This window comes from Pseudomonas phytophila (assembly GCF_025643095.1).
Lineage (GTDB): Bacteria > Pseudomonadota > Gammaproteobacteria > Pseudomonadales > Pseudomonadaceae > Aquipseudomonas > Aquipseudomonas quasicaspiana.
In genome coordinates, this window is record NZ_CP081201.1 from 4360821 (window position 1) to 4417462 (window position 56642).

The following is a 56642-nucleotide window of genomic DNA, read 5'->3' on the forward strand; positions in this document are numbered from 1 at the left end:
TCTCGATGGGTGGGCGGAAGGCAAGCCAACGCTGGAGCGCTTCGCAAAACTCAATGCGCTGCTGGGACAGGAAACCTACTCCGTCGCCGACAAGACAGCCATGGTGAAATTGCTGGCCGAACTCGGGCTCAGCCGATCAGACCGCGGCCCATTCGTGATGCTTCGGCAAAACCGCGGCAACCTGGTCAAACGGCCCCGTAACAGTGAGATGACAATCGTCGCCAATGGCCGTGCGGACTGGACCGGTTCGCTTGAACTGATTCAGGCCCCGGTTGACGAAGAAGCCATGCGTAATACCGCCAGAGTGATGATTGATCTGCAGGCAGACGTACTGGCAGTGGTCGAAGCGGAAAGCAGGCCAGCCCTTCGTGACTTCAATGCAGAAATCATCAGCGGGCTCGGCGGCGATGTGTTCAGCCATGTCATGTTGATCGACGGCAACGACGAGCGCGGCATTGATGTCGGAGTCACGACCAAGGCAGGATTCCCCATCGGCCTCATGCGTAGTCACGTTGACGACAGCGATGACGGAGGCCAGCTGATTTTTTCCAGGGATTGCCCGGAGTTTTACCTGTCCATGCCATCCGGCGCGCGACTTGTGTTGCTCGTCAATCACCTGAAAAGCAAAGGCTACGGCAGCCTCACCGACTCGGCGAAAAGACGGCTTGCCCAGGCCACCAGAGTGAAGGAAATCTACAACTCGCTCATCGAGCAAGGCGAACAGTATGTCGCCGTGGTGGGCGACTTCAATGACACGCCAGACAGCGACGCGTTGAAACCGCTGCTCCAGGACTCGACCCTGAAGGACGCATTTACCCATGAGCATTTCAACGACGGCGGCTATCCCGGAACGTACGGCTCGTGCAACGCCTCCAACAAAATCGATTACCTGCTGCTGTCTCCGGAACTGTTCAAAAAAGTCAGCGCTGGCGGGGTTTTCCGCAAGGGCATGTGGCCAGGCTCCAGGCCTGTACGCTGGGAAACGTACCCCGAACTGACCCGCAAAGAGAATGCGGGTTCTGACCATGCGGCGGTCTGGGTTGATCTGGATATTTAATTCGAGGAGCAACGAGGCAATACCTGATCAATCAACTTTCGAGATTCAAACGCTCCGACATCTTGACCAGCGTCGCCAGGGAATCCGCGCCCATTTTCCGCATCAACGCGCCACGCCGAACTTTCACGGTTATTTCGCTGACCCCCAGTCGTGCAGCCACTTGCTTGTTGAGCAGCCCCTGAACCACCAGTTCCATGACCTCTCGCTCGCCGTCATTCAGATTGGCGTGGCACTGCTTCAACTGATCAGTCCGGGCCGCCGCTTCACGGGTTTGCTTGTCCTGACTCAAACCCTGGCTGATGGCGTCGAGCAGATCCTGCTCACGGAACGGCTTGGTCAGAAATTCGATGGCGCCCGCCTTCATGGCTTTTACCGACATGGGGATATCGCCATGCCCGGTGATAAAAATCACCGGCAGTGAAATACACAGTCGCGCCATTTCTCGCTGGAAATCCAGCCCGCTCATCCCCGGCATACGCACATCCAGCACCAGACAAGCGGGCACATCGGGCAATGTGGCGTCCATGAATTCGCGAGCGGAACCGAACGTCATGCACCCCAGACCGACCGACGCCATGAGGTCTTCCAGAGACTCACGCACCGAGCGGTCGTCATCGACGATGTAAACCATGTCGGCAGCGCTTTCAACGGTAATCTCAGGCATCGGGTTCTCGGGCAATAACGGGCAGCGTGAAGTGAAAAGTAGCGCCAAACGGTGAATGGGTCGAGGCCCAGATCCGGCCATCATGGGCTTCGATAATGGAACGGCTGATGGGCAAACCCATTCCCATGCCTTCTGGTCGGGTCGTGTAGAAGGCGTCGAACACCCGCTCACAATCGCGCGGCAACAGGCCGTTGCCTTGATCGGTAATCGAGAAGCGCAGTTGCTGGGGCGATTCAAGCACCACATTGCATTCCAGCGTTCGCCGCTCGGGACTTACCTGACGCATCGCATCAACCGCATTCATGGCCAGATTGAGGATGACTTGCTGAATCTGCACCTCGTCAGCCAACACGGGAGGCAAGCCTTCTTCGACTTGCACGTGCAGCGCGATCTCCTGCTCAGCCAACTCCCCGGCGATCAACCGCAGAGCCCCTTTGACGGTATCTTCGACGTTCAACCACTGCTTGGTCGGCGCCTGATGCTTCGCCAGGCTGCGCAGCCGGGCGATGATTTCACTGGCGCGATGTGTGTCTTCGATGATGCGCTCCACCGCCTGCCGGGCTTTCGGCAGGTTGGGAGGATCCGCAGCGATCCAGCGCAGACAGGCGCTACCGCTGGTGGCTGTGGCCGCCAGTGGCTGGTTCAACTCATGGGCAATAGAGGCGGCAAGCTCGCCCAGTACATTGACCCGGGCGACATGCTCCAGGTGCGCGCGGGTCTCGTGTACGGCGCGAATTGCCGCCGACAGACGCAACGCCAGCCAGGTCGTGCAGGCAATGGCCGCGAGGCTGATCAGCACATTGACCAGTCCCGACTCCGTATCGCCAAAGCGCGTGAACCGGTAACTCAGAATCGTCAGTACCATACAGACGAGGGACACCCCCGCCACCGCCCGCGCGGGCAGAAACCTGGCGGCGATCAGCACCACGATGACTTGAAAGACCCCGACCGCAATTTCAAGATCGGTGACCGTATCAATTGCAGCAATCCCCAACGCCAACGCGAACAACAGGACCAAACGAAGCGTTAATCGAGTCCGTCTCACTGGATCACCATCGCGCATTACCCCATCAGGATTGCAGACGCAGAGTGTATAGCGGCCCCCGTCGCCTGTTCACTGAAAACTTCAACCCACTCAGGACGGGTTGTCCAGACTGAACTGGTCAGCCCCGTCGTCATAGGCGAAAAGCTCGGCATAGCGTCCCCACTGGGTCACGCAGTCCAGCGTAACGGCCGCATCGCTTTCGGACATGAAATCTTCCAGCTCATCACGAAAGCGTCTGGCTGGTGCCGTGCGCCCCGGACGATCATCCAGTACCCGACGGATATGGCTGACCAGCGGCACATACCTGAGCAGGTGCTGGGCAAACAACTGTTTGCGCTCATCCACATCCGACTGGGCGTAACGTCGGCCCGCGGGCAGCAGCGTGATATCACCTTCGCGCATTTCGGCAAATCGCATCAGTTGCAGCACTTCTGCCAGAGAAAAAAGATCACCCGACGTGGAGCGCAATGCCGTGGCCAGTTCACGCAGATCGGCCTGCCCGCCATAGGGAGCATTGTCCACCGCCTCGATCAGACCCGCCAACGCGTTGGTGGACGTCAGCGGCAAGACCATGCCGATGCCGTTGCCTGCAAACAGGCTCTCGCGTTGCGCATGCACGGTAGTGCCGCCCGCCATGTGCACGTAAATGCTTTCGACCAGCGCCTGAAAAGCTGGGTCTGTACGGTTGCGCGGCTGGGCGAGATCAACCTTTACCTCGCACATGATCCGCCCCGGATTGGAGGACAGAATCAGGATGCGATCACACATCAAGACCGCTTCTTCAATGTTGTGGGTGACCATCAGGATCGACTTGATCGGCATCCGGCCCTCGCTCCAGAGGTCGAGCAAATCCGTGCGCAGTGTTTCAGCGGTCAACACGTCCAGAGCGGAAAACGGCTCATCCATCAACAGAATATCGGGGTTGACCACCAGCGCGCGGGCCAGGCCGACACGCTGGCGCATGCCCCCGGACAGCTCTTTGGGGTAGGCACTTTCAAACCCGTCGAGGCCGATCATATCGATGGTCGCCAAGGCCCGCCTACGCCGCTCTGGCCCTGCCACGCTCAATGCCTCCAGGCCGATTTCAACGTTCTGAAGGACGGTCAGCCAAGGGAACAAGGCAAAGCTCTGGAACACCATCCGCACCGAGGTCGAAACACCCGGCGTATTTGCCGGGAACGCCACCACACCGGTGGTGGGCGACACCAGCCCGGCGATGGAGCGCAACAGTGTGGATTTCCCGGACCCGGACCGCCCCAGCAGCCCGATGACCTCGCCGTCGTTGAGACGCATGGCGACATCATCCAGCACCACGCGCTTGGTGCCCCCGGCAGTGCCGTAAACATGACCAAGTCCCTGCACGTCCACCAGACAACGTTTGTCGACTACTTCCATTGGAATACCCTCAATCAATTCGAAGCCGACGTTCGGCAAAACGGTACAGCGGACGCCACAGCAGGCTGTTGAAACCGACCACAAACACGGACATCACAACGATACCCAGCGCCACCCGCTGGAAATCCCCCGCCGTCGTTGCCTGAGCAATGAAAGAACCCAGCCCCGACGCATACAGATGATCGCTGCCCCACGACACCGCCTCGGCGACGATGCTGGCGTTCCAGGAGCCACCGGCAGCCGTCAAAGCGCCGGTCACGTAATAGGGAAAAACCCCCGGCAGCACGACCTTGCGCCACCATTGCCAACCCCGCACACGGAACACCCGTGACGCTTCGAGCAAGTCAGTTGGCAAGGCACTGGCACCGGCGATCACGTTAAAAAGGATGTACCACTGGGTACCCAGGATCATCAGCGGCGACAGCCATACATCCGGGTTCAGCTTCAGGGCGACAATCGTGACCACGGCAAACGGGAACAGAATGTTTGCCGGGAACGCAGCCAGTAATTGCGCGACAGGCTGCAAACGCTCTGCCCAACGCGGATTCAGGCCGATCCAGACACCGACGGGCACCCACACAAGACTGGCCAGGACGATAAGTACCGCCACACGCGCCAGGGTGGCGAGCCCCAGACCAAACACATTGACCACCTCCTCCACGCCCAGCGTGGTGCCGATAAAGCACGCCAACTGATAGATGCCGGTCATGCACGCACTCACGACCAACGCTATCCACGCGAGATCGAGGTAACGGTGCAACCGGGCATTGATCGTGAAGCCAATTTGCGCCAGTCGGGGCATCCGCACTGCTGGAATCCAGTCACTCACGCTGCGCAGGGATGCAAACAAAAGCGGCACAAGTCGTGTGGACCTGAACAGGTCGTAGACCCGTGATCGCGGACGTTTATGTGAAGCGGTCTGTTCAAATCGAAACTTGTCCGCCCACGCCACGATCGGCCGGAAAAACAACACGTCATACAGAACGATCACCCCGACCATGGCCAGCACCGCCCAACTGATTGCGGCGATATCCTTCTGCTGAATCGCGAGCGCCAGCCATGAACCGATACCCGGCAAATTGACGGTGCTGTCCCCGACCGTGATGGACTCGGAGGCCACGACGAAAAACCAGCCGCCTGACATGGAAATCATCATGTTCCACACCAGCCCCGGCATCCCGAACGGCAGCTCGACCTTGATGAACCGCTGCCACGGCGAGAACGAAAACTGCCGACTGACATCGTAAAGGTCGTTAGGCACGGTCCTCAGGGATTGGTAAAAGCCGAAGGTCATGTTCCAGACCTGACTGGTAAAAATGGCAAACACCGCCGCGCACTCCAGCCCCCACTGGCGGCCCGGAAAAATGCTCATGAAGAACACAACCGTAAACGTCAGGAAACCCAGCACCGGCACCGACTGAAGAATATCCAGCGCCGGTAAAATAACCATCGCGGCCCTGCGGCTTTTAGCGGCTAGTGTGGCGATAACAATCGAAAACACAAACGACACAAACAACGCGGCAAACATGCGCAATGTGGTAAGCAAGGTATACGAGGGCAAGTGCGCCAGATCGAGTGAAACAGGCGCAGAATCAAGGACGCTGAGTGGCTGATTCATTTGTCCGGCACTGTAAAAAACAAACAGCGCCAACAAAGCGATCGCGGCGACCAGCATGCCCTCGGCGAGCAAGGATGCAGCGTGAGGTTGTGCCGGTTTGTTTACCGGGCTTCTCAGGGATAAAGGCAGGGAGAAACGCATAAAATAGCCTCTGTCGTGCGGCCCATACGTCTGGCATCCACCTTGTCAGATGAAGCAAACGCATGAAGCACCTCGATCCAGTCATCAGGTTTGCTTTACTGGGGTAAAGCATAAGGACTGACGTTGATCGGATCGACAGAAACAAAGGACGTTAAAGTATACGTTGGTATATCAGGTGCGCGTGCTGACGACTCATGTATTGTTAGCTGCGTAATTGCATGGGCCTGACCAGTGATCGAGTTGCCAGGCTAATACATTTGAGGCAACCTGAGTGAAAGAATCAGCACTGCCAAAGGCATGCAACACTTTCACTACAGCAGTGAAAACCACTTATCGAATTAGATTAATACCCGTTATAAAGGAGTCGAAACATGACAGACGATACTCAAGAAGTTAAATCGATTATTTTATGCGAACAATATCAATCAATAGTAAATTCTATTAAAAAAGCCACGAATATAAAAACACATGAAGACTACAACGATATCCTGGCATCAATGGACTCAAAAAGATTTGCGCTATCAGGCTTGTCCTATGGTGAGGTAATGGAAAGCTTAAAAGACGAGCTCTCCTTATTGACATACTCAATTAACAAATTCAAAAACATACAAAAAGATATTGAACAGGACGGGTATGAGCCAAGCACGCTCATCAAGTCCCATGGCTATGCACAAGGATTTCTCCTGGCCAACCTCATGGAGTTTGAAATCGCTAAGCGAGGGCATAAAGAGCTTGAGCAATACCTTAAAGCCTCTCGCATTCCCGGCTGGAAAAATTATGCTAAAGAAGTCTTGAGCTTCATGCCTTGAGAAGCTTTTGCAGCTGAATGGCTTAATCATACTGATCCCAGCCATGCCCCATAAATCCTGAGCATGACCGATCAGCCTCTTAAAACCATTGAAGGCATTCAGCATCTGGCCCTGTCACGGGGTAGATGGTGTCTGTCCAAACTCTACAGGCAACTCAACCGGCTTGCGATTAGTAATCCCGAACGGAATATGAACCGACGGTGCCACGGCACTGGCGGACTTAAGGTGCCCGGATTGGTCATCGAAGAAGATATGCGGCTTCAAAACGGCGAGCACCTTGCCCTTCTCGATTCCGCCCAGAAAAAACGCGTCGTTGACCATCACGCCCCAGCTCTTCAGGGTATTCAGCGCGCGCTCATGTGATGGGGCGCTTCGGGCGGTAACGATGGAAACCCTGATCCGGTTTTCATAGTCAGGGTTGAGCTTTTTGTGCTCCTCCTCAACAGACTGGATCCTCGCCATCCGGACCATGAACTCTTTCAGAGGGCCTGGGTTGTGCGGCTCCATGGCGTTTTTCACTTCATGGGCATGGAATTCCACCAGACCGGACGATTGCATGACGGTCTCGGCTTCATCCCCCGCCAGCACCCCGTCAAAGTCGAAGGCGATGCGCAGCGTCTTGTCGTCTTCATCGTCATCAAACTGCGAATCCAGCACCTGCCCAGCCGGATGCCCGGCCTTGATCGCAGCCTCGACGTCAGCCTTGTTGCCCGACAGAAACAACGCAATGTTCAAGGCCGGAATGTATTCGTACGGCGACCGGCCCTGCATGAAAATAGCGCGGGTCATGCCCAGGCCGTAATGCTCAATGGTCTTCATCACCCGCAACCCTGTGTCCGGGTCATTTCGGGATAACAGCACCACTTCGACCAGTGGATCGGACGGGTCTTCACACAAGTCATTTAGCGACAGCAAACGTTTGATGAAAGGATAAGCGATCCCTTTGGGTAACGGATTGTTCAGGTTTTTCTCCTGAAACTTCCGGTACTCCTCCTCCCCCTGGCTGCGAAACACCGCGTCCGAGTCCAGCAGATCAAATACCGCGCTGGAGGCGACACCGATGACTAAACGATTTTCCAGCTCGTAGGGCATTGGGGGGCTCTTGGTTAATTAAGTGGGGGCGATGGCGAGATAGTTGAGGGCAGTGTACCGGATGATATGCCTGCTCTACGATCCGTCGTCGAGGATGCGATTGAGCAGGACTTAATCCCGGCTGCTGCAACGTGACATATCGGCCAAGCTCATTTCAATGGCTTGCCTCGTGTAGTTCATGCAGCTACCGCGTCGAAATATTCAGGCATTGGGCTGCTGATTGATGGAATCAAAATACGAAACTGTGTCCGAGTTCTTTCTCCATCCACTCTAGGAAGCGCCTGACCCGAGGAAAGCTGGAGTGAGCCTTTGGAAAAACCAGATGATGGGCGGCTACCGGTGAACTCAACGCTTCAGGCGCAACCTCAACCAACGTACCGTTGGCGATGTACTTTTGGGCCAGAAGCGCGCTTTCCAGCGCGAAACCCAAGCCGTGGCTCGCCGCTTCAAGGGTCATGTACGAGCGATCAAAACTGAGCGCATAAGGCTTCTCCGGGCGTGCCAAACCGTGCTGCGCGAACCACTCTGGCCAGCGAAGCAACGTTGCTTCAGAAAGGATCAGATCCTCGGCAAGAAGATCAACTGCTTTGCTGACAGGGCAGCGCGCGAGCAGCTTGGGCGAGGCCAGCACCATGAAACTCTCGTTGCGTACCGTGCGAACTTCGTAACTGGGCCAGTTTGGCAGACCGTGGCGAATATCAACGTCAATCTTGTCCTGACTGAAATGCAGCGACTCATAGGAGCAGGACAAATTTATTTGTATGTCGGGATTGCTCATTCGGAACGCTTCCAGACGTGGCATCAGCCAGAGCAGACCAAAGCTGGGCGACGAATGCAGTCGCAGGCAATCCAGGCTGACGTCACTTGCCGCGCGCTCGGTCGCGACTTCCAGGCTCTGCAGCAACCCTGAGATATCTTTCAGATACTGCTCGCCCACGGGAGTCAGCGTCACACCCCGTGCGGCCCGAACGAACAGCTGTCGTCCAATCATGACCTCCAGTTTTGCCAACTGGTGGCTAACCGCTGAAGGCGTGAGATCCAGCACTTCCGCCGCCCGGGCGAGATTGCCAAAGCGCGCGGTCTGCTCGAAGGCTTGAATCGCTCTCAGCGGTGGCAGATGAGATAAAGGTGGGGCGATCTGGCGCATCAACGTTTCGCCTATTGTTTTTAGTGGTCGTGGAGAAGCAGCATTCAACCATTAGTTATTTCGGATGACGAGAGGTGAATTTTATTCACCTAGCAGTGACTTTTACGTTATTGCTCGGCACACCTGCCAGGAACACTCTGAATCATCGATCACAAGATCGAACCATAAAAACAATCAGAGGTATCCCTCATGCTTCTTCAAGGCAAAGTCGCAATCATCACCGGCGCAGCATCAGAACGCGGCATTGGTCGCGCAACGGCTATCACCTTCGCTAAACATGGCGCACAGGTCGTCATTCTGGACCTTGATGAGTCGGCAGCACGTGATGCAGCCGCTGCGCTCGGTGACGGCCACTTGGGCCTGGCCGCAAACGTAGCTGACGAACATCAGGTTAAGCAGGCAGTGGCCAAGGTTCTGGAACGCTTTGGTCGAATCGACGTGCTCGTTAATAACGCAGGTATCACGCAGCCCATCAAGACACTCGATATACGCCCCTCCGATTACGACAAGGTGCTCGACGTCAGCCTGCGTGGCACGCTCCTGATGTCTCAAGCGGTCATCCCGACCATGCGCGCTCAGTCTTCGGGCAGCATTGTCTGCATGTCATCCGTTTCGGCGCAGCGCGGAGGCGGAATCTTTGGTGGTCCGCACTACAGCGCCGCCAAGGCCGGTGTACTCGGACTGGGCAAAGCGATGGCCCGTGAGTTCGGGCCAGACCAGATCCGCATCAACTCGATCGCGCCCGGACTCATTCATACCGATATCACGGGCGGACTGATGCAGGACGAACGCCGTCACGCCATCATTGATGGCATCCCGCTGGGTCGTCTTGGCGCAGCTCAGGACGTTGCCAACGCAGCGCTGTTTCTGGCCAGCGACCTGTCGTCCTACCTCACGGGTATCACGCTGGATGTCAACGGCGGCATGCTGATTCACTGAGTCGGTAGCGGCCCACCATGTTCTCGATCGACGATACGCCCTGCTTTGCGCCGGGCGGTCTATAACAACAAGAGATCAGACAATCATGATCACCACCATGACGCTCGAAGCGGCTTCGACCGCGCGTTCCAACGCTTATCGCAAAACCGCCTGGCGACTGATGCCCTTCCTGATGCTGTGCTACCTGTGCGCTTATCTGGATCGAGTCAACGTTGGCTTTGCAAAGCTTCAGATGATGAACGACCTGGCGTTCAGCGAGGCCGTCTACGGACTCGGTGCGGGTATGTTTTTTATTGGTTACTTCCTCTGCGAAGTGCCCAGCAACCTGATCCTTCATAGAGTGGGTGCACGTCGCTGGATCGCGCGCATCATGATCTCGTGGGGAATTATCTCCGCCCTGTTCGCTTTCGTCGAAACGGCCTGGCAGTTCTACACGTTGCGCTTTTTGCTGGGTATTGCAGAGGCGGGTCTGGCCCCGGGACTTCTGCTCTACCTCACTTATTGGTTCCCCTCGTACCGCCGCGCAAAAATGACTGTGCTGTGGTTCATTGCCATTCCGCTTTCGGGAATGATCGGCGGGCCTCTGTCAGGTTTGATCATGGCAAAGTTCGCCGGCTTTCATGGCTGGGCTGGCTGGCAGTGGATGTTTGTCATCGAGGCGATCCCCACCGTCATCGTAGGCCTGTTCGTACTCGGGTATCTGAAGGACGGTGTTCATCAGGCCACATGGCTGACCGATGATGAGAAAGCGCTCATCAACAAGGAGCTTGAGGAGGACAACAGCCGCAAAGTCACCCACGGCTCTGTTAAGGAGTTTCTGCACGATCGCAGGCTCTGGTTGCTGGCGTGCATCTACTTCTGTGTCGTGATGGGGCAGTACGCAATTACTTTCTGGCTACCGACCCTCATCAGAAATGCGGGGGTTGCTGACCCGCTACACATCGGCCTGGTCACCAGCCTGCCCTACATGTGCGCCATCGTGGTGATGCTTTTGATGGGCCGCAGCGGGGATAAACACCGTGAGCGCCGCTGGCACCTCGTCGGCCCCATGATTGCGGGTGCGCTAGGCCTTACCCTTGCAGCATTGATGGGTGGAAACCTGGTTTTTTCGGTGCTGAGCCTATGCCTCGCAGCGGCCGGCGTTCTGTCCGCGTCCTCACTTTTCTGGATGTTACCCACCACATTGCTGGGCGGTGTGTCGGCTGCGGCAGGCATCGCTGGCATCAACAGCTTCGCCAACCTCGCAGGCTTCTGCTCGCCCTACCTGATCGGCTGGATCACCACGACAACCGGCTCAAGCGCCATTGGCATGTACCTCATCACCGGCGTGCTGTGCATCGGTGCCTGTCTGGTGCTGCGCATCCCGGCCGCTCTGGTCAATCGTTGAGTCAACGGAGTATTACCATGACTGCTAATCCATCACTCGCACCGGCCACAACGCTGGTGCAGCGAGCTCATAACATCCGCCGCCATGCTCTGCGCATGGGGCAAGTCCAGGGCCAGGGCTACGTCGGCCAGGCATTGGGTGCTGCTGATCTGCTGGCCGTGTCCTACTTTCATGCGATGAACTACAAGCCTCACGATCCAGAATGGGAGCAGCGTGATCGCTTTTATCTGTCCATCGGTCACTATGCGATCGCGTTGTACGCAGCCCTCATTGAAGCTGAAATCATCCCGCTGGACGAACTTGAAACCTATGGCTCGGATGACAGCCGATTGCCGATGTCCGGCATGGCAACTTACACCCCCGGCATGGAAATCACTGGCGGTTCACTGGGTCAAGGCCTGGGTATCGCGGTAGGTGCCTGCCTTGGATTGAAGCGCAAACAATCAGCATCGTTTGTTTACAACCTGCTGTCCGATGGCGAGCTGAATGAAGGCTCAACGTGGGAGGCAGTGATGTCTGCCTCCCACTGGAAGCTCGACAACCTTATTGCCATCGTCGACGTCAACAACCAGCAGGCTGACGGTCACTCCAGCGAAATCCTTGCCTTCGAACCCATTGTTGATCGCTGGCAGGCGTTCGGCTGGTTCACGCAGCGTGTGGACGGCAATGATCTGGATGCATTGGTCAAAGCCTTCGACGCGGCGCGAGCCCACACTGCCGCGCAACCCAGAGTCATCATTTGCGACACGAAAATGGGTAAAGGGGTTTCGTTTCTGGAAACCCGCGAGAAGACCCACTTTATCCGTGTGGATGAGCATGAATGGGACGTCGCCCTGAATAACCTTGAAGAAGGTAAAACAGCATGAGTATTGCCAATAATAATGCTGCCCAGACTCCGGCAGTCGCGAAGAAGAAACTCACGACCTCAGCGATGATTGCATCCATCGCCTCCGAGGGTCAGGCAACCCGATCTGCACCCTTCGGGCATGCCTTGGCGGCACTTGCCGACCAGCGTCCGGATATCGTCGGTCTCTCCGCCGACCTGTCCAAATACACCGATCTGCATATCTTCGCCAAGGCGCACCCGGATCGCTTCTACCAGATGGGCATGGCAGAACAACTGCTGATGAGCGCCGCAGCCGGCATGGCCCGTGAAGGCTTCGTTCCCTTCGCCACAACCTATGCGGTATTCGCCTCACGCCGTGCTTATGACTTCATCTGCATGGCCATCGCGGAAGAAAATCTCAATGTCAAAATCGTCTGCGGCCTGCCAGGCCTGACAACGGGTTACGGCCCCAGCCACCAGGCAACAGATGATTTGGCGATTTTTCGCGCGATGCCCAATCTGATGATCGTCGACCCCTGCGATGCTCTTGAGATCGAGCAGGCAGTCCCGGCCATTGCAGCCCACCAAGGGCCGGTCTACATGAGACTACTGCGCGGTAACGTGCCGCTGGTTCTGGATGAATACGGATATAAGTTCGAAATCGGCAAGGCCAAGACGTTGCGCACTGGTAACGACGTTCTGATCATTTCGACTGGACTGATGACCATGCGCGCTCTTGAAGCCGCCAAAGAGCTCCAGGCTGACGGCGTTGACGTTGCAGTTCTGCACGTTCCGACTATAAAACCTCTGGATGAGCAAACCATTCTTGCCGAGGCGAGAAAGCCCGGCAGACTTGTGGTAACAGCAGAAAACCACTCAATCATCGGTGGTTTGGGAGAAGCGGTAGCAACGGTGCTGCTGCGCAACGGCGTAACCCCCACGTTCAGGCAAATTGCGCTGCCCGACGCCTTCCTCGACGCGGGCGCGCTTCCGACGCTTCACGACCGATACGGCATTTCCACACACGCTGTTTGCACACAAATCAAAGGCTGGCTGTAAACGCTTCATCCCGGGGGCGCGCTGCGTCCCCGACTTGAAAAGGAGCTGAACAGTGGACACCGCCAGACTGCTGGACCCCTCGTATGAGTTCTTCCTGGATGAGCCCTCCAGTGAATGGACGCTGGACTCCCTTCCCGCCATCAGAAACCGCGTCTCTAGTGGATACAAACCAACGTCCACTGCTCGTTGCGACCAACGTTGGGCGACTGACACAGAGGGTTTACGCATTCGTTTATGCATCTACCGCCCCGACGCCACCGTGGCGAATGAAAAAATACTCCCGACAATCCTGTATATCCATGGAGGCGGATTTGTCCTGGGCCGTCCGGAGATGGCGGACGACTATTTGGCCAACCTTGCGAACACGTTGAAAACAGTGGTGGTAGCACCTGACTACCGGCTTGCTCCCGAGCACTCATTTCCCGCCCCGCTTGAGGATTGCTACACCGCGCTGAAATGGCTGTTCAGCGAGGCATCATCCTTAGGGGTGAGCGAAAGCAGACTCGTCATCATGGGCCATAGCGCAGGGGGTGGACTCGCCGCAGCTTTAGCCTTGCTAATGCGTGATAGAGGTCAGTATCAAGCTGCAGGCCTGATGATGATCTACCCGATGCTCGACCACCGAACCGGCTCTTCGGCAGCGCCGTCGGATAATCCAACAACCGGGACACTGAGCTGGTCACGGGAAGCAAACCGGTTCTGCTGGGATTGCATGCAAGGCTCATACACGCGTGATGACGATCAAGCGCATCTGTTTTCCCCCTCTCTCGCGTCAGATCTGCAAGGACTGCCCCCAAGTTTCATAAGCGTGGGGTCTCTGGACTTATTCCTGGAGGAGGACGTGGCCTTTGCGCTTGCGCTTTCGCGATCCGGCGTCCAGACGGAAATGCATGTCTACCCGGGTGTCCCGCATATGTTCGATCAATACCCTGGAGCGATCACCCGGCAGTGCGAACGTGATGTAGAAGCAGCACTGAGGAAAATGCTGGCGCTTTGAGCGAACCGGATTGCCTGGATCAAGCTCCTGGAGCAAAACGGTATCGTTACGAGCCGCCGCTCAAACCCCCTCCCGCAACACCGCCAACCTGTTCAGTACATTCAGCACGTAACCATCCCGGATTACCGCGCCATGGTGCCCATCACAGAAACGCTCTCCCCTGATGCACAGCGTCAGCATCGTCTGGATATCTCCCAGGCTCGCCCGAGCGATGTAGGCTTCGTCCTTGAGCATGATTGCGGCACCGTGCTTCATGTATTCGATATCTGTCCAGCATTCTTTGTCCAGCACCCGGTAGAAGTCCTTGACGACATCGAAGTACGCGGGCCAACGATCCTCAAGCACATGGGTTTTTATCGCCACTCCGCGGGGATAGAGCCTGGGTCGCCAGGCCAGCAGTTCGTCCATGTCGGCGGCCTGAGGTACGGGCTCGCTGGGCGCGCGCGGCGCTGGGGCGGCACTCTCCGAAGTGGCGCGGTGCAATTCGGCTTTATGGAGGTGTGACGCTACGTATAGCTCAAACGCCTGGACCTGACCGGAGGTATAGGGATTTTTACCGTAGGACTGAACATCTTTGCTGTAGTGGAGAAAAGCTTCCGATTGCGGCCCCTCTGCAAACAGCGAAGCGATGGCCGCGCTTTGCAGCAGCCAGTAAATATCCTCCGAGCCCTCTCGCCCCTTCATGCTGGAGAGATCGAGAACACTCGAAAACAACTTCCCCGCCAATTGGCGACCTGCCTCACGAAACTCCCAACTCAAATCATGGGGTTCAGCTTGTTCAGCCTGGGCGATCCAGGCTTCGTAGCGACTGATCAGGGTGGTGTCATCCAGCGAAATCGGCGGGCAGGCGGGCGGAGTGAGTGACCGTGGTTTTGGCTCCTCATAGACCGGCAGCCAACTGAGGTTTTGGGCGACACGCGACAGCGGCTCACCTTCGTTGCGGGTCGGGGAATTCGAAGCAACCTTGGGCTTGACAGGGCTTTGCTGGGGCTCAACGGGGCTTTGTTTGTGGCCGAAGTACGCTTTCAAACGATCCAGAAGTTTCATCTATGAAATCCCACGTCAGTACAGATCCTGCACTTTAAGATTTTTGGCATCAGGTCAGTATCTGAGATACCTGCGATGTTCGGCCCGCCAGCAAATCCGATAATTGATGAGTTAGCAGCGGGATAATATTGAAAAGATTGTCCAGCGTGTCATGACGTGGAGCGAAGGTAACAGACAACTATTTTTTCATAGCCAAGGCCATAACTTGCAGGCTTCATTGAACAGTGCCATAGCGAGTGAAAAAAAAGTCAGGATCAGAATCACCATGGATATGCCGCGCCCTGTGTAAATATAACTCCACGGAACAATGTGTCGGAGCTCTTCACTGGGCAGTTTTTTCAGATAGCGATGACGGACAACAAAAAAAACCACACTGATGACTGGATAGATCAATATCACATTAAAGATCATATCCTTCCCGCCGAGGAGCACCAATAGAAAAGGGGTCACCAGATAGGCGCAACCTACCCAGAAATCCATCTTTTTCAGAACCCTGCGTGCGTTGTCGCCTGGGCATGGCTTTGCCTTTCTTGGCCTTCTCGGTTTCCCGAGTTTTTCTGTTGTCATGTAAATACTCCTTTGCCTCCCACTCAGCCTCAACCCGCGATACGGTGTAGTACAGTATCCCCCGGTCAGCCATCGGAAAACCAGAAAGGCCGGGGATGAATTTTCGTCATCGGCGTGATGACGAGTGCTACGCAAAACCGTATAGCTGACCGACGACCCGGAGCTGGCCAATGCTTTGGGAACTGCCTGCTACATCAGCATGCAGATCGCCCGGGGCCTGAAAATCCAGTTACCCAATGGGACGCCACCTGAAAGCTTTCCCCGCAATTAACCACCTGCTCTGGAGACAGCCGCATGCCTGGTGATGACCTGCAACGCCTTTATAACAAAGCCTGGCTATACGCCTCTCACGCCCACTTTGGGCAGAAAATGACAGGCTCGGACCTGCCCTATACAACCCACGTGGCGATGGTTGCCAATGAACTGATTTTTGCCGCCCGGGAGTCCTCGGTCGGCGATCTGGCAATTGCCTTACCCGCTGCGTTGCTACATGACGTGCTGGAGGACACCCCCACTACGCAGGAAGCGCTGACAGACGCCTTTGGTCCAGAGGTGTATTCGACTGTCGCGAGCCTGAGTAAAAACCTGATTGTACCGTTCTCCGAAGAGCGCTACTTCCAGGGTATCGCCAGCCATTCTCGTGAAGCTGCTTCGATAAAACTGTGCGACAGAATCACCAACCTGCAGTCGGCACCCGCCACATGGGCCAAGGCCAAACGCGCTTCATATCTCGTCGAGTCCGAACAGATTCTGGCAGCGCTCGGACATGCGAGTGACTACCTCAGGCAGCGGCTCACTGACACCATGGCGCGCTATGAACAGCTTTACGTTAGTGAATTCACAGACTGAGATCATCGGGATCAACTCAGGTTTCTCTGACACCACGCTGTCGCGAAGCAAACACAGACCTGTAGGAGCGCGCTTGCCCGCGATTTTGTCTGTCAGTCGATAAGTATATCGCCTGTGCTGACGCGATCGCGGGCAAGCGCGCTCCTACAGATCCTGTGTTTGCTGCGCGACAGTGCGGTGTCAGGGACACTGTGCGACCTCCTACAGATAAACTCATTCTTTCGTTTGAAGAGCGCGCACGACCACCTACAGAAAAGCATTTAAATCCAGTTAGTTATTTTTTTGATGAGAGCGGCATGGGATTCAACGCGCTCTTTCCAGGCCGTTTACTGACTGAGCTCTTCCTTAAGACCCTGAGCCCATTCAGTCAAGGACTGGTATGCAACACTCCGGTCGTCCCAATCGTGCCAATAATGGATGAGCTCTCCAGTACCTGAAGGCGACGCATCCACAACAACATAGTCCCCCGAGTCATTGGTCAGGAACGGTACCCAATATCGCTCCCATGGCTCACAGAACTCTTCCTCCGGGTCGAGAAAAAATTTCAATGCATCCATTATTTCACTGGCGGCGAGCAAGCGTCGGTTGTCACTTTCGCGCAGCTCCGCATTCCACTCCTGGCCGTCATGCCAGAGCAACAACTGACGTAGGCCCAATGGCAAAGGCGCACCCAGCAATTGTTCTATCTGCTGGATTGAAGTCTCGCTTGCTGGAGGTAGAAGTGTCGCAAGGCTATCGGGGGGCAGCAGTTGCTCGATAGTGGTGAGGCATTCGGTAAAGGCTTGAGGTGTAGTCGGCATGACTCTTTTCCTTTCGATTAACGATGAGACGCGGCCAGAGAAGTGTGGAATTGACGTGATGAGCCATCAGCGGCCTGAGGGCTTGCTCAGCGAAATCAGCCAATTCAGCAGCCTGCTGGTCCACCAACGGCGGCGAGCCTCCCGAATTTGATCGATGTTTTCAAAGGTCAACTCCGAAGCACGCTTCTCCTTGGCTTTAATAGCCTTCAACATACGAATCGAGTTTCGGCTGACGTAGATTAGATAGAAGACACTCAGTGTTAGCACGTAAATTCCAACTACCCCATCGCTGACATGCCACGCCATCTTCATCGCAAGTGCCGATACAGCCACTATAGACGCCAGAAGGTTCCCCGCGAACTGGCTGTACTGCCCTCCTGCCACCAGTACTCTATTATCTCTGACCTCGTAACCGGCCCTGCGGTTTGGAGAACGGGTAAAATAGAAAAAACCGACTTCGACTGCGAAAAGCAAGACAGGCACCATGGCCAAAGAGATAGAATCGACGAAAGACTGTTCATAGTCGCTCCGACCCACCATATAAAAACCGCCTGCAATCATGAGGGTAAACGAAGCAAGAGACCACTTCTGAAAATGCGAGAGAAACGCAACATAACTCTCATTTATATAAATCAGATACAGGGTACGTAACAGCAGCACCAGCAAAGCAATGCCCACAACCCAGAAATACTCGGAGCTGAAAAAAAATATCGAACTGAACAGCGCTGTCAGGGCCCATATACTAGAAAGGCCCTTCTTCATTTCTTCTGGATCCATGACAACTTTCTCCACCGTTCTCAGATTAACGGTATTGAAACATGTAATTCAGGCTCAACGTCGTGAGGCCTTGCTCAGCGAAATCAGCCAATTCAGCAGCCTGCTCATCCACCAGCGACGGCGAGCCTCCCGAATTTCATCGATGTTTTCAAAGGTCAACTCCGAAGCACGCTTCTCCTTGGCTTTAATAGCCTTCAACATACGAATCGAGTTTCGGGAGATGTAGAGTAAATAAAAGACACTCAGTGTCAGCACGTAAACTGCAACGAAACCATCGCTGACCTGCCACACTATCTTAATCCCAAAAGCCGACACCAGCGCTATAGATGCGAGCACGTTCCCTACGAACTGGCTGTACTGTCCACGTTCCACCAGCACTCTATTATCTCTGACCTCGTAACCGGCCCTGCCGTTTGGAGAGCGGGTAAAGTAGAAAAACCCGACTTCGACTGCAAAGAGCAAGACAGGCACCATGGCCAAAGAGATGGAGTCAATGAAAGATTGTTCATAGTCGCCCCGCCCCACCATATACAAACAGCCTGAAATCATTATGGTAAACGATGCAAGCGAGCACTTCTGAAAGTGCGAGAGAAAAGCAACATAACTCTCGTTTATATAGATCAAATACAGGGTACGTAACAGCAGTACCAGCAGAGCAATACCCACAACCCAGAAATACCCGGAGCCGACAAAAAATATCGAACTGAACAGCGCTGTCAGGCCCCATATACTATAAAGGCCCGTCTTCATGCCTTCTGCATCCATAAGCACTTCCTCCACCCTCCCAGGCTAATGGCATTGAAACATCTGATTCGGGCTCAACGTTTTGAGGTCTTGCTCAGCGAAATCAGCCAATTCAGCAGCCTGCTCATCCACCAGCGACGGCGAGCCTCCCTGATTTCATCGATGTTTTCAAAGGTCAATTCCGAGGCGCGCTTCTCCTTGACCCTGATAGTTTTCAATACCCGAAACCAGTGTCGGCGGATATAGATTAAATAAAGGGTCAACAGTGTTAGCACGTAAACCACAAATGCCATCTCGCTGAGCTGCCACGCCATCATCATTGCAATACCCGACACCAGCACTATCGATGCCAGAAGGTTCCCCGCAAAGTGGCTGAACGGTTGGTCTATCACCACCACTTTATTGCCCCTGACCTCGTAACCGGCTTTGCCCTTTGGAGGGCGGGTAAAGTAGAAAAACAATACCTCAACCGTAAAAAGCAGCACAGGCACCAGCGCTAAAGAGATAGAGTCAATGAAGGATTGTTCATAATCGCTCCGTGCCACCAAATACAAACAACCTGAAATCATGATGGAAAACGACACAACAAAGCCCACGTGATAATGGGTGAACACAGCGACAAAACTCTCACTTATATGTATCAAGTAGATGGTACGTGCCAGCAGCACCAACAAAACCCCACCCAAAACCCAGAAATACCCGGTACCTGCAAACATGAATGCGCTGAACATTGCTGTCAGGCCGAAGACACCATAAAGGCTCTTCCTCAGGTTTTCCGGGCCCATGTCCATCAACACTTCCTCCGTCGTCATCAGGTGACGATCTTAAAACAATCTGATTCAGGCCAGGGTATGCACGCTCAACCTGAAAACGGAAGCAGTGGCCATTGCCACCGCTTCCGATACCGATACCGATACCGATCAAGCCAGAACGGGCTCTACCTGGTCGCGGTTTCCGGTTTCAGCGCCAAGCAGCACGTGCAGCGTATTGAGGAACAAGTCATGACTCAGAATGCCGGTGCATATCGTCGACAGCACGACTTTTCCATTCTCGTCTTTGATGACGACTTTCTCGGTCCAATTGCTCAGGTCAATCGTGCGCAAGGTTGACATGGGTACCTTGCTTCCCTGTACTTCAAGAAAATCTCTGGTGACGGTAATCGGCGAGGTCTTGATGTTCAGGAAGTTGCCAGACACACGCTTGCTCCAGACTTGCCCGGAGCTTATGTAGTTGAAGGTCACCGCACGCCCCGACTCGAGCGTGTCCATCACTTCAGGAAAACGAGCCCGTACGTGCAACTCACGCACCAACTGTTCAAAGTCATGAAAGCCTTTCAAGGTTTCAATGACCCGATGAAAAGGCTCGCTTGCATTACGACGGTAGGCGACGTTGGTGATCATGCCGGTCATCACGGTCTGGCCGGAACCAAAGAGGTAGAGGTCCTCGATATCGGCAAACGCAGTGTACTCCCGCTCGCCCTTGATCAAACGAGCGATGCCGTGCTCAAACACTTCGTAAACCGGCTCACGCAGTTTTTTATGCCATACGTAAATGGCAAACGTGCAAAGCCCGAAAATAGCCAACCCTGCGCTCGTTAAATTGATCAGCATCTGCGGGCTTGAGAAATTGAGTGTCATACCACGGCTGACGGTGGTTACCGGACCATTGTTGCCAGGCGGCAGGATCGTGCCCAGATACAACACGAATGCAGCCAACCCCAGCAATACGACACCGAAAACCAGGCTAAATACCAAAAACCCTTTGCCATGGCGAAAGGTAGCGATCAATTCGCCAGTTTCTGGAGACTGAGAGGATTGCTGCATAATTCTGCTTCCCTGTATGGAGTTTGAAGAGCAAAGCTGCCCAGGCAACCTGCCACATACGTGGCGCTCATGAGAGTTTCAAATGGACCTGAACATTGCCTCAGCAATATCTGTCGGCGGTTGGAACATGGCTAAACGATATCGTTCACCAACCGGTGTTGGTTTTTTAATTCAGAAGGGTTTTCGTGGACCATGGTTTCTCGTACTTTCGAGTCAAAACCGCTCTCGCCGCCGGAGGCACTGGCTTGAGCGCCTGAGCAAGTGGTTTAATACCTTACTAGCCAGCCCCGCCAAAGCTATCCAACCTTGGCGCGAGTTACGGATATTGAGCTAACTGCCAGTGAGACCCTGTTTAAGAAAGATAAGGAGAATAAGCATTAACGACCTGAAAGAAAGATATCTGAGCTTCTATGAAGCCGACACCTCCTCTGCCGAGGATATAAGAGGGGTAGAAAATTCCCTGAGCGTGCGTTTGCCTGACGACTTTAAAGAAATCGCAACCTTTTATACAGGTGGTTTTTTGGGGGGTATCAGTCATCACGCGATGTTTAGCGCGACTAATCCATTGAACATTGTCACCGAGACGTTGCGCCTCAGGAAGTCGATCAATCTGAGCATGGAATACATTGTGTTGGCCGAGCCTGCTGAAAGCCTCATCGTCATGAATGTCTCCAAATCTCCAGCGGTGATATGGTGCGATGCCAATGACACTGAGCATTTGGGCACAGGCGAACTTTCAACACCTCCCGACTGCTGGGAAAACTATGCCAGCTTTTTTTCCTATCTGCTGGAACGGGAAGCGTCCGAAGATTATTAATCTCCAGACAAGATCAACCGGGAGACAAAATGTCTATTTTAGCTATCGTTATTGACGAACCTACTGTCAGGCCCGCCACGCTCATCAAACTTCATAAATTCTTGATGCTACCATTACAGAAGGTTAATAGCCTTTGCGGTGGTGGTCATCCTGTTCTGGAAATTGAGCTCTTTGACGGTGACCTCCAAGAGACTTCAACATTCGTCCGCGGTGTATTGAAAATAATTTCCGAAGAGAAAATCTCGGTAAAATTCTATGAGATCCCTTACGGGGAAAGGTATGCAGACAACAGAAACCTGGAAAAACGCGAGGTGACGGCAGACCTGGTCAATAGTATTCTAGCCGCCGCAGATGAAGAATTTGAGCGACAGCAAAACAGCCAATCCTGACCTGAGGATAAGACAATGATAGACTTCACACTGTTTAGCGTGCCCCTTTTATATAGCAGAAACAAAAACCTGCAATACAAAGAAAATACAATCCAGATGTCGACTGCCCTTTTAAAGTTTCTGCATGATGAGGGGGTAATAAGCACGCCTCCTTTCACAGAAAATGGCGACCTTAAAATGGATTTTTTAGTTCGTAAATCCGACGTCACTGAAGAAGGCGTCGAGCTCTTTAAAAACGTCATCCCTAAATGGTGGCAAAAAATAGACCGTGGACTTGATCGCTCAGATGTTAGTTTTCTCAAGCGAGAGCTGGATAAACTAAGAGCCTCAGAGAGCCGCTAAAAACTCTTTATGGATTTTCAAATCTGATTGAATACAGCCTTAATTGAGGTGTCCCCATATGCCAAAAGAGTTTTCCATTTTTACAGACACCGCAACCCTTTCAATATTTGATCTTGGCGCTATCAAGCATAGAGTCTCAGATGCTCCTGACTGGTGGAGCATTTTGGAGGATGAGATTCTTGAGATCAACAAAGGTAATATCGCTTTTCTGGGTTTAGGCGATGACGGTGGCTACACCATTAAAATAATGGACAGCATTGAAAATGCAGCAGACACATTGAACCTGCACTTCCCGTCGGGCAAAGTTTTTATCGGGGCTGGAGAGGACACGTCTGGAGGAGATCTTGAACCTGATGGTTCTGACGTTATCCAAGGAGAAACGTTAGACTTCGCCCCAGGCCACTACAGCATGGGCTTCGCCAGGGCGGGCAATACCATAGAACTCTGTTTCACCCTGACATCAGAAAAACACAATGCTATAAAAGAGCCTATACGGCTATAAACTGTGAAAGTGCAAGATCTGATACAAAGCGTCACCGCTCACTCAACCTGACAACCCATGCATTCAGCAATGTACCAGCGGAGTACTTATGTCTTCAGACCAGGATTTTGTTCAGGCGATCTATGACGACCTGTTCAAATACAACTTTAACCAATACCAAGTGGCTTTGAACAGCCCGCCGGATAACGGCACGGATCTCTATGCAAGGGCAAGAAACGCTCTGTCTTCACTGAATGACGCGCAAAGATCCGACGTTATAAACTTTTTGAAAGTCGTGATATCTGATAGTGCCAGCGTTATTTTAGGGACACTGGACGGCGTACATTTCCCCGACAACCTGGAGGGAGATTTTCTACTTTCTTGCGATGGCAAAGAAATCCAGGGTGATCTGATGGATGCTTTCATTGGAAAAGCACAAGACGATGGCGTTTATGAATAACATCCCGGTCCAGTGACTCGCCAGGAATACCGAATGCGATCCCGAGAACTCGTCACTCGGGCTTTCAGTCTGGCGATCCCTCTGCGATGATAAACGGAACTACAATCTGGAAGTGGGTAAGCATATGGTCACTTTTGTTTTTTTCGCAGTCGCTCTGGCTGGTTTGGCTTATCTGGCTGTCGTGATGTTCCGGGTCGTCAACGCGGATACCAAAGGCGGCATCTCAAATGTACTCACCGCGGGTACGTTATTTAAAATGTCGCTTTCATTCATGGTCTTGTGTCTGGCGTCGGGCGCTATTTATTTGGGCGGAAGCGCCAGCGGCATCAGCGGGGGCGGAGGCAACGCGGACAATCGATCAATGCTTGATACAGCCTCACAGATCAGTGAATTTTGTTTGTATGCAAGTCTGGCACTCGCTGTCATCGCACTGATCAGCTATGCCCTTAAGAAGAATGTTCTATAGGTACGTAGGTCCATGGGGTCGCCGCAAGCAAGTCAATCCCTGCGTCTCCCGTCACTCCTGTTAAATATAAATCGATTGCAAGCGCTTCAGCATTCGAACTGGATACATGCACCTGTACCCGCCCCCGATACTAAAAGACCGACAAAAAATGAGGGAGTCACCATGAGAAAAAAGCTGGCGTGTATTTCAATGGTTCTGATCTCTGTATTTCTCCCGGCAGCAGCCCAGGCCGAGACGAATGACAAGTGGGTCGCTGCGTGGCTGGGTGCAGTTCAAGGGCCTTATCCGACGGGCAATCCCTCTGCGCAGCCGGACCTGAGTCTCGCCTTCCCCGTACCTGAGCAAGGTGCGCAGGATCAGACATTCCGCTTGATGGTGCGACCGGACATCTGGGGGACGCACATGCGGGTACGTCTGTCCAACGTGCTGGGCACCCGCCCCGTCACCTTTGATGGTGTTTACGCCGGACTACAGCAAGGCAGTTCCGCCGTATTGAAGGGCACTAATCAGCCGGTTTCTTTCGCTGGGAAGCCGAGCGTTGATATTCCCGCCGGATCATCGGCCTGGAGTGACCCCATCGCATTGCCATTTGTGAAGCCTGATGACGTCCCACTACTCAATGGGCGCAGGCTTGCAGTGAGTTTTCATATCAAGGGCCAGAGCGGGCCGATGACATGGCACGCCAAAGCGCTCAATACCTCTTATGTCAGCGAGCCGGGAGCAGGTTCTGTCGGCCAATCCGAAAGCGAAACAGCTTTCCCGTTCAGTACGACTTCTACCTACTTCCTGGATGCCGTTGACATGATGGCGCCAGCCGATACCAAGGTCGTTGTTGCCTTTGGAGACTCCATCACTGACGGCACAGGTACAACGCTGAACGGCGATGACCGGTGGTCAGACGTCCTTTCGAGAAAACTTCACGCTGTTCATGGCGACAAGGTATCGGTTGTCAATGCGGGTATTGGCGGCAATCAGGTTATTGGCCCGGCCAGCTACTCTGCGCAGACGCCCTTCTCAGGCGGCCCCTCTGCGCAAATGCGCGTCGAAAGAGACGTGATAGGTGTGTCCGGCGTTACCAGCGTTATCTGGATGGAGGGCATCAATGACTTCAGCAAAAATGGCAATGCCTCCGCCGAAGCTGTGAAGGCAGGAATGAAGGATTTTGTGGGCCGAATCAAGTCGCAGCTTCCAGATGTCAGAGTTATTGGAGGCACGCTCACTACAGCCCTCGGCAGTACCAGCGCGGCACACGGTCACGCGGAACAAAACGCCAAGCGGCAAGAGTTAAATCAGTTCATCCGCACGTCGGGTTTGTTTGATGCTGTCGCGGACTTCGATGCAGCGACGCTCGACCCCGAGACGGGTGGCATGAAAAAGGAATACGTGGCGGACAGCACAGTGGGCGGGACCGGCGACAAATTGCATCCTAATAGAGCCGGGTATCAAGCGATGGCTGAAAAAGTAGATATTTCGCAGTTATTCAAGCCTGAGGCGAATTGAGTCTTCAACTTTCGGCGACACGCCCCCATGCATGCAAACTGCTGGATTGAAATGCATTGTCTGTAGGAGCTGCCGAAGGCTGCGATGCATTTCTCCCGAGACACCGCCATCGCAGCCTTCGGCAGTTCCTACAGCCCCTATGTTTGCCGCGAGACAGCGTGGTATCAGGGACACTGGGGCGACTCTCATCTTCCTGGCACCGGAGCCAAAAGCGAAAGTGTCCACCTGTTCAAGTGGACGCCCTCACCTTTTGAGCAGTCTTTCTTGCGCAGGGACCACGAAGCTTATCGTCTCAGCGGTGATCGAACTCGATCAGAACCTTGCCGATATGCTTTGCAGCCGCAAAGTAGGCATACGCTTCGGGCGCTTCGTCGAACTTGAACGTCTTGGCGACTACGGTTTGAATGCCGTTCACTTCGATGGCGCGCAGAAGATCTTCGAACATTTTCCTGTTGCCGTTGGCGATGCCCCGGATTGTCACGTTTTTCAGGATGAGCGAGACATAGTCAGGTATTGGCGACTGCTGTCCAGGGCTTACACCTATCACGGCAATACGCCCGTTCACCGCCGCTGCCGCGATGGATTGGCCCAACGTGTCCTGACCGCCCGTCTCGATGATAATGTCGGCACCTGCGTTCCCGGTAAGCTGCATCAATTGTGCTGCCCAGTCAGTATGAGTGCGGTAATTGATGGTGATGTCCGCTCCGAGCTGGCGAACAAACTCCAGCTTCTCATCGCTTGAAGAGGTCATCGCCACGCGCGCGCCCAGGACCTTGGCGATTTTCAATGCTGCCAACGCCACTCCGCCCGTGCCCAGGCAAAGAACCAGTTCGCCCGGCTTGACCTTGAATACCTCAACCAACGCGTTCCATGCGGTCAGCCCGGCGGACGCGAGTGCGGCGACGTCTTTGTCCATCAACGCTTCCGGGACATGGATCAACGCAGCTGCCGGAAGCACAACTTGTTCAGCAAGCCAGCCGTCATGGCTGACACCGACATCATGGCTGAAAACGTCAGCGCGAAACTGCCCTTCCAGCCAGTTGGGAAAATGACCGCAGATGACTCGGTCACCTGGTTTGAATTCTTCAACGCCTTCGCCAACGGCAATGACTTCTCCCACGCCTTCGGACACAGGGATACGATCAGGCGCCTGCATGGGGCCGTACACACCCCGCAGAATCTGGACGTCTCGACTGATGAGGCTCACAAGGCGGGGAGCGATGACAACCTCGCCTGCCCCGGCCGACAATTCCGGGCGGGTAGTCGCGGTCAGCGAGTCCAGACCATTCTGAGCACCTATCTGAAAAGCTTTCATTGGGTAATTTCCTGTTTCGTGAATAAGAACGTGTAAATGTGTCGATTGCAGCTGACAAGATCACGGCCGTGAAGCCGCCATGAGCGTGATGCCCTGATTGGCTGCCTCGCTTGAAGCCATACCCTTACCATCACTTGATTAATCAACTGAGTCAGAGGCTGTCTGCAACGTCGAGGCGATGAGGTCGCGTAGCCATATATGAGCAGGATCACGGTGCAGTCGTTCGGGCCACAACATGAGCATTTCAAAACCCGGAATGGCGAGTGGCGGCGCCTGGACGTGAAGTGCCGGGTCATCTCGCACCAGCCTTTCAGGCACCACTGCAACCAGGTCGCTGTGCATCAATGCCGAGACGAGCGAGTTGAAAGTGGACACTGACAATACAACGCGTCGTTCCAGACCTTTAGCGGCCAGTGCCTGGTCAGTACTCCCGACGAACCCGGCGCCATTGGGTGACATAACGGCATGTTCGAGCCCGCAGAATGCTTTGAGCGATAGCCTGGTTGCCAAAGCAGGATGATCGCGCCGTCCTGCCAGCACATAGCGTTCCTGAAACAAAGACCGCTGACGCAGCTTTGGCGGCGCGTCATCGCGCGTGTGCAGCGCCAGATCGATCTGGCCGTTCTCCATATCATTGGCAAGGGTGGCGGGATTTTTGTTCAACAGTGCCAGGCGTGTATTAGGGGCAAGGCGCCTGAGCAGTGCCAACGACGGCCAGACTAAAGCAGTCGCGGTGTAATCACTGGCAGCGACCTTCCACGTCTGACTAGACAGTGCTGGCTCAAAAGTGGCACCAGGATTCAGCGCGCCTTCCAAAGCTATCAGCGCTTCACGCAGTGGCCCGCGCAATTCACGGGCACGCTCGGTAGGCGACATCCCTCGGGGACCGGGCAGCAACAATGGGTCGTCGAGGATTTCCCGCAGTCGACCCAGTTGCAGGCTGACGGTCGGTTGAGCGAGATTGAGCAATCGCGCTGCGCGTGTGACGTTTTGTTCAGACAACAGCGCATCCAGCGTGACCAGCAAATTAAGATCCAGACGACGCAAGGTATTGTGCATGTAAATACCATATGTTTCGGAAATTCATTTCTATCATACCGGGTTCGTCAGTACTGTGAGGCCACCATCCATTCGGAGTTCCTCATGAAGCTACTGCTGATCTACGCCCATCCTGAACCTCGTTCCCTCAATGGGTCGCTCAGGGATTTCGCGATCACTCACCTGGAAACCGAAGGTCACGAGGTCAAGGTCTCGGATCTGTACGCGATGAGTTGGAAAGCGCCTCTTGATACGGACGATGCCCCGGGCTATGACGACGAAAGACCTTTCAACCCGGCAATAGAATCGCAGCGCGTATTCGCCGCGGGCACCCAACCGCTAGATATTGAGGAAGAGCAGGCCAAACTGCTGTGGGCGGACGCTGTGATCTTTCAATTCCCGTTGTGGTGGTTCTCGATGCCCGCGATCCTTAAAGGCTGGGTCGAACGCGTCTACGCCTACGGGTTTGCCTACGGTGTCGGCGAACACAGCGAAAGCCACTGGGGCGATCGTTATGGCGAAGGCAGCATGGCTGGAAAGCGGGCGATGCTGGTGGTCACCATGGGCGGGTGGGAATCCCACTACAGTGGTCGAGGGGTCAACGGTGCACTGGATGATCTGCTCTTCCCTATTCAGCATGGGGTGCTTTTCTATCCAGGGTTCACTGTCATGCCGCCCTTCCCGATCTATAAGACCGGCAAAATGGACGCCGCTCGGTTCGAACAGCTATGCACAGCCTATGCTGCCCGGCTGGATAACCTGTTCGTTGATCAACCTTTGCCATTTCGTCGCCAGAACGCCGGGGACTATGAAATTCCAGCGTTGACCCTCAAGCCACATATTGCACCCGGCCGTCAGGATTTAGGCATCCATATTGATGAAGACAAGACGGCCGAAGGCTAGAATTTTTCCGACGTTGAGCGTTGTTTATCAAGCCGGGTAAGCGGTTTTAGCACCGCTGGTAATCGGCAGTAGAGTAAGCCCTGTAAGCGCGGGCTTTCTCTCAACGGCCGATTACACCCAGGTGGGTGAAAGTGAAACCTTGTGGCGACTTCAGACCGTAGCCAAGCATTCGGTCGAAGCCCGAATGTGCGAGCCAGAGAGCACCTACCGCAGCGAGATCAGGGATCGACCCTATCAAACCGGCCGCGAGCAAAGCAGCGCCAGTCGCATACAAATGAAGGGAGTTATAGCAATAAGCCCCCACTCTGGGCCCCAACGCATAGCCCAGAATACTCAAGTCGGGCGTGAAAAAAATTGCCAGCAACTCCCACCATGAGAAGTCATGCCCAGTGCGCCAAAAAAGCAGAATGCAGGTGGCAAACAGGAGCCCCCCTTCTACACGTTGCCACAGAACAGTGTGCGATGCCGATGGCGCTAAATGGGACATGAAAGCTCTCCAGGATTGAGCATTCAATTTTGTACGATACATCTGCAAAACGTAATCGTATAAGATCGCATACACACTATACAAAAATGGATAGACCTGTGATTCAGCACGAGCCAAGCTGGGAATGGTATCGGACCTTTCTTGCCGTACTGGAGACCGGTTCATTATCGGCAGCGGGGCGTAACCTGGGCATCAGTCAACCTACAGCGGGCCGTCACATCGACGGCCTTGAATCTGCTCTGGGCCTGAAACTTTTTACTCGCTCATCAGATGGATTCAGTCCCACCAGTGCCGCCTATGAAATCGCGCCTTATGCGCTCAACCTGGCGGCAATGTCGGCGGCTTTGTTGCGCAAGGCAAGTGAAGGCAGCACCGATATCCGTGGGACGGTGCGTCTGACAGTCAGCGAAGTGATCGGCGTTGAAGTCTTACCACCAGTTTTGTCGGCATTGCGTCACCAGCACCCTGATCTGGCTGTAGAGATGATGCTCTCTAACCAGGTTGATGACCTGCTGCGTCGGGACGCAGACATCGCGGTTCGGATGCACAGGCCCACTCAGAATGCGCTAATCGCAAGGCATGTCGGTGGCATAGAGGTCGGGCTATATGCTCATCGCAGTTATCTGGCTATTCACGGGAGCCCCAGTTCACTCGAAGAGCTGAGTAACCATACGCTCATTGGCTTCGACCGAGAGAACGCCTTTATTCGTGGATTCCTGAAACAGTTCCCGGTATATGCGCGCGCGGGCTTGGCGTTTCGTGCCGACAGTGAACTTGCGCAATTGGCAGTCATGCGAGCCGGTTTCGGCATTGGCGTGTGCCAATCGACAATTGCAGCCCGCGACTCAACGTTGATGCGGGTGCTTGCGTCAGCCTTTTCGGTGCATATGGACACGTGGGTCGCGATGCATGAAGACCTCCGTAACAGCGCTCGCTGCCAGGTTGTATTCAATGCCATAGCGGAAGCGTTACGCGAGCATTCGCAGAACAGCCAGATATTTCGCTGATGCTTACACATAGGGTCACGCGGTCAGGGCTCTGAATGAGCTTACTCAGCCACCGCCAATTTAGAAGGAGTATCGAATGGATTTACGAACGTTGCTATTAAGCGGCGACTATCAGTTCGAATGCGATCCGCCAGCTGCGGAATCTTCCATCGAAGCTCTGATCGCCGCAACTCCCGTCCCTCTGCCGTGTGAGTATTTAGAGTTGCTCCGTCTGAGCGACGGCGGCGAAGCAGATATGTCGGGATATCCACGCTACGTCCGTATTTGGTCGGCGTTGAAGGCGATCGAGAACAATCGTGATTACGAGGTCGCAAAGTGGTTGCCGGGATTTATTGGATTTGGAGACAACGGTGGCCCGGATATGATCGGGTTCGATACACGCTCAGGACCACCCTTCCCAGTATGCTCAGTCATGTTCGTCCCGATGGAGTGGGAAAGTGCCATGGGCACCGTACCGAATTTCGATATATTTATTCGGCAGTTGCTAAAGCATGGCGACATCAACGACTAGCTTTTAGCGTTTCAAACATCGCCTCGGCCGCCAGGGTATGGACTTTGCGGGTCGGGTGCCATTCATCCCAATAGTAATGGGTATCTGGACTTTCACACACAGGCTTGACGTCCGGATACGTCGGCTGGCAAGGGGTGTCCAGATCCTTGAAACCTGCAACATCGGGTGCTGCGCGAAGCTTGTTGCTGAAGGCCAGGTGATCAAAATAGATGATATTAACGTTTCTGGCTTTCGCTGTTTTTGCCAACACGGCTGGCAGCTTCTGCTCGAGTACTCTTTGATATCGTGCTGCATGGTTGACTTGATTACCTTGCACCACAGCCGGCACATGACTCAAATCCGTACTTCCCACAACCATTACGTGCTTCGCGCCTGCTGTAACCAATGTCTCGGTAGCGTTCTGTATGTTAGCCACGCTTTTCTGGCTGAGCACATCAATCGACTCGGGGTGCGAAAAGTCGGCCCATTCGAAAAAGTCGTTAGCTGAAACGAAAATGAAATAGAGCGCATTCGGATCAGCTTTGTGTGTAGGGGTTGCTTTCAGGTGATCGTTGATTTGCCCGAAAACTCCGGTATTACGAAACGGCTCCATCCAGGCGTAGTAGTTTCCGTTACCGCTTTTGGCTCCGCCAATCGCGTAGTCAGTCAAGGGCACGTTCAAGGTATGGGCCAGACTCTCGACGGCAGTGGGACCATTGCTCCACCGCCCCTCCCAATACAAAGAGCCAGGCAGCTCTTGCGCATCTTTGACCTTCTGCATGGACAGTGTTCGAGTGAAGTTCTGACCCGCGCCATTGTCAGAGTAGCTGTCACCGAATGCATAGAGGTGGTCGAAGGTAGGAGCGCCAAAGGCAGTTGATACAGTCAGTGCCAATAGAGCGGCCAAGCAAACGCGTCGATTCATTGAAAGTCTCCCGGATCTAACCTGAGACTACCAAATGGAACGCGTTGTCTGACGATAATTACGACCTGTTTTTACCTGACACCGTAGAGATTGACCTGTTGGCGACCCATAGCCAAATCCACCGAGCGGTGGAATTTTATCGTGCACCGGGTTCATTAGGTATATACGCCCCGGCTTCTCCGCGCACCGAACGATTCGTGCCGTATTCAGGTCTGCTTGTCATTGGGAGCTTGAATGGATGGCAGTTAGATCATGGTGCTGAAAATAACAAGTATCGTCATGGCGCTATTCGCTGTCGCCATTTTGTACATGGGCGGCGCTTTGGTTGCGGCTGGAGGGAGTCCTGCCTATGCCTTGATCGGGCTCGGCGTGCTGATCACTGCAGTGTTGTTATTTCTAAAGAAAAAATCAGCACTCACGCTCTATGCACTACTGATGTGGGCGATTCTGATCTGGATCATCTACGAAGTGGGGTTCGACAAATGGCAGTGGATTCCACGTGGCGATCTGTTCGCGTTGTTGGGGTTCTGGCTGGCGTTGCCATGGGTCGTACGCCGCTTGTACATAGCGCAGACGCCAGCAGAGTCACGAAGCTTTCACCCCTTCCTTGGCGGCACGGTGGCAGTAATGATCGTGATCGTTGTCGGCATCATGTTCTACGACCCCTACCCTGTTCAGGGCAAAATCACTAACCCGGTTTCTGCAAAGGCAGCCAGTGGCGCGGCAGAGGATTGGGTTGCCTACGGGGGCACCAACGACGGTCAGCGATTCTCTGCACTGGATCAAATCGACGCGGGGAATGTTAAAAAACTCACGGTCGCCTGGGAGTACCACACCGGCGACCTGCGTGATCCTGAGAAGGACGCCAGCGAATACACCTTCGAAGCCACTCCGTTAAAAGTAAACAATCGGGTTTATGTCTGCACTGCGCACAATGAGGTGCACGCGTTAAACCCCGAGACGGGAACACTGGAGTGGAAGTACGAGCCTCAGAAGGACCGCTCATACCTGCAGCAACATCAGACATGCCGAGGTGTCAGCTATTACGCTGCGGCGTCCTCCAGCACTCGAAACCGCGACGTATCAGCGAATGGTGCCTCGGCGCCCTGCGACAAGCGCATCATTACCGCGACAGCGGATGCGAGACTGGTCGCACTGGACGCCGATACAGGCAAGGCTTGTAGCGACTTCGGCAATAACGGCGTGGTCAACCTGAGCGACAACATGGGCGAAATTCGCCCCCACGCTCTCATGCAAACCGCTGCTCCGCTGGTGGCCGGTGACCTGATCATCGTCGGTGGTTCGGTGATGGACAATGGCTACAACGCCGGTAATCCGTCCGGGGTGATCAGGGCGTATGACGTCCTCAGCGGCAAACTGGTCTGGAATTTCGATCCTGCCACGCCTGAATCCACTCAGCCCATTGCTGCTAACCAGGACTACCCACAAGACACGCCTGTGGCATGGGGCACGCTGAGTGCCGACTTGCAGAACGGTCTGGTGTACATCCCCTTTGGTAATGCCTCTCCCGATGAACTTGGCATTCGACGCGACCCCGCGAGCAATACCGAAAAATTTCGCGACGCCTTGGTCGCTCTGGATCTGAAAACTGGCGCGTTCAAATGGAAATTCCAGACTTCTCATAACGACTTGTGGGATCGCGATAACCCGTCGCAACCATCGCTGGTTGATCTCGGCAAGGACGGCAATAAGCAGCCCGCAGTGGTGCTGCCAACGAAGGTAGGTAATATTTTCGTGCTCAACCGATTGACCGGTGAGCCGATCATTCCTGTCGACCAGGTCAAGGCGTCGGCTGAAGGCGGTGTGGCCGGTGAGCGTTTCGCGACCAGTCAGCCAGTCTCCAGGCTCAACTTCATTCCTGAGCCCCTGAACGAAAAATCCATGTGGGGCCTGACACCGTTTGATCAGATGTCCTGTCGTACCAGCTTCAAGAAGCTTCGGTACGATGGCAACCCATGGACGCCGAGCACCGAATCCGGGACTCTGGTGTTTCCGGGAAACATCGGCGTCTTTAACTGGGGCTCGGTGGCGATTGACCCGCAACGGCAGATCCTGATTGGCGCCCCCGTGCGACTGGCCTACAAATACACACTGATCAAACGAACACCGGAGACCGAAGAGAAGCGGCTGTTTACCGCAGAAGGCAAGCCCTATTGGAATGAAAACTTCAAGGGCGACTACGCGATCAGGATTCAGCAGTTTGCCTCTGATCTGGGTATCCCCTGCATCGCTCCATCTTGGGGCCGCATGGTTGGGGTTGATCTGAACACCGGTAAAACGGAGTGGATGCGCCGCATCGGCACGACCAAAAACCTGAATACCAGTTTCCTGCCAGGACGCTTTCCGATCGGTTTCCCAATGGGCATGGTGGCGCACGGTGGGCCACTGATCACGGCAGGAGGATTGGCATTCCACGGCGCAACCGCAGATGGCTTCATCCGCGCCTACGACATCAATACCGGGGAAATCCTTTGGCAGACCGAATTGCCAGCGGGCGGCCAGGCGACTCCATCGACCTATATGGGAAGTGATGGCAAACAATATGTGGTCATTGCTGCTGGCGGTCACGGCTCCCTCGGTACGACAATGGGCGACAGCGTGATTGCTTTCAAGTTGAACTGATTACCAGACGCTGGGCAGGCCTGCACGATTGCTACCTGTGGGCATCGTATAGACCTCTGCCTTGAAGGGTTTCGACAGACCTCACATGCCCATGGGGAGAGCTTTGGCTGTCACAGCTTGATTGTCTTGAGTGACATGCCTTTATTTTGAGCTAGTGAAGTTGGTTTTTATTAACTGCCAAACTATGCATTACAAGGTTCAGGTATTTCTCATCTTCTTCTGAGAAAATCTCCTCACCTTCCAGCCTATAAGCTTTGCACAGATAATCGACACCTCCAGGTTTGCCCAGTTCATGAAGTGACTGCCCTAAGCGCATCATGATGAAAGGGTTGAATGCACCTTCAGGCCCATTCATCGCGTCATGGAGGGCCTCAATGGCATGCTCATAGTCCTTCATGCCAAAAAGCGCGTCAGCGATGCCAGCTTTCAGCCAAGTGTAGGCTTCCCAAGTGTCGCAAGGAGCGGGCAATAAACTAAGTGCTTCTTCGAAAATATTCAATGCACTTGGGTATTCACCATCATCCATAAACGAGTTTCCCAACTCGCTCATTTCAGAAATTTTCTCGTACAGTTCGTCATCAAGTTCCAGCATGTTTTATACCTTTATATTCTCAAGATAGTAGTTCAGGTACTTTTTATCGAACCCCTGAAAAGCTCTTTTCTTACCCAGCTTGAAAGCTTTGTCAAAATATTCAATCGCAAGCTCTTTTTCGCCAAGTTCATAACATATTTTTGCAAAATTTATAAAACTGCTGGTTTCTCGTGGTGGTTTGGTTTCCATTGCAATAGCGGCCCATGGCTTGGCTTCCGTGTAGTTTCCCACATCGAAAAACAAGCCCGAGATACAGGCAGAAATCCAATTGGCAAGATCCCATTTCGTAGCTGGGGCAGGTAGTAAACCCCACGCTTCATTATATTTTTCAAGTGCCTTGGCAAGATTGTTCTGAATTTCCAATCTATTACCAGACTCTACCAGGTCTACAATTTTCTGGGAAAGCTCACTGTTTGAAATTTCCAGGTCTTCCATAAAGTCCTCAGTCACTAATTTTTCGTGTGTTTTGCCATGGCAGGACACTGTCTGAACTTGCCTCGCCTTCTTGAACCTCGACAAGGTTAGCTGCCTCACGTTGCGACAACGCGATCAACATCTGGCTGTCACGATGCTCAGCCTGCCAAAGGTCATAATTCATCTGCAACCCCAACCTGGAACGCACAGTACTCAAGCCGGACAGCCAGGTCTGGACTGATCGGCGACCGACCATTTATCGCTTGAGGTACTGCCTGGCCACTACATTGCAGCCAAAAGAACCAGAGATCAAGCCGCCACTCTTAAGTAACGGAACAGGAAGGTAGTGGGTAATATCTATTTGCCATTAACCCCGACTAACCGGAGAGAATTATCCGCCTCACCGAAGAATGGAGTATTTGCGGCCGTGCAAGGTGGAAAATTTCTAACCTTTGAACCTTTAAGTACTCAGACAGCAACGTGGCAACCCTATATCTTCATTGGTTTACAACAGTAAATGCATCTGGCCAGCTAAGCTCTTTATGAATATACCTCTTAATCATTGAACGATTTGAAGAAATCATACTATTCCAGTTTAAATACCAACATTTGTATGCATCCCAAGAGTAACCGACATAATAGGTGCTACGCATAGTGCTCATTGACTTTTTAACCGCCTCCAAATAAACATCCTCGATCGACGTACCTTTAATTTCTAAAATACTCCCCAAGTACACTAACCACTTTGCCATCTGATGATACTGTTCCCACGCGCCACTGACCGCTGTCAGTTCTATCTTTGTTTTAATAATCGTGCCAATGCACGAGACAACACCTTGATGATTAATGCTGACCCCTACAGCGGAGAAAGAAGATACAATCTCATAAAAAGAATTCTCAGCCTGAAGGAATTCAGGAGTGTAAATTTTGCCTGCGCTGAGAATCTCGCGAATATTACTAACGGAAGACTGAGCGCACTTCGTTGCTGCGGGCATATGGACGCTGAGCTTATGGAAAAAATCGTGGACCTCAAGGCCATCAAGGACGCGGATGCCATAGCAGTGATGGTAGTAATCTTTTACATACTGGCTTACCCGACTGCGGGATACCAAGAAAATATTGGACCCGATCACATGGCTTTTGGAGAATCCTTTGTACTCATTAATGATCGCCTTGAGATTGGTATCCCCCAAGGAATAACCAAGGATCACAACTGTATTTTCATGTAGAACAGTACTTAGCTTACGAGAGAAGTATGACTCACCATTAATAAATCTAAAATAATCTTCAGAAGTTACCACCATATTAAGTGGACTGTTTACCGAGCCGTGAACATGATACACCTTGACTCTGGCATCCGAGCGCGGGATGGGTAGCCCCGGAGTCAACGACTGCCAACCTTCAGGACCCGATAGTTGCTCCACAAGGGTATCGTAGTTAGTAGTTATAACTTCAACTGAGTTTGCCTGCAAAAAAGTTGAGATCACTTCATTATCCCCTACCAAGGACAACTTGCGGATCTGTTTTGAAACTTCCGAATGTATATCCTTGTCCACCTGAGACAATTCTAAAGCAATTACTTGAGCCGCCTCCTCCAAACTTAGTGGGTTTGCACCTTCTGTTGGAAATAGAGCTTTTTTCAACGCTGCAGGATTTGAGGTTTCATTGCAAACAACTTCCAGCAACTCCTGCCAACTAGGAGCATTGTTACTAGTGACCGCTTTAGAAAAGCCTGTACCAGTAAATAAACACAGTCTTTTAGATGCAGCTGCATATGCGATCTCAAAAAATTCACTCACCTAAAACCTCTCCCTAGTCGTAAATGCGAGGTTTCGATCTTAGCAACCTGCAATTCCTTTTTGCCATCAAAATCTGTGTTGAACGGGATGTCGTTTCTGTGGATATGTTTGGGGTTGACCAAAGATAACCTTTGAGGTTAACCCCTCATCACTCTTACCCCACAGAGCGAGGCAACACCATGCACGCCACAGCTCCCCCAGCAGTCCCTGCAGCTTGAGCCGCATTTTAGCTCGGCACCGGTGACGCGATCACTTCACACGTGATCGCACAATATTCGAGACGCACGTACTGCCAAGGTGAGGGCCGATGGAGAAATATCGCTCTTATCCTACATCTACAACGTTGCACGCGAATGGGGGGTGATTGCGGTCGATAACCCCGTTACCGGTGTACGCAAGAATAAAGAGAAGCCTCGGGACTTCTACGCGACGGATGAGATATAGAACGCTGTCTACGCACAAGCAGCATCAGAGCTCGTGATGCCATGGATCTGGCCTATCTGACCGGACAGCGGCCATCAGATGTACTTTCTATGCGTGCAACCGACCTCTGGCCTATTGAGCGCTAAAACGTCGCGCCGACGACTAGTGTTGAGATCATCCGAAGCACAGAGGAAGGGCTAAGGGTCGATAAGGGTCGCTGGGGCTGATCACCCTCATGGGCAAAGGACAAACGTCCGGACCCGTTTAACGCGCGAATCGAAACGGTGATGACCGGGAAGTTTTCCGAGGAGTTGTGGCCGCATGGACGAGCGCTAGCGTCTGTGAACGGATCGTTTGAGTGGGTCGCGGTCGCGGATCCGAAGCGGAAACAGCCGTACCTCATTCGGTTGAAAAGCCAGGCGCCGATGTTTTTTGCGGCTCTGGCACAGGTTCGACCAGAGGTGGAGCCCTATGAGAGTGATGGGTCTGTGATTATCACTGGACCGAGTTATTCAGGGATGGTGGATATTCATGATCGACGGCCGTTGGTGCTATCGTCAGATCATGCTAAAGAATGGATAAATTCTTGTACGACGAAAGCGCGGGCTGACGCCATCACACTAACTTCCTATATTCCCACCGCCCTAATTGAATGGTTTAAGGTAAACCGGACCTTGTGTAATATTCGAAATAAAGATGCTACCATCATCATGCCAGCGACGTAAACTCCCGGATGACGCTAGTGAGCATTACCGAAAAAAACAAAAACGGTCAGAATTGTGGAGGAAAACCATGATAATCACGCAACTGTCGCTCTAGCTTGGGCTCACGACTGTCAAGCTTTATATTTTCCAAAAGATTATAACGCCTTACAAGCCACGAAAAGTTGAGATAGGTAGGGTGTTTATCATCAGCGATACCATAAAACGCAATCCATTTTAGTATAGGGCCATTTAGGTGAGCCTTCAAAATCTCAGCATAACCCATCTCATCGCTAGTCATAGGCTCACCATTCAGAAAATCCACAAAATCTTGAGCCGAATTTTGATGATTATTGACGAAATTGAATTTCATGACTTGATGAAGGATTCTGAAATACGTTGTGCAACGTGAAAAATCCTCCAAATCAATTGTTGAAAAATTATCTGCCTGAAGCCATTTTTTGTACACCGCGCGCTCAACATGATGAATCAAGGGTGCTTTTTTCAGTTCATTAACCTCCTGAATATCCTCAAGCATCTTGTTATGCTGACTCAACAAAGAGAAGTAGGTACTTTCAAACTGCTGTTTAACTTGCGTTTTTATTTGCGCATCCAATAAAACCTGTGCCTTCTCTTGGGAATCTGCAGACCTTTTAAGCTCCTTTCGTGTAAGCTCTAACTCTTTCCCCTGCAACACTATAGTGAGCAATAACGCTATTAATCCAAAAAAACTGAGTAACGGATTAAGGAAACCACCAATAAAGTCGCCAAAAGTCCCCCAATCAGCACTCGACTCACTAAAACCTGCACTACCGAAGTTATAAAAATAGGCACCAAAAGCACACACGACTGCCGCCATAGCAACGGACACTATCACTGCAAGAATCTTTACTACCTTGTCGACACTTGGTCCATCTGATTTTAAGCTAGCATCATCCTTATCCATCACAACCACGCCACACATAAAAAAGCTATAATATATGTACGGCAATATTTTGACTAGCTACTATTCTTAAGTAAAAAATTAATCATTTCAGTCCCAGCCCACTCATTTAACGCCTTCAAACGTGATTGTCTTACCTCCAACTCATTCTCCACCCGAACCTCAGCAGCCTCCTTAATCGCCCCAAACCCACCCGCATTCTGTGGCAGAATCCCCATCAACTGCGGCGGTATCCTCAGGCTGGCCACCTCACTGACGGGGAACAGTTGCAACCCGTCCTTCTTCCCATTAGGAAAGCACACAAACAAGTTTCTAAAATTCCCCGGCCCTTTCGCATTTTTTAGCGCACCGCGTAACGTATCTATATCCGCCTCACTCTGCGCTGGGTCAGTCAGATACAGAATGTAAACAGCATGACTACCATTCTCGTAGTACTTGCGAAGGAACAATGTTTAAGCCTCTTTAAGCAGCGCCGACTGCAGAGCACAGATCCACTCCGGCATACCATAAATCGCCTGATGCAGATCAGCTTCGCGCATATGAAAAATGGTGCCCGGTTCCAACTCATGCACCTGGTTCCAGAGTTGTGCCATGAAATAAAGGCCATAACGCCCCACCCTCATGTATTTAGCCAGCGGTGGCAACAGCGCACGCGCCTTACCAAGCACCGACCGACGGACCTCAAGATAGACGTTACCCAAGCACAGATAGTCCAACGCAAACTGTTCGAAAGCGGCTCGGGACAGCAGCGGATGCGGGATAAACGACTTGCTCAGCATGTTGCGCTTGAACATCAACCCGGAATGCAGATGCACGCTGGAACGGATCGAGCGAGCCAAACCGTCGAGGCCCAGCGGTGGTTCGTACCAGCGGCCGTTAAACCAGCACTCCAGGTAATCGAACATCTCCTGCCCGGCCAGTACCGGCGTGGGTTCGCCAAAGCTAAATACTTCAACGCCTGCAGGCTGGGCGTTTTGAATGGCGGTGCTCATCAATAAATCTCCATGCGTCCGGTATTGGCAGTGGTCTGCCCTTCCAACGGTTCGTTGTGCAATGCGTGAAACAGCGCCCACGCCAGATCTGCGTGACCTGTTTGGTCGTTGCGCCCTGCTGTGTAGGTGAATTGCCGGCCGCCTGCAGTGACGGTCTTACGGATGGCCATCAGCGACTGAGCCATGTCAGTCCAGCCAGCGTCGAACTCCAGTCGGCCGTTATGAATGACGTTGTAGGCCTTGAGCACCAGACGTGTCTTGACCTCGGGGGAGTAGCTAAAGGTGGTGACGTTAGGGAAGAACTAGCGTACCAGCTGCGCCACTCCGCTGCCCAACCCGGTCACGTCGATACCGATGTAGGTAACCCAATAGCGATCACAGACGGCTTTGATGGCAGCGGCCTGAGCGGCGAAATCCATCCCTCGGAATTGGTGCCGCTTCAGGACGCGAAACTTGCCACCAGGCACTGCGGGCTGCGCAACCACTACCAACCCGGAACAGTCGCCAGTCGCGGCAGGGTCATACACGATGAGCCTGAGCCTAGAGGGCAAGCTGCCTGAGGATACGGTGCTGGAGTTAGCCGATGAGAGCGGCGGTGATTACACGGGGGGATTGCGTATTACCGAAATGACAAAAGCGGACAAGAGAAGGCGGTGATGGCTGGGGATCAAAGCATGCCCAGGCGGTTGGTGCATCTGTACAGTTGCATGAAAAGCGCAAAGAGAACAGTTGGTCGGGAGCATGTGGGCCACTGAAAAGGATTAGTGCACAGGCTCGTTTGATGCCAAAATAGCATCATTCAATTTGAAGGGACTCATAATGTTACCCATCGTAGAGCTTGTAGCTTTTATTATTCTTCCGAGCATTGTTAGTGTCATCTTAGTATTTGCTGGATACTTTGCTAGAAATCGTCTTGCAACTAGGAGTAACCCGAAAGCAAAAAAAATTGCAGTATTCGATATAGATCCTGAAAGAGGGCTCGCAGAGCAGGGGCTGCTGTGGTTAAGCATCACAACGCCGTTCACATATTTTTTGGCATTCGGCCACTATATCTGGGCTGATTACAACATTCAGATGAGCGCAGAGGGCTTTCAGACCTTTATAAAAATATCAAGTCTACCGCTGGCGCTACTATCGCTTATTGTCCCGCTTTCCTTACTAGTGATGAGGATTCACTCAACAACACAAACAGCCACTCAAATTGCAGTAACAAAGTATAAAAATAATTTAGATACATATTACGCACAAAGAAAAGCAATGTTCGAATACTTCGCTACCATCCAAGATATTAAATACGAAGGCAATTTAACAGGCAGTTTCAAACTACATCCTCGTCTGCATCTGAAATTCTTTAGAAATACCCCACCAGAACAAGGGATACCCGCAGTAAACCCACACCAAATAAAAAAAATGCTCACCCTACTTCAAAGAGCACGTAAAAACCTGCATCTTGCGACAGACATAAGTACTGAGAACAGCGAAAGACTTACATACTATATGAACGCATGCACTAATATCTACAAACTTGCAAACCTGATGGCGCTGGAAGCTATACATACAGAACTAAAAACCAAAAGTCTCGCCTTCGCATTGATCGATGAAGACTTCGTTGGGCCAGTACGAGATTATAAATACCTCCATACACTTGGCACATCAACCAGTGAAATAATTGGCGCCTTTAGATATTGCAGGTCATATGCAAGACTGATTTGTGAGTTTTGCGGCCAAAGCACCAGGTCATTTGAACAGCTTAAATACAACCATATCGACAGAGGCGTTGAGTTCAATACAACAAATTTCTATGATTTAAACCGAGTGATCGCACCACATGCGTTCACACCATATAGAGCCATACTAAAAACCATTTATCTTGACCAGTAAAAAAGGGTTTGATGATGCAATACACTTCTCGACAAAACCTGAACCACCAAACGACCTGGCGAAAACTTATTAAAAAACAATATTATTAAACGACAACGATTCATACTTTAAAGACGAAAACCTCAACAACCCAAAGCGTACTCATAAATGATTCTTCCGATTCTCATCATTTTTTTCACCACTCTCGCACTTTACTGCGGCATTTCAAAAGCTTTGAGGAAAAAGCCCCTATTCTCGTTTAAACCAACAATGAAATTCAACTACTCCACCGCTGACTGGGGGTTAATTGATTATCTAGCTACACTCACCTTTACAAACATCATACTACTAATGTATGCAGCCTCACTCACCAAGCTTGGTCTAGAAATCCCCTTCGCAATAAGATGGTCACTGCTTATTTGGACGGGATTATGCACTCTAGCTCTCGCATCGACATTTTTCTCGATAAACCCCAAATATAGCAAACTTGCCTCACCCTTAAAGTATGTCGCCACACTGGCAACCGTCGTTTTCACTCTCATGTCCGGTTCAATGTTCGATGCAGATATTGCTAGCCATACACACATCGACCCATCAGAGTTACCAGCGACACAACGACTTCTGACATTTGTCGGAGTTGTCTATTTCTGGGCCTATACGTTATTCTGGCTCAGCCTCCTGTTATACCCAGTCCTATTCTCAATATTGATATTCAAACTAGGCGACAGCAAAAAACCACCAACGGACCTATCGCAATTTGTAAGGAGAGAATCAATTATTGCAGGAACTTTGCTGGGAGGCCTCTCTTTCACATTCATAATTATTACGAACGGATTTATTGCATTATCGGAAGATTTATCGAGGCGGCGAATTAAAGAATTTATTGTCTTCTCATCATTCCACCTCAAGCCGGAAGTATGCGCAATATACGGAAGACCAGAAACCGCGAAAATAGCTTTAATCAAAGATAAAAAAGCACTGGTAGCAGTACAAGATGTCGAGTTTATATATAAATTCACCACTGAAGACTGCTACCTACAACCTGTCGAATACAAATCGACGAGAACAGATAAAAAAAGCTAAAGTGAGGCGAGCCCCGTTACGAGGCTCGCCTTGGACTCGGTGTCATCATTTGTATTGTGCAGCAATACCTCTGCAACACGGAAAACACACTGCTTGTTATGATGGCTTAAGGCACGGTAGAGGGCGATTAGGGTGTGCTCTTCAATGGAAAGGACGACTTGGTCTGAATTAGACTCAGCATCATCCTTGATTTGATCTATAAGCGAAATTTCCGGCTCCAATCAATTTACCACTGGAGCGACGTTACAGAGGAATGATCTGAACCCAAATGCTAAGCCCCACCACAACTGACTAAATTAAACACGAGTTATTTCTGCTGTTTTGCCAGCTCCGCCATTGCACCCACGATACGATGAACTGCCTGCTGATCTACCTCAGAGATAGATCTGTACTGTTCGAGAAGCTGTGACTCAGCCGTAGTGAGCGTATCTGCTACCTTCAAGCTACGCTCACCAGTGATACGTAAAAAACATCTACGCCAGCAGTCGCAACAGCTGTGAGATAAGCCGTATCGGGGTTTAGCTCACCCTTTTCATAACTGCCTTGAGTGTTGCGGTTCACCCCGCCTAACTGCGCAAATTCCTCCTGCTTCAGCCCAAGCGCCACGCGCTCTTCCCGCAAGCGATCCCCTGACCCAACCACTGAACCCCCCTTACAAGCACAAGCACACGTATGAACGCTATGCCCGCCCCCGCTTACGCCTGAGCAAGCCCGCATGGCACTTGATCGCCAAGGCATCAGCATTGCCGAATTCGCCCGAACGCATTTACCGAACAAAAATTTGGTCAGTGATCTGCTTAACGGCCGCAAGAAAGGCCGTCGCGGCGAAGCTCATAGAGCAGCCGCACTGCTGGGCATAAAAGAGGGCGTCATCGCGTTCATGCACCTATTCCCCCTCATCCATCGAACAACACTACAAGGACCGTTCCATGTACACCGATGCAAAACGAATACGCAAACACCGAGCAACGCTCAGCCTCGATGACTACGAGCTGGACTTGATCAATGCACAGGTCAATTACACCGACATGGAAAAGGCACAGCTGCTGAGAGCGCTAACAGACAAGCAGAATCCAGTCACTGGCGTTAGGAGGAATTAGGAGACACCTAGAGACTTTTACGCTGGCCCTCTCATATGGAATGCGGTTTATGCATATGCCAGCTCAGAACTGCGTAATGCGATGGACCTGGCTTACTCAATAGGCCAACGTCCATCAGATGTTCTTAAAGTCAGAGCAACAGATGTGATTGAAGGTTTCTTGCATGTTGGCCAGCTCAAGACGGCCAGAAAGCTGATAATGAGGCTGACGACAGATGACTAGGTCACACAGCTAGGAGTGCTAATCGAACGATTGATGGCACAGCGGCGTGATAGAGGTATCCGAGGGCCGTACCTGATTGTCACTGAAGGAGGCTACGCGTTTCAGCTCCAATGCTGCGTCGACGCTTCGACGATGCCCGTCAAAAAGCGGCTGACCAAGCCATCAAGGATCTGGATCGGGAACTGGCTGAAAGCATCAGGTAATTCCAATTCAGGGACATCCGGCCGAAAGCAGCGAGTGAAATTGACGATCTGGGTGAGGCGAGCAAGCTCCTGGGACATACCGATAAACGCATCACTCAGACGGTATACCGACGTGTAGGAGAGATAGTTAATCCCACTAAATAGTCGCTAGATTTGAGCCTGATGCGGGACGCATTTCACAAATGCGGAACGTTTGACGATTTAGCAGCCTTGCGCCACCAAACCCCAAAAACGAAAAAGCCCTGAATAATCAGGGCTTTGACGTATCTAAGATGGCGGAAGCATAGAGATTCGAACTCTAGGACCTGTTACAGTCGGCAGTTTTCAAGACTGCTGCCTTAAACCACTCGGCCATACTTCCGTTTGCATTGCGGGCGCCATAATACCGGAATGAAACACGCTGTCAAACTCTCTGGGTGGCTGATTTCAAGTCGTCTGTTATGATCTTTGCAACTTCACATTTCAACCACCAGGAGCTTCGCCATGCGCGAACAGGATTACGCAGTTAATAACGGCGTGCAGGCCGATCAGCTAGAGGTTAGCCGCGTCCTGCGCAACACATACGGCCTTCTGGCTCTGACCCTCGCTTTCAGCGGTGTCATGGCTTTTGTCGCGCAGCAGATGCGCGTTGGCTACCCAAACATTTTCGTGGTGCTGATCGGTTTCTACGGTCTGTTCTTCCTCACCAATAAACTGCGCGATTCGGCGTGGGGCTTGGTGTCGGCGTTCGCGTTGACCGGTTTCATGGGTTTCCTGCTGGGCCCGATCCTCAACCGCTACCTGGGTATGCAGGGCGGCGCTGAAGTGGTCAGCTCGGCATTCGCCATGACGGCATTGGTGTTCGGTGGTCTGTCGGCTTACGTGCTGATTACCCGCAAGGACATGAGCTTCCTCGGTGGCTTCATCACCGCTGGCTTCTTTGTTCTGCTGGCAGCGGTGCTGGCGAGCATGTTCTTCCAGATCAGCGGCCTGCAGTTGGCGATCAGCGCTGGCTTCGTGCTGTTCTCGTCGGTCTGCATTCTGTTCCAGACCAGCGCGATCATTCACGGTGGCGAGCGTAACTACATCATGGCGACCATCAGCCTGTATGTATCGATCTACAACCTGTTTGTCAGCCTGTTGCAGATCTTCGGTATCATGAGCCGCGACGACTAATGAGTCGCCCTGCTTCAACAAAAAGCCCGCCTAGCGGGCTTTTTGCTGTCTAGTGCCCGTGAATTCTTTATCATTGGTCAAGTTTTCTGCTCAGAGCCTGTCATGAAGTTCGCGATCAATCTGTTCAGCGCAGCCCATGCGCCCTCCTCGCGCCGCGCCCTGCTGTTTGCGCAGGCGGCGCTGGCCGGGGGGCATGAGATTGTGCGGTTGTTCTTCTATCAGGACGGCGTTCACAGTGCTTCGGCCAATGTCGTCACGCCTCAGGACGAACAGGACCTGCCCTCGCAATGGCGCGAGTTCATCACCCAGCATCAACTTGACGGTGTGGTGTGCATCGCGGCCGCCTTGCGCCGTGGCGTGCTCAATGCCGAAGAGGCGCAGCGCTATCAGCGGCCCGCGGCCAATCTGCTCGCCCCGTGGGAATTATCCGGGTTGGGCCAGTTACACGACGCGGCGCAAACCGCTGATCGAGTGATCTGTTTCGGAGGGCCTTGAAGTGGCTAAATCAATGTTGATCATCAGCCGCCAGGCACCTTGGTCCGGACCGGGCGCACGCGAGGTGCTGGATATCGTATTGGCCGGTGGCGCTTATGATTTGCCCGTGGGCCTGTTGTTTCTGGACGATGGCGTCTTTCAGTTATTGCCGGAGCAGAACGCCAAGGCCCTGCAACAGAAAGACCTGACCGCCAACCTCAAGGCGCTTTCGATGTTTGGCGTGGAAGATATCTACGCCTGCGGCACGAGCCTTGCCGAGCGCGGCATCCTGCAGGAAGCGGTGGATGAGGACATTCTTCAATTGCCGCAATCTGTAGAAATCGCCGCACTCATTGACCGCTACGATCACGTGATCACAATCTGATGTCGACTTTGCACGTTTTATCTCATTCGCCCTTCACCGACAGCCGCCTGACCAGTTGCCTGCGTCTGCTCGGCGCGGCTGACGGCGTGCTGCTGTGCGGCGACGCCACTTACGCGTTAGCGGACTCAACAGCGCCGCTTGAGGCGCTGCAGGCGCTAAGCGCTAACCAGGTATTTGTGCTTGAAGAGGATATTCAGGCGCGGAGCATGGCGGCGCCAGCCTGGGTGCGAGTCGTCGACTACCCAGGCTTCGTCGAACTCTCGATTCGCTTCGATAAGGTCAACACGTGGCTATGAACGAGTTGAACGTGTCGGGGCGAATCATTGCGCTGGATAAAGACGGGTTTCTGCAAAACCTTGATGACTGGTCGATGGATATTGCCAATGCGCTATCCGGCCGGGAAGGTATTGAACTGAGCCCCGAGCATGTCGAAGTGCTGCTTTTGCTGCGAGATTTCTATAGCGAATTCCAGCTGTCACCCGCGACCCGGCCGTTGATCAAGTACACCGCCCTGAAGCTCGGTCCGGAAAAAGGTAACAGCATGCACCTTAACCGCCTGTTCAACGGCACTCCCGCCAAACTCGCCGCCAAACTGGCGGGCCTGCCAAAGCCGACTAATTGCATATGAACGACTACGCCCCGCTCGTCCTTGAAACACCCGCCGAACATCCGTTCGCCCAATTCGTCCGAATTCTGGGCAAAGGCAAACGTGGAGCCCGCAATCTGACCCGCGAAGAAGCACGGGAAGCCATGGGCATGCTCATTGACGAAAAGGTCGAAGAAAGCCAGTTAGGTGCTTTTCTGATGCTGCTGCGGCATAAGGAAGAAAGCCCGGAGGAATTGGCAGGCTTCACTGAGGCATTGCGCGAACGGTTGAACGCCCCGCCACTTCAGGTCGACATTGACTGGCCCACATATGCGGGCAAGAAGCGCCATTTACCCTGGTACCTGCTGGCGGCCAAATGCCTGGCTGAGAATGGGGTGCGGGTCTTCATGCATGGTGGCGGCGCGCACACTGCCGGGCGCTTGTACACCGAACAGTTGCTGGGTCTGCTGGGCATTCCGCTGTGCCGCAACTGGCATGCGGTGGACGAGGCGCTGCAACAGCATAATCTGGCGTTCTTTCCGCTGGGCGACTGGGCTCCGCAATTACAACGCATGATCGATCTGCGTAACACCCTCGGATTGCGTTCGCCGATTCACTCTCTTGCGCGCATCCTCAATCCGCTCAACGCACGGTGCGGCCTGCAAAGCATTTTCCACCCGGGCTACCAAAGCGTTCATCGTGATGCCAGCGGCTTGCTCGGCAATCACACCATCGTCATCAAGGGCGATGGCGGCGAGGTGGAAATCAATCCCGACACTATCAGCCATCTCTATGGCACCACCGACGGTCAGCCATGGGATGAAGAATGGCCTGCGCTTTCAGACCGCAGACATGTAAAGCCGGCAACTCTCGATCCGCAGCAGCTTGTCGCTCTATGGAAGGGCGAAATCGAAGACAGCTATCCGCAACTGGCACTGATTTCGACGATGGCGCTGGCCCTGCGTGGCTTGGGATTGCCTCGCCCGGAGGCATTTGCACAGGCTGAAGTGTTCTGGAAAAACCGGAATACATCAATTTAACCGATCATTACTCCCGATCCTTTGCGTTATTTGTTCGAACGAATCGGCCTAGACTCTCCTCCAACGCTTTAAGCACATCATTTTGGAGTTTGATATGGGCCTTCTCGTCGAAGGACGCTGGCAAGACCAGTGGTACGAAAGCAGCAAAGATGGCGCGTTTCAGCGTGAGCAGGCGCAACGCCGCAACTGGATCACTAAAGACGGTCAACCAGGACCGTCAGGTGAAGGCGGTTTCAAGGCCGAAGCCGGGCGCTATCATTTGTACGTATCCCTGGCCTGCCCTTGGGCCCACCGCACGCTGATTTATCGCAAGCTGAAAGGGCTGGAAAGCCTGATCGACGTTTCGGTGGTCAGTTGGCTGATGCGTGAACACGGCTGGACCTTCGATTCCGAAAAAGGCTCGACCGGCGATGCACTCGACAATCATGAATTCCTCTATCAGCGCTACCTGGCTGACACCGCCGACTACACCGGCCGGGTCACTGTCCCGCTGCTGTGGGACAAAAAACTGCAGCGCATTGTCAGCAACGAGTCAGCGGAAATCATCCGCATGTTCAACAGTGCCTTTGACGACCTGACCGGTAATCGTCTGGACCTGTATCCAGACGCTCTGCAGTCGCCAATCAATGAGCTGAACGACCGTATTTATCCAGCAGTGAACAACGGCGTGTACCGTGCGGGCTTTGCCACCTCTCAAGGTGCTTATGAAGAGGCATTCGATGATGTCTTCGCCGAACTCGACGCGTTAGAAAAGCTGCTGGGCGAGAAGCGCTATCTGGCGGGTGAATACCTGACTGAAGCAGACGTGCGCTTGTTTACCACCATCGTGCGCTTCGATCCGGTGTATCACGGGCACTTCAAGTGCAACCTGCGACGGATTTCGGACTATCCGAACCTTAGCAACTGGATGCTGGAGTTGTATCAGTGGCCGGGCATCACCGAAACGGTGGACTTCACGCATATCAAGCATCACTACTACGAAAGCCACGGCACCATCAATCCGACAGCTGTTGTGCCTAAAGGCCCGCAGCAGGATCTGGGCAGAGCACATGATCGTGAGCGACTGACGGGACGTGGGATCTGGAACAAGACAGGCGTGTGACCTTGGCACTGTCTCAACGCTATGACAGGTAGGAGGCAACTTGTTGGCGAGGGGTTTGCGCGGTGAATCAGGCCTCACGCCTCGCGAACAAGTTCGCTCCTACCAGTTAGCGCCGTGCTCAGATGCATTAGACCGTAGCCTGAGCACCTTCAAACCAGGCGAGTTTCTCGCGCAGCTTGACCACTTCACCCACGATCACCAATGTCGGCGCATGGACTTCATGCTCCGCCACCATTCGTGGCAAATCGGCCAAGGTGCCTGTAAAAACCCGCTGACTGGAGGTGGTGCCCTGCTGAATTAAAGCTGCCGGCGTATCAGCGGATCGACCGTGCTTAATCAGTTGCTCGCAGATGATCGGCAGACCGATCAGGCCCATGTAAAACACCAGGGTCTGTGCAGGCGCTACCAGATCGCTCCACGGCAAATCACTGGTACCGTTTTTCAAGTGCCCGGTGATGAAACGTACTGATTGCGCATGGTCACGGTGAGTCAGCGGAATACCGGCATACGCCGCGCAACCGCTGGCTGCCGTGATACCTGGTACGACCTGAAAGGGAATGCCGTGAGCGGCCAGTTCTTCGATCTCTTCACCGCCACGGCCGAAGATGAACGGATCACCGCCCTTCAACCGCAGAACGCGCTTGCCCTGCTTGGCCAGATCAACCAGTTGCTTGTTGATCTCGTCTTGCGGCACTGCGTGCTCCGCGCGGCGCTTGCCCACATAGACACGCTCGGCATCGCGTCGGCACAAATCCAGAATTGCCGGGGCCACAAGGCGGTCATACAGCACCACATCGGCCTGCTGCATGAGCCGTAGCGCACGGAAGGTCAGCAAGTCAGGATCACCCGGACCTGCACCTACCAGATAAACTTCACCGGGAGCATGCGGCGCATCGCCTGCAATCTTGGCGATCAGCAGACGCTCGGCTTCAGCGCCCTGCCCGGCCAGTTGCCGGTCAGCAATCGGGCCCTGGAAAACCTCTTCCCAGAAGGCGCGACGCTGAGTGACGTCCGGAAACAGATTCTTCACCTGACTACGGAAACGCGCCGCCAGCCCAGCAAGCTGGCCATAAGTCGACGGAATCCAGGTTTCCAGCTTGGCACGAATCAAACGCGCCAGCACCGGAGCGTCGCCGCCGCTGGAAACCGCGATGACCAGAGGCGAGCGATCCACGATGGCAGGGAAGATCACGCTGCACAGAGCAGGCGCATCCACCACGTTGACCGGTACACAACGCCGCTTGGCATCCTGAGACACCTGAGCGTTGAGAGGCTCGTCATCGGTGGCAGCAATGATCAGCACACAACCGTCCAGATCACTGACGTTGTAGCCACGCAGAATCAGATGCCCGCCACTTTTCTCAACCAGCTCACGCAGTTGTGGCTCGATCTCTGGCGCGACTACTCGAATGACAGCACCGGCCTCGGCAATGAGGCGGGATTTGCGCAATGCAATCTCGCCACCGCCCACGACCAGCACTTGGCTGCCACGCAGGTTATGGAACAGCGGCAGAAATTCCATCTAGCCGATGACCTCAAGGCCGCCCATGTAAGGTTTGAGCACGTCCGGCACACGGATCGAACCGTCAGCCTGCTGGTAGTTTTCCAGCACAGCAACCAGAGTACGGCCAACTGCCAGACCCGAACCGTTCAGGGTATGAACCAGTTCTGGTTTGCCGGTTTCCGGGTTGCGCCAGCGAGCCTGCATGCGACGCGCCTGGAAGTCACCGCAGTTGGAGCACGACGAAATCTCGCGGAATTTATCCTGGCTAGGAATCCAAACTTCCAGGTCGTAGGTTTTCACAGCGCTGAAACCCATGTCGCCGGTGCACAGCGCCAGCACGCGATAAGGCAGCTCCAGCAACTGCAGAACGCGCTCAGCGTTTGCAGTCAGGCCTTCCAGGGCTTCCATGGATTTTTCAGGCTCGACGATCTGCACCATCTCGACCTTGTCGAACTGGTGCTGACGGATCATGCCGCGGGTATCACGACCCGATGCGCCCGCTTCGCTGCGGAAGCAAGGCGTGTGAGCCACGAACTTCAAAGGCATCTGTTTGGCGTCGAGGATTTCGCCGGCCACGATGTTGGTCAGCGAAACTTCTGCGGTAGGAATCAGGTACAGATCCGCCTCGCCTTCACGGGAAATCTTGAACAGGTCTTCTTCGAACTTCGGCAGTTGACCGGTGCCCTGCAAGGCAGGTGCCTGAACCAGATAAGGCGTGTAGGCCTCTTCGTAGCCATGTTCGTTGATGTGCAGGTTGATCATGAACTGCGCCAGCGCACGATGCAGGCGGGCAATCGGGCCACGCAGCAAAGCGAAACGTGCACCGGACAATTTGGCGGCCGTTTCAAAATCCAGCCAGCCGTATTTCTCGCCCAGCGCAACGTGATCCTGAACCTGAAAGTCAAACGAGGCTGGCGTGCCCCAGGTGCGGACTTCAACGTTTTCGTCTTCGTCAGCGCCCACCGGTACCGACTCGTGAGGCAGGTTCGGCATGCTCAGGAGCATGGCGTCCAGCTCGGCCTGAATACCATCCAGCTCTTTCTTGCCGGTGTTGAGCTCTTCGGCCATGCGGTCGATGTCGGCCATCAGCGGTGCGATGTCTTCACCGCGTTGCTTGGCCTGACCGATGGATTTGGAACGGGAATTACGCTCGGCCTGAAGCTGTTCAGTGCGGGTCTGAACGGTCTTGCGCTGGGCTTCCAGCGCTTCGATGCGGGCAACGTCCAGTGTAAAGCCACGGGAAGCCAGGCGATCCGCTACGTCCTGAAGTTGGGTACGTAACAGTTTGGAATCGAGCATATCGTTCTCTCGTTTATCAAAGTCTGGTAAGGGACAGGCCAACCCATGTCGCGAGCAGCCCGCCGAACACGCTGATACCGGCATAGCCAAGGGCCAACGGCATTTGCCCGCTTTCAAGCAGGCGCAGCGTATCCAGTGAAAAGGATGAAAAGGTCGTAAGACCGCCAACAAAGCCGACGATAAGGCCGGCGCGAATCTCTATCGGTACTTCCGGGCGCAACAGGAACAGGCCATAAAGCACACCGATAATCAGGCAACCGACGATGTTCACTGCCAGGGTTGCCGCGTAAAAATGCTTCGGCCAATTCGCGCTAACCCACGTGCCAGCAGCGAAGCGCAATAATGTACCAGCGATACCGGCAATCGACACCGCAAGAATGGTTTTGAGCACTACTTTCTCCGCTGACGAGGGCTGGAAGCATCGAGAGCAGCCAGATGCTTGAGCTTTTCGCCGATTTTCAGCTCAAGACCACGGGGCACCGGCTGGTAATACTGACGCGGTTCGAGGTCGTCAGGGAAGTAATCCTCACCCGCGGCGTAAGCATCCGGCTCGTCATGGGCATACCGGTACTCTTCACCATAACCCAGCTGCTTCATGAGCTTGGTCGGCGCGTTGCGCAAATGCAGCGGCACTTCCAGCGAGCCGTGTTCAGTGGCTTCGCGCATTGCAGCCTTGAATCCCATGTACACCGCGTTGCTTTTAGGCGCGCAAGCCAGATAAACAATCGCCTGAGCAACGGCCAGCTCACCTTCCGGACTGCCCAGTCGCTCCTGAACATCCCACGCCGACATGCATAACGGCAACGCACGGGGATCGGCATTGCCGATGTCTTCACTGGCCATACGGACCACGCGTCGCGCCAGATACAGCGGGTCGCAGCCACCATCGATCATGCGCGCAAACCAATACAACGCCGCATCCGGGTTGGAACCGCGAATGGATTTATGAAGGGCGGAAATCTGGTCGTAGAACGCTTCGCCACCTTTGTCAAAACGCCGACGGCTGTCGCCCATCAGGCTTTGAAGTAGCTCCAGGCTGATTTCCGAGCCATCTTCAGCAAGGTCCGACGCGTTTTCCAGCAGATTCAGCATGCGCCGACCGTCACCGTCGGCAGCGGCCATGAGCATGGCAAAACCTTCATCGCTCAGACTCAACTGATGCTTGCCCAGCCCGCGCTCTTCGGTCAGCGCGCGATTGACCAGCTTGCGCAGCGCGGCTTCATCAAGGCTCTTGAGGACATAAACCCGGGCCCGGGACAGCAGCGCGTTGTTGAGTTCAAACGAAGGGTTTTCGGTGGTCGCGCCAATAAAGATCAGCGTGCCGTCTTCGACATAAGGCAGAAAGGCATCCTGCTGGGACTTGTTGAAGCGGTGTACTTCATCGACAAACAAGATAGTGCGACGGCCGTATTGCCCGGCCTGCTGCTTGGCAACTTCTACCGCCTGGCGAATCTCTTTGACCCCGGCCAGTACCGCAGAAACCGTCTCAAAGTGCGCATCCGAGACTTTCGCCAGGAGCCGGGCCAGCGTGGTTTTACCCACACCGGGCGGCCCCCAGAAAATCATCGAATGCAGAGCACCCTGCTCAAGCGCCTCGCGCAAAGGCTTGCCGTGAGCCAGCAAATGCTCCTGACCGACGTACTCATCCAGATTGGTCGCACGCAAACGCGCGGCCAATGGTTGTGCAATCGGTTCACTTCGAAACAGGTCCATGGACAACCGTTAAAACCTCTTATTCCTGAATGACGTCAGCGCCTTTCGGAATCTGGAACTGGAATTTGCTCGCCGGGATCGCCTCATTGGCTTTCACGCCGGTGAACAGGATATTGGTGCGTTGGCCGACGCTGTCAATTAGCTGCATGTCATTGATCATGCCGTTACGGAACGACAGACGCAGGCTGTCGAACAGGGTGTCCTTGGTTTTAGGCTTGAGCGTGAAATCGATCACGCCGCCTGCTTCCTTGGCGGTGATATCAAAACTTTCGCTGATCTTCGACACATCACCGGACAACAACAGTGCCGGCGTCTGAGTCAGTCGCTGGTCGAGGGTCTTGATGGTGACCTGCTCCAGGTCCGGATCCCACAGGGAAACCTTCTTGCCGTCAGAAACCATCAATTGCTCTTGCGGAGCATCGGTGTGCCAGTTGAACAGGCCAGGACGCTGCAGGGCCATTTCACCCGAAGTTTCCTGCAACTGGGTGCCGCCGCCGTCCAGGGTCAACTGGGAAAAACGCGCAGTCAGGGTTTTGGACGTCTCCAGCAACTGAGTCAGACGAGCGACGTCTTTGCTGTCGGCGTGCGCCGGAATCGCGGAGAAAGTCAGTGCAGTTACCAACAACATGCGGAAAAGACGCATGGGAGTCCTCATTGAGTTCGGTGGAGTCTCGCCAGCTATTGATCGCTGGCGAGGCATTTATGGAAGTGCGCGATCAGTCGCGCATCGGGGCCGGCGCAATTACTTCACGCGAGCCATTGGTATTCATGGAAGTCACGACGCCAGCCATTTCCATGGCCTCGATCATCCGGGCAGCACGGTTGTAGCCAATCTTCAGCTTGCGCTGTACCGCGGAAATCGAAGCCCGGCGGCTTTCCAGCACGAACTTGACCGCCTCGTCATAGAGCGCATCGCTTTCGCTGTCTTCGCCGCCCTCGCCACTGCCGCCGTCGAACCCGCTACCAGCCTCCTCGACACCGGCCAGAATATCGTCGTTGTAATCCGGCGTGCCACGCAGCTTCCAGGCCTCAACCACACGGTGTACTTCCTCATCGGAAACAAATGCACCGTGAACACGAATCGGCAAGCTGGTGCCTGGAGGCATGTACAGCATGTCACCGTGACCCAGCAATTGCTCGGCACCGCCCTGGTCGATGATGGTTCGCGAGTCGATCTTGCTCGACACCTGAAACGCCATACGCGTCGGGATGTTGGCCTTGATCAGACCGGTAATCACGTCAACCGATGGACGCTGGGTCGCGAGAATCAGGTGGATACCCGCCGCACGAGCCTTCTGGGCAATACGCGCAATCAGCTCTTCGACCTTCTTGCCGACGATCATCATCATGTCGGCGAACTCGTCCACCACCACAACGATAGTCGGCAGCTTGGTCAGCAGCGGCGCTTCATCATGAATACTTTCGCGCTTGTAGAGCGGATCCGCCAGCGGCGTGCCTGCGTCCTGAGCTTCCTTGACCTTCTGGTTGAAGCCGGACAGGTTACGCACGCCCATCTTCGCCATCAGCTTGTAGCGCCGCTCCATTTCGGCAACGCTCCAGCGCAAGGCATTGGCGGCGTCTTTCATGTCTGTGACGACCGGGCAAAGCAGGTGCGGAATGCCTTCGTAGATCGACAGCTCAAGCATTTTCGGGTCGATCATGATCAGCTTGGCGTCTTCCGGGCCAGACTTGAACAGAATCGACAGGATCATGGCGTTTACACCCACCGACTTACCGGAACCGGTCGTACCGGCCACCAGCAAGTGAGGCATCTTCGCCAGGTCGGTGATGACCGGCTTACCGCCGATGTCATGACCCAGTGCCAGCGTGACCGGCGACTTGGCGTTGTCGTACTCAGGGGTCGAAAGGACCTCGGAGAAACGCACGATCTGCCGGTCTTCGTTGGGAATCTCGATACCGACTGTGGTCTTGCCTGGAATGACTTCAACCACACGAACGCTGGTCACAGCCAGGGAACGCGCGAGGTCTTTGGCGAGGTTGGCAATACGGCTGACCTTGACGCCTGCTGCTGGCTGGATCTCGTACCGGGTAATCACCGGACCCGGATGAATGGAATCCACCGACACTTCGACGCCAAACTCCTTGAGCTTGATTTCCAGCAAGTGGCCAACGGCGGCGAGAGACTCAGGAGAATAATTGAGCTGCTTCTTTTCCGCCGGATCAAGGATCGAGATCGGAGGCAAGGTGCCTTCTACGGCGCTATCAACAAACAACGGTGCCTGTTTTTCCTTCAGTACACGCTTGCTTGGCTCTGGTGCCTTGGCAGGAGCAGGCGCAATGACGGCCGGAATATGGGTTTCACGAGAGGCCATATGCGTGCTCAAGGCCTTCTCGCGCTCGATCAGACGTTCTTTGGCCTTGGCCTGCTCACGACGATCGGACGTAGCGGGCGCAACCACTTCGTTGACGCGGTCATCCACTTCACGCAGTTGTGCAACCATCTGCTTGCGCTCATTACGCGCCGCCCACCAGTTGTTGACCGCATCGTAAAACAGTTCGAACAGATCAAGGGTGATCTTGCCGGTCACATCCATGACCTTGAACCACGAAAGATCGGTAAACACGGTAAGGCCAAACAGGAACAAGGCGATGAATAACAGCGTACTGCCCTGAATATTCAGGGCCTTCTTGGCCATGTCACCGAGAATCTCGCCCAGCACACCACCTGCCGAGCCCGGGAAACCTGCCGCAAAATGGAAGTGAATATGCGCCAGCGCAGCACCAGCAAGCACCAGAAACACCAGACCGATAAGCCGCCACGAAAAAAGCCAACCGCTCCACTGCCACGGCTCATGGCGATGACGGAACACCTGCCAGGCCTTGACGGCCAGCAACAGCGGGAAAATGTAGGCAAAGTAGCCCAGCACCATGAACAGGATATCGGCACAGAAGGCGCCAGCACGGCCAGCCGCGTTCTGAACCTCCACCGAGCTGCTGGTATGACTCCAGCCCGGGTCGTTCTGGTCATAGGTCAGCAACGCCATC

58 protein-coding genes, 1 tRNA gene and 5 pseudogenes (2 of these 64 cut by a window edge) are annotated in these 56642 nt (G+C 53.7%); 32 read left to right on the forward strand and 32 right to left on the reverse strand.

Annotated elements, in window-relative coordinates; all coding sequences use genetic code 11:
• A protein-coding gene (locus tag K3169_RS19645) for an endonuclease/exonuclease/phosphatase family protein (protein ID WP_263267565.1) crosses the window boundary here: on the forward strand, window positions 1-1057 show its 3' portion. It extends 56 nt beyond the left edge of the window; 1057 of the gene's 1113 nt are visible here — the last part of the coding sequence; the start codon falls outside the window, past its left edge; the stop codon is at window positions 1055-1057.
• 31 nt (window positions 1058-1088) lie between these two features.
• On the opposite strand, the gene K3169_RS19650 is transcribed toward K3169_RS19645, so the two are convergent.
• The 4 genes from K3169_RS19650 to K3169_RS19665 form a co-directional block, all read right to left on the reverse strand.
• Window positions 1089-1721, reverse strand: a complete 633-nt coding sequence (locus tag K3169_RS19650) for a response regulator transcription factor (RefSeq protein WP_263267567.1) — start codon at window positions 1719-1721, stop codon at window positions 1089-1091.
• The gene (locus K3169_RS19655) at window positions 1714-2784 is read right to left on the reverse strand and encodes a sensor histidine kinase (protein WP_263267569.1); all 1071 of its coding nucleotides are present in this window, start codon (window positions 2782-2784) and stop codon (window positions 1714-1716) included. The genes K3169_RS19650 and K3169_RS19655 overlap by 8 nt, the downstream gene beginning before the upstream one ends.
• A gap of 72 nt (window positions 2785-2856) precedes the next feature.
• Window positions 2857-4161 (reverse strand): AAA-associated domain-containing protein, encoded by a 1305-nt coding sequence (locus K3169_RS19660; RefSeq protein WP_263267570.1) that lies wholly within the window; start codon window positions 4159-4161, stop codon window positions 2857-2859.
• 10 nt (window positions 4162-4171) lie between these two features.
• Window positions 4172-5920, reverse strand: coding sequence for an ABC transporter permease (locus K3169_RS19665; RefSeq protein ID WP_411567009.1), 1749 nt, complete (start codon window positions 5918-5920; stop codon window positions 4172-4174).
• 371 nt (window positions 5921-6291) lie between these two features.
• Between K3169_RS19665 and K3169_RS19670 the strand changes: the two genes are divergently transcribed.
• On the forward strand, window positions 6292-6729 hold the full coding sequence (locus tag K3169_RS19670; protein WP_263267572.1) for a hypothetical protein: 438 nt from the start codon (window positions 6292-6294) through the stop codon (window positions 6727-6729).
• 114 nt (window positions 6730-6843) lie between these two features.
• On the opposite strand, the gene K3169_RS19675 is transcribed toward K3169_RS19670, so the two are convergent.
• Window positions 6844-7821 carry a 5'-nucleotidase gene (locus K3169_RS19675; RefSeq protein WP_255886126.1) on the reverse strand — a complete coding sequence of 326 codons (978 nt, stop codon included), beginning with the start codon at window positions 7819-7821 and terminating at the stop codon, window positions 6844-6846.
• Window positions 7822-8050: 229 nt separating this feature from the next.
• Window positions 8051-8968, reverse strand: a complete 918-nt coding sequence (locus K3169_RS19680) for a LysR substrate-binding domain-containing protein (RefSeq protein WP_099271098.1) — start codon at window positions 8966-8968, stop codon at window positions 8051-8053.
• 189 nt (window positions 8969-9157) lie between these two features.
• On the opposite strand from K3169_RS19680, the gene K3169_RS19685 reads away from it, so the two are divergent.
• The 5 genes from K3169_RS19685 to K3169_RS19705 all read left to right on the forward strand — a co-directional run bounded on the left by K3169_RS19685 (window position 9158) and on the right by K3169_RS19705 (window position 14176).
• On the forward strand, window positions 9158-9907 hold the full coding sequence (locus K3169_RS19685) for an SDR family NAD(P)-dependent oxidoreductase (RefSeq protein WP_099271099.1): 750 nt from the start codon (window positions 9158-9160) through the stop codon (window positions 9905-9907).
• 85 nt (window positions 9908-9992) lie between these two features.
• A complete protein-coding gene (locus K3169_RS19690) occupies window positions 9993-11294 on the forward strand; it encodes an MFS transporter (RefSeq protein WP_099271100.1) in 1302 nt (433 codons plus the stop codon).
• Window positions 11295-11311: 17 nt separating this feature from the next.
• On the forward strand, window positions 11312-12160 hold the full coding sequence (locus K3169_RS19695; RefSeq protein WP_122709122.1) for a transketolase: 849 nt from the start codon (window positions 11312-11314) through the stop codon (window positions 12158-12160).
• Window positions 12157-13179: a transketolase family protein gene (locus K3169_RS19700; RefSeq protein ID WP_122709123.1), complete on the forward strand. Its 1023-nt coding sequence runs from the start codon at window positions 12157-12159 to the stop codon at window positions 13177-13179. The genes K3169_RS19695 and K3169_RS19700 overlap by 4 nt, the downstream gene beginning before the upstream one ends.
• Window positions 13180-13231: 52 nt before the next feature.
• Window positions 13232-14176, forward strand: coding sequence for an alpha/beta hydrolase (locus K3169_RS19705; RefSeq protein WP_263267578.1), 945 nt, complete (start codon window positions 13232-13234; stop codon window positions 14174-14176).
• A 60-nt stretch (window positions 14177-14236) separates the two neighbouring features.
• Here the strand turns inward: K3169_RS19705 and K3169_RS19710 are convergent, their stop codons facing one another.
• Window positions 14237-15223, reverse strand: coding sequence for a DUF6508 domain-containing protein (locus tag K3169_RS19710; protein ID WP_263267579.1), 987 nt, complete (start codon window positions 15221-15223; stop codon window positions 14237-14239).
• A gap of 186 nt (window positions 15224-15409) precedes the next feature.
• The gene (locus K3169_RS19715; protein WP_231672985.1) at window positions 15410-15790 is read right to left on the reverse strand and encodes a hypothetical protein; all 381 of its coding nucleotides are present in this window, start codon (window positions 15788-15790) and stop codon (window positions 15410-15412) included.
• Between the two features lie 294 nt (window positions 15791-16084).
• Here K3169_RS19715 and K3169_RS19720 point away from each other — a divergent pair, with 294 nt between their 5' ends.
• The gene (locus K3169_RS19720; RefSeq protein ID WP_263267583.1) at window positions 16085-16639 is read left to right on the forward strand and encodes an HD domain-containing protein; all 555 of its coding nucleotides are present in this window, start codon (window positions 16085-16087) and stop codon (window positions 16637-16639) included.
• A 326-nt stretch (window positions 16640-16965) separates the two neighbouring features.
• On the opposite strand, the gene K3169_RS19725 is transcribed toward K3169_RS19720, so the two are convergent.
• The 5 genes from K3169_RS19725 to K3169_RS19745 form a co-directional block, all read right to left on the reverse strand.
• The gene (locus K3169_RS19725; RefSeq protein WP_263267585.1) at window positions 16966-17439 is read right to left on the reverse strand and encodes an SMI1/KNR4 family protein; all 474 of its coding nucleotides are present in this window, start codon (window positions 17437-17439) and stop codon (window positions 16966-16968) included.
• Window positions 17440-17505: 66 nt separating this feature from the next.
• Window positions 17506-18216, reverse strand: a complete 711-nt coding sequence (locus tag K3169_RS19730) for a hypothetical protein (RefSeq protein WP_231675789.1) — start codon at window positions 18214-18216, stop codon at window positions 17506-17508.
• A 54-nt stretch (window positions 18217-18270) separates the two neighbouring features.
• Window positions 18271-18981, reverse strand: a complete 711-nt coding sequence (locus K3169_RS19735) for a hypothetical protein (protein WP_231675788.1) — start codon at window positions 18979-18981, stop codon at window positions 18271-18273.
• A gap of 53 nt (window positions 18982-19034) precedes the next feature.
• Complete coding sequence (locus K3169_RS19740) at window positions 19035-19751, reverse strand: hypothetical protein (RefSeq protein WP_122394801.1); 717 nt, start codon at window positions 19749-19751, stop codon at window positions 19035-19037.
• A gap of 129 nt (window positions 19752-19880) precedes the next feature.
• A complete protein-coding gene (locus K3169_RS19745; RefSeq protein ID WP_099271110.1) occupies window positions 19881-20783 on the reverse strand; it encodes a hypothetical protein in 903 nt (300 codons plus the stop codon).
• 340 nt (window positions 20784-21123) lie between these two features.
• Between K3169_RS19745 and K3169_RS19750 the strand changes: the two genes are divergently transcribed.
• The 7 genes from K3169_RS19750 to K3169_RS19780 all read left to right on the forward strand — a co-directional run bounded on the left by K3169_RS19750 (window position 21124) and on the right by K3169_RS19780 (window position 25238).
• A complete protein-coding gene (locus tag K3169_RS19750) occupies window positions 21124-21600 on the forward strand; it encodes an SMI1/KNR4 family protein (protein WP_263267589.1) in 477 nt (158 codons plus the stop codon).
• Window positions 21601-21629: 29 nt separating this feature from the next.
• Window positions 21630-21989 carry a hypothetical protein gene (locus K3169_RS19755; protein WP_263267590.1) on the forward strand — a complete coding sequence of 120 codons (360 nt, stop codon included), beginning with the start codon at window positions 21630-21632 and terminating at the stop codon, window positions 21987-21989.
• Between the two features lie 15 nt (window positions 21990-22004).
• Window positions 22005-22331 carry a hypothetical protein gene (locus tag K3169_RS19760; RefSeq protein WP_027899192.1) on the forward strand — a complete coding sequence of 109 codons (327 nt, stop codon included), beginning with the start codon at window positions 22005-22007 and terminating at the stop codon, window positions 22329-22331.
• A gap of 58 nt (window positions 22332-22389) precedes the next feature.
• The gene (locus K3169_RS19765; RefSeq protein WP_263267593.1) at window positions 22390-22833 is read left to right on the forward strand and encodes a DUF6386 family protein; all 444 of its coding nucleotides are present in this window, start codon (window positions 22390-22392) and stop codon (window positions 22831-22833) included.
• Between the two features lie 88 nt (window positions 22834-22921).
• Complete coding sequence (locus K3169_RS19770; protein WP_263267595.1) at window positions 22922-23272, forward strand: hypothetical protein; 351 nt, start codon at window positions 22922-22924, stop codon at window positions 23270-23272.
• A 124-nt stretch (window positions 23273-23396) separates the two neighbouring features.
• The gene (locus K3169_RS19775; protein WP_263267597.1) at window positions 23397-23738 is read left to right on the forward strand and encodes a hypothetical protein; all 342 of its coding nucleotides are present in this window, start codon (window positions 23397-23399) and stop codon (window positions 23736-23738) included.
• A 162-nt stretch (window positions 23739-23900) separates the two neighbouring features.
• Entirely contained in the window at window positions 23901-25238 is a 1338-nt protein-coding gene (locus K3169_RS19780; protein WP_263267599.1) for a GDSL-type esterase/lipase family protein, read from the forward strand.
• Window positions 25239-25530: 292 nt separating this feature from the next.
• On the opposite strand, the gene K3169_RS19785 is transcribed toward K3169_RS19780, so the two are convergent.
• Together K3169_RS19785 and K3169_RS19790 are read right to left on the reverse strand one after the other, a co-directional pair.
• On the reverse strand, window positions 25531-26553 hold the full coding sequence (locus tag K3169_RS19785; protein WP_263267601.1) for a zinc-dependent alcohol dehydrogenase family protein: 1023 nt from the start codon (window positions 26551-26553) through the stop codon (window positions 25531-25533).
• 138 nt (window positions 26554-26691) lie between these two features.
• Window positions 26692-27612, reverse strand: coding sequence for a LysR family transcriptional regulator (locus K3169_RS19790; RefSeq protein ID WP_263267602.1), 921 nt, complete (start codon window positions 27610-27612; stop codon window positions 26692-26694).
• Window positions 27613-27696: 84 nt separating this feature from the next.
• On the opposite strand from K3169_RS19790, the gene K3169_RS19795 reads away from it, so the two are divergent.
• Complete coding sequence (locus tag K3169_RS19795) at window positions 27697-28494, forward strand: NAD(P)H-dependent oxidoreductase (RefSeq protein ID WP_263267604.1); 798 nt, start codon at window positions 27697-27699, stop codon at window positions 28492-28494.
• Between the two features lie 100 nt (window positions 28495-28594).
• On the opposite strand, the gene K3169_RS19800 is transcribed toward K3169_RS19795, so the two are convergent.
• Complete coding sequence (locus tag K3169_RS19800) at window positions 28595-28981, reverse strand: DUF4260 domain-containing protein (protein ID WP_099271119.1); 387 nt, start codon at window positions 28979-28981, stop codon at window positions 28595-28597.
• Between the two features lie 29 nt (window positions 28982-29010).
• Here K3169_RS19800 and K3169_RS19805 point away from each other — a divergent pair, with 29 nt between their 5' ends.
• Both K3169_RS19805 and K3169_RS19810 read left to right on the forward strand, forming a co-directional pair.
• Window positions 29011-29988: a LysR family transcriptional regulator gene (locus K3169_RS19805; protein WP_317633740.1), complete on the forward strand. Its 978-nt coding sequence runs from the start codon at window positions 29011-29013 to the stop codon at window positions 29986-29988.
• A gap of 76 nt (window positions 29989-30064) precedes the next feature.
• Complete coding sequence (locus K3169_RS19810) at window positions 30065-30499, forward strand: SMI1/KNR4 family protein (RefSeq protein ID WP_099271121.1); 435 nt, start codon at window positions 30065-30067, stop codon at window positions 30497-30499.
• Here the strand turns inward: K3169_RS19810 and K3169_RS19815 are convergent.
• Window positions 30489-31403: an SGNH/GDSL hydrolase family protein gene (locus tag K3169_RS19815; RefSeq protein WP_231675776.1), complete on the reverse strand. Its 915-nt coding sequence runs from the start codon at window positions 31401-31403 to the stop codon at window positions 30489-30491. The two genes, K3169_RS19810 and K3169_RS19815, sit on opposite strands and share 11 nt — an antisense overlap.
• 252 nt (window positions 31404-31655) lie before the next feature.
• On the opposite strand from K3169_RS19815, the gene K3169_RS19820 reads away from it, so the two are divergent.
• Entirely contained in the window at window positions 31656-34046 is a 2391-nt protein-coding gene (locus K3169_RS19820) for a membrane-bound PQQ-dependent dehydrogenase, glucose/quinate/shikimate family (protein ID WP_263267607.1), read from the forward strand.
• A gap of 151 nt (window positions 34047-34197) precedes the next feature.
• On the opposite strand, the gene K3169_RS19825 is transcribed toward K3169_RS19820, so the two are convergent.
• The 3 genes from K3169_RS19825 to K3169_RS19835 form a co-directional block, all read right to left on the reverse strand.
• Window positions 34198-34638, reverse strand: a complete 441-nt coding sequence (locus K3169_RS19825; RefSeq protein ID WP_099271124.1) for a tetratricopeptide repeat protein — start codon at window positions 34636-34638, stop codon at window positions 34198-34200.
• Window positions 34639-34641: 3 nt separating this feature from the next.
• Window positions 34642-35073, reverse strand: a complete 432-nt coding sequence (locus tag K3169_RS19830) for a tetratricopeptide repeat protein (protein ID WP_263267609.1) — start codon at window positions 35071-35073, stop codon at window positions 34642-34644.
• A gap of 476 nt (window positions 35074-35549) precedes the next feature.
• Window positions 35550-36851, reverse strand: a complete 1302-nt coding sequence (locus K3169_RS19835; RefSeq protein ID WP_263267611.1) for an SIR2 family NAD-dependent protein deacylase — start codon at window positions 36849-36851, stop codon at window positions 35550-35552.
• A 210-nt stretch (window positions 36852-37061) separates the two neighbouring features.
• Between K3169_RS19835 and K3169_RS19840 the strand changes: the two are divergent.
• Both K3169_RS19840 and K3169_RS19845 read left to right on the forward strand, forming a co-directional pair.
• Window positions 37062-37402: pseudogene (locus K3169_RS19840) on the forward strand (integrase); the annotation flags it as partial.
• A 114-nt stretch (window positions 37403-37516) separates the two neighbouring features.
• Window positions 37517-37999: pseudogene (locus K3169_RS19845) on the forward strand (SOS response-associated peptidase family protein); the annotation flags it as partial.
• A gap of 46 nt (window positions 38000-38045) precedes the next feature.
• Here the strand turns inward: K3169_RS19845 and K3169_RS19850 are convergent.
• The 3 genes and pseudogenes from K3169_RS19850 to K3169_RS19860 all read right to left on the reverse strand — a co-directional run.
• Window positions 38046-38921, reverse strand: a complete 876-nt coding sequence (locus K3169_RS19850) for a putative phage abortive infection protein (RefSeq protein WP_263267612.1) — start codon at window positions 38919-38921, stop codon at window positions 38046-38048.
• Window positions 38922-38974: 53 nt separating this feature from the next.
• Window positions 38975-39910 (reverse strand): annotated as a pseudogene (locus K3169_RS19855) (phage portal protein).
• A pseudogene (locus tag K3169_RS19860) lies at window positions 39910-40434 on the reverse strand (terminase); the annotation flags it as partial. The pseudogenes K3169_RS19860 and K3169_RS19855, both read right to left, overlap by 1 nt.
• 295 nt (window positions 40435-40729) lie before the next feature.
• On the opposite strand from K3169_RS19860, the gene K3169_RS19870 reads away from it, so the two are divergent.
• On the forward strand, window positions 40730-41791 hold the full coding sequence (locus tag K3169_RS19870) for a hypothetical protein (protein WP_263267614.1): 1062 nt from the start codon (window positions 40730-40732) through the stop codon (window positions 41789-41791).
• 147 nt (window positions 41792-41938) lie between these two features.
• Window positions 41939-42853, forward strand: coding sequence for a hypothetical protein (locus K3169_RS19875; protein ID WP_263267616.1), 915 nt, complete (start codon window positions 41939-41941; stop codon window positions 42851-42853).
• A gap of 438 nt (window positions 42854-43291) precedes the next feature.
• Here K3169_RS19875 and K3169_RS29615 read toward each other — a convergent pair whose 3' ends face one another.
• The gene (locus K3169_RS29615) at window positions 43292-43459 is read right to left on the reverse strand and encodes a helix-turn-helix transcriptional regulator (RefSeq protein WP_317633741.1); all 168 of its coding nucleotides are present in this window, start codon (window positions 43457-43459) and stop codon (window positions 43292-43294) included.
• Window positions 43460-43538: 79 nt separating this feature from the next.
• Between K3169_RS29615 and K3169_RS19885 the strand changes: the two are divergent.
• Together K3169_RS19885 and K3169_RS29620 are read left to right on the forward strand one after the other, a co-directional pair.
• Window positions 43539-43727: pseudogene (locus K3169_RS19885) on the forward strand (DNA-binding protein); the annotation flags it as partial.
• A 55-nt stretch (window positions 43728-43782) separates the two neighbouring features.
• Window positions 43783-43953, forward strand: coding sequence for a hypothetical protein (locus K3169_RS29620; protein WP_317633742.1), 171 nt, complete (start codon window positions 43783-43785; stop codon window positions 43951-43953).
• 323 nt (window positions 43954-44276) lie between these two features.
• On the opposite strand, the gene K3169_RS29625 is transcribed toward K3169_RS29620, so the two are convergent.
• Together K3169_RS29625 and K3169_RS19895 are read right to left on the reverse strand one after the other, a co-directional pair.
• The gene (locus tag K3169_RS29625) at window positions 44277-44456 is read right to left on the reverse strand and encodes a hypothetical protein (protein ID WP_317633743.1); all 180 of its coding nucleotides are present in this window, start codon (window positions 44454-44456) and stop codon (window positions 44277-44279) included.
• A 195-nt stretch (window positions 44457-44651) separates the two neighbouring features.
• Window positions 44652-44739 (reverse strand) — tRNA-Ser (locus tag K3169_RS19895).
• 122 nt (window positions 44740-44861) lie between these two features.
• Here K3169_RS19895 and K3169_RS19900 point away from each other — a divergent pair.
• The 7 genes from K3169_RS19900 to K3169_RS19930 all read left to right on the forward strand — a co-directional run bounded on the left by K3169_RS19900 (window position 44862) and on the right by K3169_RS19930 (window position 49120).
• On the forward strand, window positions 44862-45533 hold the full coding sequence (locus K3169_RS19900; protein WP_027899209.1) for a Bax inhibitor-1/YccA family protein: 672 nt from the start codon (window positions 44862-44864) through the stop codon (window positions 45531-45533).
• 102 nt (window positions 45534-45635) lie between these two features.
• Window positions 45636-46028 carry a sulfurtransferase complex subunit TusD gene (gene tusD, locus K3169_RS19905; RefSeq protein ID WP_027899210.1) on the forward strand — a complete coding sequence of 131 codons (393 nt, stop codon included), beginning with the start codon at window positions 45636-45638 and terminating at the stop codon, window positions 46026-46028.
• Between the two features lies 1 nt (window position 46029).
• On the forward strand, window positions 46030-46392 hold the full coding sequence (gene tusC / locus K3169_RS19910) for a sulfurtransferase complex subunit TusC (protein WP_231675757.1): 363 nt from the start codon (window positions 46030-46032) through the stop codon (window positions 46390-46392).
• Window positions 46392-46688 carry a sulfurtransferase complex subunit TusB gene (tusB, locus tag K3169_RS19915; RefSeq protein ID WP_027899212.1) on the forward strand — a complete coding sequence of 99 codons (297 nt, stop codon included), beginning with the start codon at window positions 46392-46394 and terminating at the stop codon, window positions 46686-46688. Before tusC ends, tusB begins: the two co-directional genes overlap by 1 nt.
• Complete coding sequence (locus K3169_RS19920) at window positions 46685-47020, forward strand: TusE/DsrC/DsvC family sulfur relay protein (protein WP_231675756.1); 336 nt, start codon at window positions 46685-46687, stop codon at window positions 47018-47020. Before tusB ends, K3169_RS19920 begins: the two co-directional genes overlap by 4 nt.
• Window positions 47017-48018, forward strand: coding sequence for a glycosyl transferase family protein (locus tag K3169_RS19925; protein WP_099271209.1), 1002 nt, complete (start codon window positions 47017-47019; stop codon window positions 48016-48018). Before K3169_RS19920 ends, K3169_RS19925 begins: the two co-directional genes overlap by 4 nt.
• Window positions 48019-48112: 94 nt before the next feature.
• Window positions 48113-49120, forward strand: a complete 1008-nt coding sequence (locus K3169_RS19930) for a glutathione S-transferase family protein (protein WP_231675755.1) — start codon at window positions 48113-48115, stop codon at window positions 49118-49120.
• A 127-nt stretch (window positions 49121-49247) separates the two neighbouring features.
• On the opposite strand, the gene cysG is transcribed toward K3169_RS19930, so the two are convergent.
• The 6 genes from cysG to ftsK all read right to left on the reverse strand — a co-directional run.
• Complete coding sequence (gene cysG / locus K3169_RS19935; RefSeq protein ID WP_099271211.1) at window positions 49248-50642, reverse strand: siroheme synthase CysG; 1395 nt, start codon at window positions 50640-50642, stop codon at window positions 49248-49250.
• On the reverse strand, window positions 50643-51923 hold the full coding sequence (serS, locus tag K3169_RS19940; RefSeq protein ID WP_099271212.1) for a serine--tRNA ligase: 1281 nt from the start codon (window positions 51921-51923) through the stop codon (window positions 50643-50645).
• 16 nt (window positions 51924-51939) lie between these two features.
• Window positions 51940-52314, reverse strand: a complete 375-nt coding sequence (crcB, locus tag K3169_RS19945) for a fluoride efflux transporter CrcB (RefSeq protein WP_027899218.1) — start codon at window positions 52312-52314, stop codon at window positions 51940-51942.
• On the reverse strand, window positions 52314-53636 hold the full coding sequence (locus K3169_RS19950; protein ID WP_122394824.1) for a replication-associated recombination protein A: 1323 nt from the start codon (window positions 53634-53636) through the stop codon (window positions 52314-52316). The genes crcB and K3169_RS19950 overlap by 1 nt, the downstream gene beginning before the upstream one ends.
• A 19-nt stretch (window positions 53637-53655) precedes the next feature.
• On the reverse strand, window positions 53656-54279 hold the full coding sequence (gene lolA, locus K3169_RS19955) for an outer membrane lipoprotein chaperone LolA (RefSeq protein ID WP_027899220.1): 624 nt from the start codon (window positions 54277-54279) through the stop codon (window positions 53656-53658).
• Window positions 54280-54352: 73 nt separating this feature from the next.
• Window positions 54353-56642: the 3' portion of a DNA translocase FtsK gene (gene ftsK / locus K3169_RS19960; RefSeq protein WP_263267643.1), read on the reverse strand. Its footprint extends 113 nt past the window's final position; only the last 2290 of its 2403 coding nucleotides appear in the window; its start codon lies off the right edge, out of view — the gene reads right to left on this strand; it ends in the stop codon at window positions 54353-54355.

Bases quoted from the DNA above. Each gene is read 5' to 3' on its own strand.
- K3169_RS19775 (WP_263267597.1), top strand. From the start codon at position 23,397: ATGGTCACTTTTGTTTTTTTCGCAGTCGCTCTGGCTGGTTTGGCTTAT.
- K3169_RS19850 (WP_263267612.1), bottom strand. From the start codon at position 38,921: ATGGATAAGGATGATGCTAGCTTAAAATCAGATGGACCAAGTGTCGAC.
- K3169_RS19825 (WP_099271124.1), bottom strand. From the start codon at position 34,638: ATGCTGGAACTTGATGACGAACTGTACGAGAAAATTTCTGAAATGAGC.
- serS (WP_099271212.1), bottom strand. From the start codon at position 51,923: ATGCTCGATTCCAAACTGTTACGTACCCAACTTCAGGACGTAGCGGAT.
- tusB (WP_027899212.1), top strand. From the start codon at position 46,392: ATGTCGACTTTGCACGTTTTATCTCATTCGCCCTTCACCGACAGCCGC.
- K3169_RS19950 (WP_122394824.1), bottom strand. From the start codon at position 53,636: ATGGACCTGTTTCGAAGTGAACCGATTGCACAACCATTGGCCGCGCGT.
- K3169_RS19770 (WP_263267595.1), top strand. From the start codon at position 22,922: ATGTCTTCAGACCAGGATTTTGTTCAGGCGATCTATGACGACCTGTTC.
- K3169_RS19700 (WP_122709123.1), top strand. From the start codon at position 12,157: ATGAGTATTGCCAATAATAATGCTGCCCAGACTCCGGCAGTCGCGAAG.
- K3169_RS19680 (WP_099271098.1), bottom strand. From the start codon at position 8,968: ATGCGCCAGATCGCCCCACCTTTATCTCATCTGCCACCGCTGAGAGCG.
- K3169_RS19715 (WP_231672985.1), bottom strand. From the start codon at position 15,790: ATGACAACAGAAAAACTCGGGAAACCGAGAAGGCCAAGAAAGGCAAAG.
- K3169_RS19760 (WP_027899192.1), top strand. From the start codon at position 22,005: ATGATAGACTTCACACTGTTTAGCGTGCCCCTTTTATATAGCAGAAAC.
- K3169_RS29625 (WP_317633743.1), bottom strand. From the start codon at position 44,456: ATGTCCCAGGAGCTTGCTCGCCTCACCCAGATCGTCAATTTCACTCGC.
- cysG (WP_099271211.1), bottom strand. From the start codon at position 50,642: ATGGAATTTCTGCCGCTGTTCCATAACCTGCGTGGCAGCCAAGTGCTG.
- K3169_RS19800 (WP_099271119.1), bottom strand. From the start codon at position 28,981: ATGTCCCATTTAGCGCCATCGGCATCGCACACTGTTCTGTGGCAACGT.
- K3169_RS19875 (WP_263267616.1), top strand. From the start codon at position 41,939: ATGATTCTTCCGATTCTCATCATTTTTTTCACCACTCTCGCACTTTAC.
- K3169_RS19655 (WP_263267569.1), bottom strand. From the start codon at position 2,784: ATGCGCGATGGTGATCCAGTGAGACGGACTCGATTAACGCTTCGTTTG.
- K3169_RS19830 (WP_263267609.1), bottom strand. From the start codon at position 35,073: ATGGAAGACCTGGAAATTTCAAACAGTGAGCTTTCCCAGAAAATTGTA.
- K3169_RS19795 (WP_263267604.1), top strand. From the start codon at position 27,697: ATGAAGCTACTGCTGATCTACGCCCATCCTGAACCTCGTTCCCTCAAT.
- K3169_RS19810 (WP_099271121.1), top strand. From the start codon at position 30,065: ATGGATTTACGAACGTTGCTATTAAGCGGCGACTATCAGTTCGAATGC.
- K3169_RS19920 (WP_231675756.1), top strand. From the start codon at position 46,685: ATGAACGAGTTGAACGTGTCGGGGCGAATCATTGCGCTGGATAAAGAC.
- K3169_RS19695 (WP_122709122.1), top strand. From the start codon at position 11,312: ATGACTGCTAATCCATCACTCGCACCGGCCACAACGCTGGTGCAGCGA.
- K3169_RS19660 (WP_263267570.1), bottom strand. From the start codon at position 4,161: ATGGAAGTAGTCGACAAACGTTGTCTGGTGGACGTGCAGGGACTTGGT.
- K3169_RS19790 (WP_263267602.1), bottom strand. From the start codon at position 27,612: ATGCACAATACCTTGCGTCGTCTGGATCTTAATTTGCTGGTCACGCTG.
- K3169_RS19785 (WP_263267601.1), bottom strand. From the start codon at position 26,553: ATGAAAGCTTTTCAGATAGGTGCTCAGAATGGTCTGGACTCGCTGACC.
- K3169_RS19735 (WP_231675788.1), bottom strand. From the start codon at position 18,981: ATGGATGCAGAAGGCATGAAGACGGGCCTTTATAGTATATGGGGCCTG.
- K3169_RS19820 (WP_263267607.1), top strand. From the start codon at position 31,656: ATGGTGCTGAAAATAACAAGTATCGTCATGGCGCTATTCGCTGTCGCC.
- K3169_RS19930 (WP_231675755.1), top strand. From the start codon at position 48,113: ATGGGCCTTCTCGTCGAAGGACGCTGGCAAGACCAGTGGTACGAAAGC.
- K3169_RS19650 (WP_263267567.1), bottom strand. From the start codon at position 1,721: ATGCCTGAGATTACCGTTGAAAGCGCTGCCGACATGGTTTACATCGTC.
- tusD (WP_027899210.1), top strand. From the start codon at position 45,636: ATGAAGTTCGCGATCAATCTGTTCAGCGCAGCCCATGCGCCCTCCTCG.
- K3169_RS19870 (WP_263267614.1), top strand. From the start codon at position 40,730: ATGTTACCCATCGTAGAGCTTGTAGCTTTTATTATTCTTCCGAGCATT.
- K3169_RS19740 (WP_122394801.1), bottom strand. From the start codon at position 19,751: ATGGACATGGGCCCGGAAAACCTGAGGAAGAGCCTTTATGGTGTCTTC.
- K3169_RS19745 (WP_099271110.1), bottom strand. From the start codon at position 20,783: ATGCAGCAATCCTCTCAGTCTCCAGAAACTGGCGAATTGATCGCTACC.
- K3169_RS19670 (WP_263267572.1), top strand. From the start codon at position 6,292: ATGACAGACGATACTCAAGAAGTTAAATCGATTATTTTATGCGAACAA.
- K3169_RS19710 (WP_263267579.1), bottom strand. From the start codon at position 15,223: ATGAAACTTCTGGATCGTTTGAAAGCGTACTTCGGCCACAAACAAAGC.
- K3169_RS19780 (WP_263267599.1), top strand. From the start codon at position 23,901: ATGAGAAAAAAGCTGGCGTGTATTTCAATGGTTCTGATCTCTGTATTT.
- lolA (WP_027899220.1), bottom strand. From the start codon at position 54,279: ATGCGTCTTTTCCGCATGTTGTTGGTAACTGCACTGACTTTCTCCGCG.
- K3169_RS19665 (WP_411567009.1), bottom strand. From the start codon at position 5,920: ATGCGTTTCTCCCTGCCTTTATCCCTGAGAAGCCCGGTAAACAAACCG.
- K3169_RS19725 (WP_263267585.1), bottom strand. From the start codon at position 17,439: ATGCCGACTACACCTCAAGCCTTTACCGAATGCCTCACCACTATCGAG.
- K3169_RS19925 (WP_099271209.1), top strand. From the start codon at position 47,017: ATGAACGACTACGCCCCGCTCGTCCTTGAAACACCCGCCGAACATCCG.
- K3169_RS19690 (WP_099271100.1), top strand. From the start codon at position 9,993: ATGATCACCACCATGACGCTCGAAGCGGCTTCGACCGCGCGTTCCAAC.
- K3169_RS19815 (WP_231675776.1), bottom strand. From the start codon at position 31,403: ATGAATCGACGCGTTTGCTTGGCCGCTCTATTGGCACTGACTGTATCA.
- K3169_RS19675 (WP_255886126.1), bottom strand. From the start codon at position 7,821: ATGCCCTACGAGCTGGAAAATCGTTTAGTCATCGGTGTCGCCTCCAGC.
- K3169_RS19720 (WP_263267583.1), top strand. From the start codon at position 16,085: ATGCCTGGTGATGACCTGCAACGCCTTTATAACAAAGCCTGGCTATAC.
- K3169_RS19765 (WP_263267593.1), top strand. From the start codon at position 22,390: ATGCCAAAAGAGTTTTCCATTTTTACAGACACCGCAACCCTTTCAATA.
- K3169_RS19900 (WP_027899209.1), top strand. From the start codon at position 44,862: ATGCGCGAACAGGATTACGCAGTTAATAACGGCGTGCAGGCCGATCAG.
- K3169_RS19730 (WP_231675789.1), bottom strand. From the start codon at position 18,216: ATGGATCCAGAAGAAATGAAGAAGGGCCTTTCTAGTATATGGGCCCTG.
- K3169_RS19685 (WP_099271099.1), top strand. From the start codon at position 9,158: ATGCTTCTTCAAGGCAAAGTCGCAATCATCACCGGCGCAGCATCAGAA.
- K3169_RS19755 (WP_263267590.1), top strand. From the start codon at position 21,630: ATGTCTATTTTAGCTATCGTTATTGACGAACCTACTGTCAGGCCCGCC.
- K3169_RS29620 (WP_317633742.1), top strand. From the start codon at position 43,783: ATGTACACCGATGCAAAACGAATACGCAAACACCGAGCAACGCTCAGC.